This window comes from Ruegeria sp. Ofav3-42, assembly GCF_022347725.1.
Lineage (GTDB): Bacteria > Pseudomonadota > Alphaproteobacteria > Rhodobacterales > Rhodobacteraceae > Ruegeria.
In genome coordinates this window covers 230,686-278,538 of sequence record NZ_JAKRGB010000005.1, presented here as the reverse complement: position 1 = coordinate 278,538, position 47,853 = coordinate 230,686, and the positions used below count along the sequence as shown (strand labels likewise).

The following is a 47,853-nucleotide window of genomic DNA, read 5'->3' as shown; positions in this document are numbered from 1 at the left end:
GCGCTCTCAACCTTAATCGAGACGACTTTCTCACCGCCTTCATCGACGATGCACACCTGCGTGCTGTCCATCGACAGATCCAGTCCGGCATAGTGTTTCATGGTTGCTTCCTTCCATCAGCTTCGACGGCCAGAAGTGTGAGCCCTCTTTCAGCTCCGAGGGAAGCAGCCACAAATTACCCGATGACTCATAGCCAGTAAATGACGAGGGCCGCGAGTGCGATGGCGGATAGGAAGACCTTCGGACACCTGTCGTATCGCGTGACCACACGCCGCCAGTCTTTGAGCCGTCCGAACATGATCTCGATGCGGTTTCGGCGTTTGTAGCGGCGCTTGTCGTATTTGACGGTGTCTTGCGCTGCTTCCGGCCTGGGATGCAGGCGCGTATCCCTTTGTCTTTCAACGCTTCTCTGAACCAATCGGCGTCATATCCTCGGTCGCCGAGCAACCAATCTACCTTTGGCAGGCTGCAAAGCAGTGCCCGTGCGCCGATGTAATCGCTGACCTGACCGGCGGTGACAAACAGGTTCAGCGGACGGCCTCTGCTGTCGCAGATGGCATGAAGCTTTGTGTTCATACCGCCCTTCGTTCGGCCGATCAGGCGTCCACGTCCCCCTTTTTCACCGCAAGACTGGACGCTGTGCGATGGGCTTTGAGATACGTGGCATCGATCATGACGGTCTTTTCCTCACCATGATCAGTGGCCAAGCCGGTGAGCATCGCTGCGAAGATGCCCTTATCGCTCCACCGCTTCCAACGATTGTAGAGCGTCTTGTGCGGGCCATACTCTTTGGGTGCATCACGCCATCGCAAGCCATTACGGTTGATGAAGATAATGCCGCTCAACACGCGCCTGTCATCAACACGTGGTTTGCCGTGCGACTTGGGAAAGAAAGGTTCCAGACGCGCCATCTGCGCGTCACTCAACCAGAAAAGATCAGACATGTTCACCGCTCGTTTTCGAGCCGTGAATCATGCCGTCGCTCGGAAATCAATGGGTCCTGAGCCTAGAAGCCTGTCTGTAGTCAGCTCGTGCTTGCGCTGCTCGGTCTAGAAGCTGAAAAATGTCTTGAGTTTCACTTAATTCCGCAGAAACAACTGTCAAATCCAATTACCATTTCAGTCGCCACAATTGTCAACGTATTGGCAACATTGGACGTAAACTATCTATGAAAATAAAACTCGTTTACGTTGAGTAACATCGCAATCGAAACAACAGTGTGTACGAGCAATGAGACCGACAGTTCGACTGGAGGGTCCTTGGTTACCGCTTACTCCAAGGCGCGGCAGGCGGAGCAGAGCACTTCAAATCGGCTTAAATAACGATTTATAACAATAGCTTATAAATCTATCGTGCGCGTTGTTCCACGTAATTCTTTTGAAGAATCCTGTTCGGCACCAATCAGGCTAGCAAACTGACTCGATACTCAATCTAATACTCGATACGCCCTAAGGTTGCGGGCACAACTCGGACAGGCAACACAATTGCGCCACAATTCAAACGCCAAAAAATCTTATTCGCGTCAAAATAAGACCGCCTTGGAAGTAGTTGATGGGCGCTGGGAGTTAATGAGTCTTTTTGCCCACGGGCGCCGTACGAGTTTTTCGCTCAACTCCAGTACAAGGGTCTGAACCGTGACCAATTTGATGAACTCCGCTGCTGCCGAGCAAGAAGCCGTAGGTCTTGCGCGCGAAAGTTTTCTTGGTGAACTCAAATCCCTGAACCGGGAATATCCGAACACTGGCTTTGGCGTTTCGCTGCGCACGCATTCCGGGCGGCAGTACTTGCTTGCCAATTCTCGTATGCCGCTGCCAGAAACCAAGTCCGAGGGTTTTCCGACAGGCCGCCGTGTCGCCCGTCTCGAGAACAGTGAACGTTTCAGTTCGATAGAGGTGCTGGCTGATTGCCGCGCCTACGAATCGATCTCGCCGGGGGCCGAGGCCGCCATTCTGGGTAATGCGCTGAACCTGATCGCCCGCATCGACACTTTGACGAGTTCGCCAGCACAACAGTTGGCTGCGACAGGAACCGGAGGCTGAACATGGCGCGCAACGACCATCTATTGTCAGTCGGCAATGAGGCACTGACGCCCATGACATCGGCCATGAGCTCGCTGACGGCACAGATCGACCAATTGACAGAGGTGGCGGATGCGCGATCGTCCGCGCGTCTTGCCACGCTCAAGACACGGATGGAGAACTTCACGGCCAGCGTCACAATGGTCGGACAGGTCAAGGCGGGTAAATCCTCGATCGTGAACATCCTTGCCGGGCGCCCTGCCCTGTTGCCATCGGATGTGAACCCTTGGACCTCGGTAGTGACCACGCTGAACATCAACACCCGTACCGAAGGGGACAAGAAGGCCAAATTCACATTCTTCGAACAAGAGGAATGGGACAATCTGATGGTCGGCGGCGGACGCCTTGGCGAGTTGGCCAACCGGGCCGGCGCCGATGACGAGATGGACGATATTCGCCGTCAGATCGGCGAGATGAAGGCCAAGTCCGAAGCGCGGCTGGGTCAGCATTTCGACCTTATCCTGGGGCAGAGCCATCAATATGATTATTTCGATGACGAGCTGATCCAACGTTATGTGTGTCTGGGCGACGAAGACGATCCGGACATCAACCCGAAAACCGGGCGCTTTGCGGATGTTACGAAATCTGCGGAACTGTTCATGGACATTCCGCAGTACCCGATTTCGCTGAAACTGTGCGACACGCCCGGTGTGAACGACACGTTCATGGTACGCGAGCAGATCACACTGCGTAGCTTGCGCGGGTCTGAGGTTTGCGTTGTTGTCTTGGCCGCCAGCCAGGCGTTGACAACCATGGATATGGCGCTGATGCGGATCATCGCGCAGTTTGAAAATCGCCAGATCATCCTGTTTGTAAACCGAATTGACGAGCTGGCCGATCCGGTCAATCAGGTGCCGGAAATCCGCGATCGGATTCAGGACACTCTGAAGCAAAACAATATCGACGCCAACACCAGTGTGGTCTTCGGCAGTGCACTGTGGGCCGAGGCCGCATTGACGGGCAATCCAGAGATTCTGTCGGATGAATCACGCGAGGCTTTGAATACGTTTTATCTGGCCGCCGGTTTTGGCGATCAGGCGCCCTCGCTCGACAAGATCTGGGCGCTGTCCGGCCTGCCCGATCTGTTGTTGGCGATGAACGAACGCATCGCCGAAGGGGCTGGCAACCGTCTGCTGGATCGTGTGCGCCATCGCGCTCGAAACATCGCCAGCCAGATTCGCGCTACGGCCGTTGCCAAGAACCTCTCGGGCGGCGAAGGCTTGGTCCGTGATCTGGACGGCGTGTCGCCAGAGGAAGCGGTTGCCACAATCGCCGATCAGTACGAAAAGAAAGCGGCTGAACTGACCGCGTCCTTGCGTGCTAAAGTGTTGGAAAGGCTGAACTCGGCTGAATCCAACTTTGTTAAACGCGCGACGGATTCGCTGATTGCCCATCTGGAGCTGAACGGCGAACAAGGCACGTGGCAGTATGACCCAGCAGGGCTGCGGACTCTGCAAAAAGCAGCCTATTTCAGCTTTGCACGCTCGATGCGTAAGGAGGCCGGCGCGCTGTACAGTGCTGCGGCGGCGGACATTGAGGCCCTGTACCAGAAAATTCTGGGTAACCACCTGGGTGAGTTCAGCATCGAAGCGCCGATTGTTCCGCGTGTCCCACCGCCGTTGGGCATCGGACGAACCATCGCGCTGGACTTGCAAAGCACATGGTGGCGTCGCTGGTGGCAACGTCGCAAAGGGTTCGAAGCTTACGCGGCGGATTACACACGCCTGATCGCGTCCGAGGCGAATTCGATCACCAAAGATATCGAAGAAAACCAGGTTGCCGCTGTACTGGAAAACGTGCGTGCCGTCCTGTCAGATTTCATGCGCGAGCAAAAGGAGACATTGCTGAACATTTCGGCCTCGGCCGAGAATGACCCCAACCGCAATGCGGCTCTGATGGCGGGACTGACACCACAGAAATCGCGAGACGACATTCTGGGCGACATCCTGAAAGATCTTAGTAACGAGGCAGCATAAGTAGCGATATGGCAAAAGACTCACAAACCCGTTTCGTCTCGCCCAAGGCATGGGAACGCATCGAGCAGTGGTCCCGCCGCAAGCCCGTCTTTGCGCTTATGGGAGAGTTCAGCGCAGGCAAATCAACGCTGATGAACTTTCTGCTTCGGTCGCATACGTTGCCGACTCAGGTAACGGCCACGCAATTGCCGCCGGTCTGGTTCAGCTGGGGCAAACAATCCGCCTACGTACAGCGTCACGACGGTACGCGTGAAGACATCGAATTGGATCAGCTTGAATCCGTTGGTGTTAACGACGCCCAATTCGTTCGCATTTTCCTTGAATCCGATATTCTTGAGGCGGTTGATCTGATCGATACGCCCGGAATTTCGGATCCCAAGATTTCGACGGATGTCTGGCGTCGCGCGGTTGGTCAGGCCAATGGGGTGCTGTGGTGCACACACGCGACACAGGCTTGGCGTGAAACTGAGCGGGCGACATGGGTGGCCCTGCCGGAACGTTTGCAGCACAACTCGCTGCTGCTGATTACCCGTGCCGATACTTTGGGTCCGAAGGACCGCCAGAAAGTGTTGCGCCGCGTTAATCGAGAGGCTGGGCATCTGTTCAATCGGTCGATTTTGTTCTCGGCTCGCGACGCAATCACTGCCCGCGACAAGAGTGGTGATGCCGAGCTGTGGGGACGCAGCGGTGGCGGCAAGATGGTGGATAGCTTTCTTGAGATCACCGAGCAGATCATGGATAACCGCGCGGACATGCTGGCGCGTTATCAGATCGACAACAGCCTTGCCGAAGCCCCGAGAGTACAGCCGATCCGGCCAGCTAAACGTGCCGGGGGCACGGATCAGGCAGCACCTTTGAAATTGGTCAATCCCGTTCAGAATGAGACGGAGAAGGACGAGGTCGTCACCAGCTTTCCGGTGCGTCCGGCCCGTGTCGAGATTCGCGCAGAAGATACCGAACGCGCCCCCCGCATCAACGCTGATGAGGCGGAACGGTTGCGGGCCGAAATGGCGGCGATTCCCGATGACGCCACGCCCTCAGTGGACGCAGAAGAAGATGAACTTCGGTCGTTCTTCCGCGAAACGCCCAGCCAACCACTGAATCTGAGCGACATAACGGATGTGCCTGCCACCGAAAACGCGTTTCTGGAACTGGATGATGAAGAGCTGGAAGAGGACGAGCCCATCGACCTTGAGGCCGAGGCAGATGACGAGCACTCTGAGGTCGGCCCAGATGACCAAGACAATTTTATGGCGTCACTTGGGGACAAGTTGGCTGACACACCTGAACAGGCTGAAGCAAACGAACCCGCCTCTGATTCACAAAGTTCCGATGTATCCGTTTCGTCTATTACCGCTCTGCTGGCCGAACAATCCGGCGCTTCGGATGATGAGTTTGAACCAGAACCTGAGACGAGCGGCCTGATCGAAACACAGGTCGTGCCGATGTCAAACGGTGCAGTTCAGGAAGCCGAGACCGAAACGCTTGAGGACCTGCTGAATGTCGAAGCCGGTTCGTCGCTTAGTGCATCCGCGATGTGGCGCGAAATCACGGTGGGCGAAGACCTTCCTGAAGATCCGGAAGGGTTGAAGAAGGTTTTCAATGCCTTTCTTGAGGAGTTCGACAAAATCGCCGCGGAACATAGCGCTCGCCGGGCAAAAGAAGACGTTCCATCGATCCCGAAAACCGGCAATAAGAGCGGGGCTGAATGGCATGTCTTGTAATGTGAAACCAAGGTAGAAAAGACGGGGCACCGGATGTCTATCGAAACCGCACTGAAAACCGCTATGGAAACGATACCCGACTGCGTTGCAGCCGGGTACGTCGATATGGAAACAGGGATGTTGCTGGGGGCCTGCGCCAACGACCAGGAGGATGCCGAGGCGTTGGACGCGCTGGCCATAGCGGTCGCGAACTTGTTTCAGGGCCGTGGCGTAGGTGCGTTTGAAACTCTGCTGCGGCAATCAGGGAACGCGGATTCTGAAAACCCGGGATTTGGGGAAATAGCGGTGTTTTCGAAGGATCGGCTGAACATATTTTTGCGGACGCAGGCCTATCCAGACCATGTGGTCTGCTACATCTGCCGCCGCAGCGCAAATGTTGGCTTGGCGCTGACGAAATCACATCTCAGCCTGGGGCCGGTTACGGCTGCAGTTTAGACGGGACCAGAGGGGGTCACGGCATGATGGATACAGACATACTCGACCTGCTCGAGGATATTGGACGCTCGTCAGTTGCGCGGCTGGACCCGGCCGTCACGCTTCCCGGTGACAGTGCTGTCGAGCGTCGTGAAAAGGTGCTGCAAACCATCCGTGGCACTGTCTTGCCGCGCCGGTTGGAATTTACGGCGGGCAATGGCGATTGCCTGGCGATCGAGGTCAACAGCTCTCGGGTCACTGACGTGTTTCGCGTTCGGTTCGGCGTTGCGCCGGATTTTGAAACCGAACAGCGCGAGGCGCTGGCTGGGCAACTGGCCCAACTGGTTTCCGATATAGCCGCGGCGCCAGCGCCGTTAAACTTGGTTTCCTTGCAACCGGATACCATGCTCGAGGCGGATGATGTCGGCATCACGTTCAGTGAAATCGCGAATGCTTGCACGTCGATCGAACTTCCTGCTGACCCCATTATGTCGGTGGTGCCGAACGATGAAGAGGCCGACGCACCTGATGAACCCGCTGATGAACCGACTGGTCTGGCCAGCAGATTCTACGACGACGCGGAACGATTTGCTCTGGGTCGTATTCAAGCTAATGCCAAAGATGGCGCGACAATTCAGTCTGACGGCGATTGCGCCCAGGATCAGCCGCTGCATGCCGATCAGAGTTTGCTGACCCAATTCGCACGCGATCTCGCGGGATGGGATAATGATGCGGCTGCAGAGCTGAGTCACCCGCAGTTGATAGTGATGCGGCCCTCTGGTGGCAAAGGCGCAGGACTGGCCGTTTTGAACGACGGCGATCAACTTTCCATGGTCATTCACGACGCACGTAAACTTGGCGCCGTCGTGAACCTGTGGGCATCTCTGACGGGGCGTACCGAATGATTGCGCCCTTAACATTCAATTTTTCGACTAATTCAATCCGTGATTATCAGTTTCCAGGGTAACAGTATGAGTGAAAACAACCGTCGCGAGTTAATCCGTATTGCCGAAGACATGAACGGGGTCAGTAATGACGAAACCCGTCAGTTCATTTCGCGCATCGTAAATGATCTTTCGAATCTGAAGCCATCAATCGCGTTTGTAGGGCAGATCAAGGCTGGAAAATCCCGCCTTATCAATGGGTTTACCGGGCAAGCCGAATACTTGCCGTCGGATGTGAACCCCTGGACGACCGTGATCACCGACATGCATTTCGGACACCCTTCAGGTCGTACTGAAGGGGCCGAGTTTCATTTCTTCGACAACCGCCAATGGCACGCGTTGATCGCCGAGGGCGAAGAGCTGCGCAACATGTTCCCCGATGACGAGGACAGCTATAAGCGCGAAATGATCGAAGAGCAGGTCGAGGCGATGAAAACCCGCGCCAAGTTGCGTCTGGGCGAAAGCTACAAGCACCTGCTAGGTCAGCATCACGACCTTGATGAGCTCACCTCTGACGATCTGGCGCGCTATGTCTGTGCCGGCGACGACCCGACCGACGAGGGCGAACACGATCCGGGATCGGATCGTGGCCTCTACAGCGACATCACCCGCAAGGCCGAGGTCTATTTTGACATCGGCCATTTCCCCTTCCCGCTGACGGTCACGGATACCCCAGGTGTCAACGACCCGCTATTGATCCGCGAGGAAATCTCGCGTCAGTATCTCAAAGAATCCGACTTCTTTGTCGTGGTGCTGTCCGCGCACCAGGCTCTTTCGCGCGCGGACCTGAAACTTTTCCGTTTGATGCAGGCGTTGGAATTGGGGCAGATCGTGGTGTTCATCAACCGCGTCGATGAGTTGGGGGGCGGTGCCGAGGATGCTGGCAAAGTTCGGGCGGATGTTCTGGACGGCTTGGAAAAAGCACTCGGGAACTCGGATATCGACGTTCTGATGGGTAGCGCCCAATGGGCCCATTATGCCCTGACCGGCGATGATACCGGCGTCAACCACGATCACGTCCTGGCTTGGCTTCGTGCGCATCCAGAGCAGATGAAGCAGTATCTGGACGGTGTCGAAGAGATCAAACAAGGCCCCGGCCCGATCAGCCGCGAAGGCGTTCTGCGCTTTGCTGCAATGATCGCCTCGGGTCTGCCGGATCTGCGCCGCCATGTCACCAGTGCCCTGACCCAGGGGCCTCGGGACGAACAGCTTAAGATGGCATGGCAGCACCTCAACAGTTTTGCACAAGGGGAACTGGAACGGTCCAAAGCTCATCTGCGTGCGATTGACGATGACAGTTCCGCCGATGTGGCCGACGGCGATGAAAACGACAAGACACTGGCCGAACTGCGTGCGCTGGTTTCGCAAAAAACGTCAGAGATCATCGACGACATGGATGACGTTCTCGCCAACCTGCGCGGCGTTATGGATGACACTGTGGCCGAGGCCGTTTCCGGCGTCGTTCGCGGACCGAACGGAGACTCGCCCTTGCTGGCCAAGGGGGGTGAAACCGAACTGAACTTTTCGCCCTTGCGGGACCGTATGCGCGAATTGGTTCAGGGTGCGACGCAGGTCGTTCGGCAACGCATGCTCAGCGAACTTTATGCGATCGATATGAACAGCAATGCGGCATTGCGCGCCCTGCCCGGCTGGCAAGATCCTACTGACAACCGGATGAACACCAGTGCAGTTCGCTGGTTCCGCCCGGATACTACCGCGCTGACCCGGGGCATTACCGTAGAGCTGCGCGTAAGCTGGCTGTCGCGACTGATCTCGCGTAAAAGCGTGGTTGCGCGGGCCGAACGGATGATCGTTCAGGAATTCGAGATGATTGGCGATGATCTGGTCGATACGGCCAGGGCTGATCTGCTGGAACGTCTGAACACCGTTCTTGATCATTATCTGGCTTTGTTGGCCGGACATCTAGAACAACGGGTCGGAACCGGCCAAACCAATGTACGTGCAGAAGCGCAGGCGACATTCGATCAAGCGCAACGAGTTGCAGATGATCTGGATGCAGTGTTCGGCACCGATAGTGCCGACAAGAAATTAGCAGAGGCTGCGGAATGATTGAATTTCCCGGAACCGAACAGGAAGTACGCAAGCTCGAACGCTTCCTGACCGTCACCGAAAACCTGCCGACAGATGCGGCATTGGAAAAGATGCGTGAACGCGCTCTGGCCCATGCCGAGCGGCTGTCGAATGCGGTCAACATCGGTTTCGCCGGAGAATTCGGCGCCGGCAAATCCAGCCTCGCCAACATGCTGGCCGGGGCCGATATTATGCCGACTGGCCCCCAACACCTCAAACTGCCTTTGGTTATCGTTGCTTATGCCGACGCACCGGAAACCACTGTTGGGTGGTGGGACAAGGAACCAATAGTTTACTCCGGCATCGCATTGGAGAAAGCTGCGGCCGACAACCCGGATTTCATCTCAGTCGGGCTGAATACCCCTGCGCTGCAAGAGATTTCCCTGTTCGATCTGCCGGGCACGGGTGCACTGGATGATACCTACAAACCGACGTTGGACCTGCTGTCCTATGTCGATTGTGCGATCTGGTGCACGAACGGAACCAACGCCTGGCGCGAAACAGAACGCCACCTGTGGGCGCAGGTTCCGCAAGAGTTGCGCTCAAACAGTTTACTTGCTGTCACCCATACAGACCTTCCCCCGGTACGCGATGCTCTGGATCGGGTTCTGGCCCGGCTGGAAAAGGAAAAAGGCGACATGTTCCGGTCCGTCGTGCCCATCGGCACCCCGGTCGCTGTCCGTGCTATGGCCCAGGAACCTGAGCCAGATTTTGATCTTTGGGAAACGTGCGGCGGTCAAAATTTGGCCGAACAGGTGCTGCAAATAGCCTCGGCGCGGCGTTTGAATGACCTGGAAGCTGCACAGAAGGATCTCGAGCAGGATTTTCTGCCTTATCTGGAAAGTCTGGACTCCGGAAAAGCGGAACCTTCGGAAACCGACGCGCCCTCAATCCACGCGACGCTGGAATCCGCCCTGCCCCCGCTTGAGAACCCGATACTTGAGGATTGGCTGGCAGCAATCGCAAGCATCTATGACGACCTCCGCGAGACATCCAGCATCGAACCCGCCGCTTTCCTGAACAGCTGTCAGGAAATCGTTGAGGACTTTGCCGAACGTTTGGAACAGGGCGGCGAAATCGCCCCCGAGGCAGACTGGATTCCAGCTGAGTTCGAAAAGGCCACTGACCTGCTGTTGTTGCTGCAATTCGAAAGCGGTGATGCTCCACTTAAAGATGCGATCAGCATCCTAGCGCAGCTCAGCGACAACCTTGCGTGGGCCGGTAGCCGGGTCGATTCAGTGCAGCCGAAAACCGGAACCTGACCCCTTCCCGCTATAATTGAGCCGCAGCGCAGCGATTCGAGAACCGAAGAATCGCACTCCGATTGTTTCGGAATCAGAGACCATTCCGCAAAATACAGGCGTTCAGTCCGCAAATTTCACCTGCGTAAAAACTACATATAGGCGTCGCCGAGCGACACGACTCTAAATATTGATTATGCGAGAGCTTGGTTCTTAGTGAAGCCATCAGGCGGCCCCAATAAAGTCAAATTTGAAACGTCTAACGTTCTTCAGTGTCCTGCGGTTGTGTTTGGTTGTGAGTTCGCGGGCTAGTCGCCCAGTTAATGACGCCGCAAAACGATTAGAACGGGCGGAAAGAAATGAGCCACAACCAGGCCGTCGGCGCGAAGCACGACGAACCAAAAATTGAAGGACTTCAACCCGGCGCCAAGCTGTTGCGCGGGCAGTACGAAATCCTGCGCTTCATTAGCAATGGCGGATTTGGGATCACCTACCTCGCACGCGATAGCCTGGAACGCGAAGTTGTGATCAAGGAATGCTATCCGGGTGCTCTTTGTCGCCGGAATGGCGATCTGGTTGAACCCGTCGAGCCGGGTTACAAGGACGATCTCCGCTCGATCATTGATCTGTTCATTCAGGAAGCCCGCAACCACGCGCGCCTGGTGCATCCCAACATCGTCGACGTTCATCAGGTTTTTGAAGACAACGACACCGCATATATCGCGATGGATTACATCCGCGGCTGCGATCTGCTGGATTATGTCGAAAACCCGGACAACAAGACCGGCCCCGATTTCATCGTTCAGGTCACTGAAAAAATGTTGTCTGCGGTCTCGTTCATCCACCAAAGCGGCATGTTGCACCGCGATATCTCGCCTGACAACATTCTGATTGACGAAAACGGCGACCCGGTTTTGATCGACTTTGGTGCCGCGCGTGAACAGGCTGCGAACCAGTCCGCCGCGCTTCTGACCTTGCGTGTCATCAAGGACGGGTATTCGCCTCATGAGTTTTACGTTCGCGGCGCAGAACAAGGGCCGAGCAGTGACCTCTACGTCCTTGCGGCCACTCTCTATCATGCGATCAGCGGTGAGCGTCCGATTGATGGCCAGACCCGTCTGAACGCATTCAACAACGGTCAGGATGACCCCTACTCGCCGTTGGCTGGACGCTTTGAGGGATACCCTGACGGTTTCTTGGAAGCCATTGACAAGGCGATGGAAGTTCACGCGACGGATCGTCTGCAAACCGCTCTGGATTGGCTGCGCATGTTCCGTGGCCCCAGTGTGATGTTCGACAGCTTTGATTACCGGCCCGTTTCGGTGATTGTGGCTATGGACCACAAAGACGAAGAAGCAGAGAAGGCCAGAATTAAGGCCGAGAGTGAAAACGCCGAAGCAGTCGTAACCGCACTTCTGGCAGGCAACGCCGACATTGCACTGGGCAATGAGGACAAAAAAGACGACGAACTCGCCACATTCACCCCAAAAGAGGACGCCGCGGTTGCCGTGGATACCGTTGTCAAAAGCGGATCAAGCGGTGCGGGCAAGATTGTGGTTGGCGCGGCCGTCGTCGCGGCCTTGGCGGCGGGCGGGTTCTTTATGATGTCCGGGGGAAAAGAAGCCCCGCCACAAGAGACCGCGTCCGTGCAAACACCTGCAGAGACAAGCGCCGTCGAAGAAACGGCAGCAGTTGATGCACCCGCAGAGGAACCAGTCGAGCAGGTTTCCGAAGCTGTAGTCGAACCAGCACCAGCACAAGCTGAACCCACTCCATCGGAAATCGAATCCAAGCCAGAGCCTGTCGAGCAGGCCCAGGAAACTCCGGTCGTCGCGGATGAGGTTGAAACCGCGGCTACGGAAGAAGCTGAAGCTGAGGTAGGTGAATCAGCGCCTGCAGAGGCCGCTCCGGCCGTTCCGGCGGAACCCGTTGAACTGGCGGAGCCGCAGGTCGCATTTTCGCATTGGGATGTGGAAATTCCGTTTCAAACATCTCGGCGACGTGCTTCGACCGGAAACGTGATTGCCGTCACCGGCGTTGACGCAGACATGGACCCGGCGATTGTCGGTGAGTGGGTGCAACGCGGTGCCACGATCTACACTCTGAATGGCAAGCCGGTAAAAGCGGACTCAAGTTTTGCCGCTCAGGTGCTGAACGATCTGAAAGTAGATCCGGATGGTTATATCCGCGTTTCTGCCCGGTATCGGCCTTTGGGTGAGACGCGTCCACAAAACGGATTGCTGGCCCTGCCCGCCATGCGCGTTCTTGGTCTGGAAAACGGCTATGTCTTTACCATTCAGAACAAGGACAGCGAAGGTTGGAAGACAGTTGTAAGCTCTGTGCCGCCGGAAGCGGAAGGCACATTGCAGAAAGGCGATGTTCTGGTCTCTGAGGCAAATTCCGGTACGGCCGTTGATGCCGCGGAAAGCCTGGATGCCTTGCTGGCCGCGCTTGTTTCCGAAAATCAACCTCAGGCAAGGTTCAGCGTCTTGCGCATTGGGGTCGAGACGAATGCCAACATGCCGTTAGCGCAGGAGTGATCTGACCGGTTCGTATGTGATCTGCCAGCGTGTGTTTGCTGAGGGTTGCGCCATAGTTGGCGACCCTGGCGGGAACCGACCCGCCGCAGAAGTCAAAAGTGACCTTGTTATCAATAATATCCGTGCCGTTGTGCAAGTGCGCGCAGAGGTAAGAAGCAGCTCCATGGGACGCTCGTCCTGTGCCAAGAATCAGAGGTGTCGACACCATGTTTAAATACAAAAGCCCTCTTAGCCGGCTTCTCGAAGGTGCCGGCAAACCCAAAGGGACCGAAGCGGAAGAAGCGACAACGCCAGAGGCGGAAAAAGCCGAACCGATTGCCGACTTTAACGCGCTGCGCGAAGCGTTGGCTGGCGGCAATATGTCCTCCACGGACAGCTACGAAGAAACCGATGAACTGATTCCCGAAGAGAAAATGCCTGAGTTTTCCGCGGGCGAGGAAGTTGCTTTTGTTAAAGCTGAAGATGACATCGTTTTCGCTGAAGTCATCGATGAGGCACAAGAACCTGAAGACGAGGCCGTCGTTTCGCTTCACACGGCCGCCGAAGAAAATGCCGAATCCGCCCCTGAAGAGGCTGTCGAGGAAACCCTCGTTCAGGTCGAAGTTGCTGAACCCGAACAAGTCGAGGAAACCCTCGTTCAGGTCGAAGTTGCTGAACCCGAACAAGTTGTGGACGTTGTGACAGATGAGCCTGCCGTCCAGGACCCAGTGGCCGAAGCACCACAGGAACCGCAGCCCGCTCCGGCCGAAGATCGCCGGGGTCGCGTCAAGACGACATTCCTGGGTTTCGAACGCGCCGACACGCATGTTCAGGACCTGATCGAAACAGCGGAACCGGTCGGGAAAACCGAAAACGCCGAACAATCCTTCCCGGTCGGGTGGCTGGTTATAACAGGCGGCCCGGGCCGCGGTGCAAGCATCACGCTGACCGAAGGATTGATGCAGATTGGCCGTAATGACGATCAGGCCATTCAGCTGGACTTTGGCGACACCGGCATATCCCGCAGCAACCACGCGGTGATTGCCTATGATCCCGAAGATCGCAAATGCTATCTGGGTCATGGCGGCAAAGCCAATCTGGTGCGCCTGAACGGTAAACCGGTTCTCAGCACCGTCGCCCTGTCGAGCGGCGACTTGATCCGGATCAGCGAAACCTCAATTCGTTTCGCCGCCTTCTGTGATGACGGCTTTGATTGGCGGGACTCCTGATAGATGCTGGCGAAACCGGCATATGACATTGCGCTGATCCTGGACAAGGGCCAGCGGGACACGCAGGAAGACGCGGTTGCATCGCGTATGTTTGACACGGCGAACGCTGGCTATGTTGTCGTCGCCGACGGCATGGGAGGCCACGCAGCAGGTGAAATTGCCTCTGAACTGGTTATCCGGGCCTGGCGCGACTCATTGGATGCAGAACTTGAAGCCGGCACACCGTCCGAAACCGCCCTGATCGACGCCCTACCCTTAGCTGCGATGCAGGCCAACGCGGCCATCGCCAACCACTGCGAAGAACAAGGTGCCGGATTCAACATGGGATCGACCATGTTGGGCGTACTTTTGATGGGGCAGCGAGTGTTCTGGATTTCGATCGGTGACAGCCCGCTCTACCTGTTCCGGGACGGCAAACTCACTCAGGTCAATGAAGACCACTCCATGGCGCCGATCATTGATGCGCAGGTGGCTGAGGGGCTTCTGACCGAAGCCGAAGCGCTGGCGCATCCCGACCGAAATCAGTTGACCTCGGTCATCATGGGGGCAGCAATCCCCAAGGTCGATTGCCCCGAGGATCCGCTTGATCTTACGCCCTCGGATATTCTGATTTTGGGCAGTGATGGCCTGCAATACCTCAGCAACGCGGAAATTCAGTCCATTCTTCAGGCCAACGCGAACGGCTTGGCGCAGGACATCGCCGGGGCGCTGCAGCTTGCACTGAAGACCAAAGGCGATCCGGATCAGGACAACGCATCGATCGGTGTCGTCAAACTCACAAAAAACTAAACAAGGCAAAGCAACAGGACCCATGAGACCCCATCTGATCATATCCAGTCTGGCACTTGCTGCCGCAGCGGGCACAGCATCGGCGCAACAGGCGTGCTCAACGTATGAAATTCAACGCGGCGACAGCCTTCGTGAGCTGACCATCGAAGTGTACTCAACCGAAGATTTTCGCATCATCTATGACGCCAACCGGGATGTGATCGGCAATAACCCGAACATTATTCGGGTGGGCGACGTTCTGACCATGCCTTGTCTGGAAGACATCGGGCGTGCTCCGGCCGCTCCGCAAACCGAAGCCGAAGCCATGGCCGCCGAAATGGCAGCTGAGTTGGTCAAGGCAGCCGAAGATCGCGCTGCAAAGGCTATCGCCGAAGCGGAAGCCCGCGTTGCCGAAGCGGAAGCTGAGGCCAAACAGGCAAGCGAAGACGCGGTTGTTGCAGCAAAAGCCGCAGCTAAAGAAGAGATCGAAGCAGCACGGGCCGAGGCCGCTGCGCTGATCCGTAACGCGGATGATGGCGAACGCCCGGAAATCCGTGACCGCCAACTGCTGCTGATCACCGGCGGCAATTACGCGCCTTTCACTGACGAAGCACTGCCAAATCGCGGGCTCTACACCTATCTGGTCGAAACTGCGATGCTGCGCGCTGCTCCCGAACAGGCTTACAAGATCCAGTTCGTCAATGACTGGTCGTCGCATCTGGATCTGCTGATGCCGACTCTGGCGTTCGATGCAACCTTCCCTTGGTCGCGTCCGAACTGCGAAGAGGCCGAGCTACTGTCGGAAAAGGACCGCGCGCGATGCGAAACATACAACTTCTCGAACCCGTTCTACGAAGTTGTGGACACGTTCTTTGCCCGCGAAGGCTCGGGCTATGAACAAACGCTGACATATGCGGATTTCGCGGGCACAACCATTTGCCGTCCCGAAGGCTGGTCGCTGTCGCATATGGACGCGGTTGGGCTGTACGAACCGGCAATCTCGCTTATGCGCCCGGTTTCGCCAGATGAGTGCTTTCACGCGCTTATGGACGGCACTGCCGATATCGTCGCGATCGAGGCCCACCTGGCCGTCGAAGCGATCGGACGGCTGGGCTATGAACACCGTATCATCGAAAACCCCAATCTGGCGGCAATCAAGTCGCTTAACGTCATGACCCACAAAGATAATCCTGATGGGGAGGCGATCCTTGAGACGCTCAATCAGGGTCTGGCAATCATGCAGCAATCCGGAGAGTGGCGAGACATCGTTTCAGCCGCTCTGCGTCATCAAATGGAAAATGGCTAAGGCCCCAATCGGCCTGACTAAAAAGTCTGGAGGAAGTGGACATGTTTGAATTCAATCTGAAGAAAGTTGTGATGTCGGCCACGGCCGTCACCGCCCTGAGCGCAGGCGCAGCCGCTGCACAGGAAGCCTGTACAAACTACACGGTCGCAGATGGCGACACGATGGCCACAATCGCCATCGCAGCATACGGTACGTCGAACTATCAGCCGATCTTCAACGCAAACCGCAACATCATCACGAACCCGAACGCGCTTGAGCCCGGTCTGGTTCTGGCCCTGCCCTGTGCCGACGGTAGCCTGCCCAACGGTCAGACCGCCCAGGAAATCATCGCGGCGGAAGAAGCCCGCGCAGCCAGCGTCAAGCGTTCGAGCGTCTATCAGCCGCCGATCAAGCTGGTAACGGGTAACGGCTGGGCACCTTTCGCGGATGAATCGCTGAACGGCGGTGGCGCGATCACCCGCCTGGGAACCACCGCGCTGCAGCGTGGCGGCAACGCACGCGACTACTCGGTCAGCTTCGTGGATGACTGGAACTCTCACCTGGAAACTCTGCTGCCGCTGGGCGCGTTCGATGTGTCGATGGCCTGGAACATGCCGGACTGTACCAACCGTACTTACGAATGGTCCTGGGAAACCGAAGTGCGCTGCACTCAGTTTGACTCGTCCGTTCCGGTTTATGACATCGTGGTTGGCTTCTACACGCTCCCGGAAAGTCAGTATGCAAGCGCTACGACCTTTGATCAGCTTCAAGGCGCCACTGTCTGCCGGATGGACGGTTGGTTCATCCACGATATGGAGCAGGAAGGTCTGCACAACGGCGAAACCATGACGCTGATGCAGCCGATCACCGCACGTGAGTGCCTTGATGCGGTTCTGACCGGCACCGCGGATGTTGCGACCTTCGAAGTTCAGCTGTTCTCGGACACCATGGTGGAAATGGGCCTGAACCAGAACGATCTGGTTGAAAATCCCTTCGTCACCTCGCTGTCCTCGCTGCGCTTCATCAGCCACCGCAGCAACCCGTTCGGCAAGCAGTACCTGGCGATGCTGAACAAAGGCCTGAACGAGATGCGCGAATCCGGCGAATGGTACGCAATCGTTTCGGACACGCTGCGCGAGCACAACGAAAAGCTGATGGCAGCTTCGAACTGATCATTCGGAATTCCGAGTGTCCGAGGGCTGGTCTACTGACCAGCCCTTTTTTGTTCAAACCCAGAGGATCAACACTTGTTCGTTGATGGATCCCAAACGACTACGGGAAACCCCTAATACCGAATTTTAACCGATGGGATAGTATGGAACCCAACTGTACCGGTGAGGCTCTGGCCTTACCACTCACTCAAAAAGGGCCGACTTTGGGGGTCGGCCCTTTTTTCGTGCAACTGTTTCAAATAACAAAAAAATACCCACGCCGCAAGGCGTGGGTACTGTCTATCAGTCGATGATCGCGTTCAGTGTCGCGCTGGGACGCATGACCGCCGCAGTTTTCGCCGGATCGGTGTGATAGTACCCTCCCAGGTCCGCTTCCGCACCCTGCGCAGTCTCAAGTTCGGACAGTATCTGACCTTCTTTGCCTGCCAATTCCTTGGCGATCGGAGCGAACTCGGCTGCCAGTTCTGCGTCATCCGATTGCGCGGCCAAAGCTTCGGCCCAGTAACGCGCAAACCAGTAGTGGCTGTCGCGGTTATCGGGCTGACCGACTTTGCGGCTGGGCGAATTGTTGTTATCCAGAATGCCCTGCGTAGCTGCTTCGGCCGCAGCACCCAGAACACCTGCCTTGGCGTTGCCTTTGCTGTCGGCCAGGAAGTTCAGCGATTCACCCAAAGCGCAGAACTCACCCATCGAGTCCCAGCGCAGGTGGTTTTCTTCGACCAGTTGCTGCACGTGTTTCGGTGCCGAACCACCTGCACCCGTCTCGAACAGCCCACCGCCATTCATCAGTTTGACGATCGACAGCATCTTGGCCGAGGTGCCCAGTTCCAGGATTGGGAACAGGTCGGTCAGGTAGTCGCGCAGCACGTTGCCGGTGATGGCGATGCTGTCCTTGCCCGCTGTGATGGTTTCCAGCGACTGACGGGTCGCCTCACGCGGGGCCATGATCAGAAACTTGTCTGCCACGCCCGCCGCCTCAAGCGCCGGTTTAACGTATTTGATCAACTCTGCATCATGCGCACGGTTCGCGTCGAGCCAGAAGATCGCCTCGGAACCGGTCAGGCGCTGACGGTCCATCGCCAGTTGAATCCAGTTTTCGATCGGCGCTTTCTTGACGGTGCAGGAACGCCAGATGTCGCCCTTCTCGACGTCGTGCGAGTGCAGAACGTCACCATTGGCCAGAACAATGCGGATGGTGCCGTCAGCAGGTGCTTCGAAAGTAGTCGGGTGCGAACCGTATTCCTCGGCCTTCTGTGCCATTAGACCCACGTTGGCGACTGCGCCGGCAGTGGCCGGGTTCAGTGCGCCGTTGGCTTTGAAGAAGTTGATGGTCTCGTCATAGACGGGCGCATAGCAACGATCAGGGATCACGCAGTTGGTGTCGCCCTTGGCCCCGGTCTCATCCCAACCTTTGCCGCCCGCACGGATCACGGCGGGCATCGAGGCGTCGATGATCACGTCCGAGGGCACGTGCAGGTTGGTGATACCCTTGTCCGAGTCCACCATGTACATCGAAGGACGATCTGCCTTGATCGCGTCAATTGCCGCCATGATGTCGGCATTGTCTTTCACGCGATCCAGCAGATCACCCAGACCCGAGTTCGGGTTCACACCCAGGGCGTCCAGTTCCGCGCCGAATTTCTCGAACACCGGTTCCAGCCAGGCCTTTACCGCATAGCCGAAGATGATCGGGTCCGAGACCTTCATCATTGTGGCTTTCATATGTAGCGAGAACATAGTGCCGTCTTTTTTGGTGTCCTCGATGGCGTCTGCGATGAACGAAGACAGCGCCTTGACCGACATGAAGGTTGCGTCGGCAACAGTGCCTTCGGCCAGCGGCCATGCGTCTTTTAGAACGGTCACGCTGCCGTCCTTGCCGACGAATTCGATCTTGGCATCACCTGCTTGCGCAGCAGTGATCGTGGCCGATTTCTCATTGGCATAGAAATCGTTGCCGGACATAGAAGACACTTTGGTTTTGCTGTCCGACACCCATTCGCCCATCGAATGCGGGTTTTTCTGGGCGTAGTTCTTAACAGCGCGAGCCGCACGGCGATCCGAATTGCCCTCGCGCAGAACCGGGTTCACAGCCGAGCCTTTGATAGCGTCATAACGGGCACGGATCGCTTTTTCCTCATCGGTCGCCGGCTCTTCGGGATAGTTCGGGATATCGTAGCCCTGCGACTGCAGTTCTTCGATAGCCGACACCAGCTGCGGGACCGAGGCCGAAATGTTCGGAAGCTTGATCACATTGGCATCGGGGGTTTTCACCAGCTCGCCCAAAGCGGCCAGATCATCGGTGATACGCTGCGCGTCGGTCAGGTTTTCCGGGAAAGTCGCCAGAATACGGCCCGCGAGGGAAATGTCTTTGGTACCAACGCTGACACCCGCCGCCGAAGCGAACTTGCGAATGATGGGCAGGAACGAGGCGCTGGCCAGCTCGGGCGCTTCGTCTACAATGGTATACAATATGTCGAAGTTCGATTTATCTGCCATATTCTTTTACCTTTTTTAAGCCTTTCGGGGCGTGCGATCCAAGAGTGTGCCACATATACGTGGCGAGGGATGGGCGCGTTTAACCTACCGCCCAACGGTGACTCTGTTTTGACAGGGCCTCCCTTAAATCAGGATGGGTCTGGGATCAATCGTCTAGAGGCCGCGCAAATTGACACGGGGTTTCTGAAACCGCAGGATTTGCGCGTTCTGCGCGCGAAAAGCGGTATTGGCGCGGCAGTAGCCTCTTTCCGGGGGCAGTATTTCCTTAGGCCGCTCGTCTGTCGCTTTGTTCAAATGTTGGGCAGAGCCCGCCGATGTTTTTTGGGAAACCTATATCCCTGCACCACAGACGAACTTGGAGCTACACGCCGACTTTTTTGTCCGGAAGCTTCAAGAAAGGCATCAATCTCTGATTTGGCCAGTTCCGGCCGCTCCAGCAACGCGTAACGCAAGTACCGATGCAGCCATTGTTGGTTCCTCCCAAGAACCAGCCAGCCTTGGGCTTTTTGGAGCCATGTTCAAGCCGCCCTTATTTCCCAATCTTGAAGCGGACAACTGAGAGTAGGGCGGAGTTGAATTTAGCGGCAGGTCCTTAGCAATTTCAAGAATTTGGGTTGCAAAGCGTATTTGCACAAGGGCTCCTAAATTGATGCAAAACAAGGCAAGTTCCAAGCCGAGATGATTGGTCACACTCCCCAAGTATCGCTCAGGCGGTATCCGCCCGGCCAGGGATCGTCCGGGTCCAGCATGTGCTGATGCGTGCCAGTGATCCAGCCACGACCGCTAATCTCGGGGATGATGGCTGCGCGACCACCGATCTGCGTTTCCTGAACAATCCTGCCGGTGAAGCGCGAACCAATGATCGATATTGCCTCGAACGTCTGGTCAACCTTCATCTGCCCTTTCGCCGCCATTAAAGCCATGCGCGCGGAGACGGCCGTTCCGGTGGGTGAGCGGTCGACCTTGCCGGGTTGGATCGCGACAGCGGATTTGCCGCGCAGTCCAGTTGCGGTTTTATTGAGCGGTCCGCAGAAGGCGCAAAAAGAAATGTGGTTCCAATCCGGGTTATCGGGATGTGTGAACCCTAACTGTTCATTGGCCGCATTGGTGATCGCTACGCCCAGCCGCGCGATATCGCGGGCCTCATCCTCCGTTATGTCAAACCCCAGGGTATTGGCGTCGATCACTACAAAGCTGTCACCACCGTAGGCTGTATCGACTGTTAATGTACCAATGCTTGGAACTTCCAAAGGGACTGAGAGCTTGTCGACAAAACTCGGCAGGTTCCGGACAAAAATCCGTTCGGCTTTTCCGTTCCGGCATTCAGCACGCACGCGGACCAGTCCTCCGGGCGCTTCGAGCGTCAAAGTCGTCTCAGGCTCGTGCATAGGAATGATCCCGCTATCCAGCAAAACTGTTGCGACGCAGATCGAATTCGAGCCGGACATGGGCGGCGTGTCTTCAGGCTCCATAATGATAAAAGCGGCGTCTGCGTCCGGATGCTTGGGCGGAACCAGCAGATTGACATGGCAAAACACACCGCCGCGCGGTTCATTCAGCACGAAATTGCGCAAGGTCTGGTCTTGGGCAATAAAAGACCGTTGCTCCCAAAGGGTTTTACCAGGCGGCGGCGATACGCCTCCTACGATGACGTCTCCTACCTCGCCTTCGGCATGGGCCGAAACGACGTGGATTGTCTTGGTGCTGCGCATATGCCCTCCTTAAAACCGCGTGGCCGAATAAGGCGCGAGGGAAATTGGCGTCTCGGCCCCGTCGATCATCGCTCCGACAAGTTCGGCTGTTCCAGCAGATTGGGTCAAGCCCAGATGCCCGTGGCCGAACGCGTAAACAACACTCGGCGCATTGGGCGATACGCTGATCACCGGGATACTGTCAGGCATTGAGGGGCGGAACCCCATCCACTGCGTGCCACCTTCCGTTTTCAGTCCCGGCATGAATTCTGCAGCCTTTCTCAGTAAGATTTCGGCACGCTTGAAATTGGGTGGGAGGGTCAGCCCTCCCAGTTCCACTGCCCCGCCGACACGTACCCCGCCATTGATCTTGCTGGCCACAAAGCCGTGGCGTGAAAAGGTCAGGTGCGTTCGCAGGTCGAATGCACCTTCGGGCAACGTCGTGTTGTATCCACGCTCGGTTTCCAGAGGGATGCGATCGCCCAAAGTCCGTGCGATGTGATGGGACCATGCGCCGGCTGCGATCACCGCTTTGGAAACGTCCAGTGTGCCATCCGAAAATGTGATCCGTACACCATTCTCCAAGGGTGCCAGTGCGCGAATGTCCTGCCGTTCAATCTGGCCACCTCGGTCGCAGAAGATCTGCGCCAGATGATCCACCCATTTCTTGGGGTCAGCAGTATTCAGCCAGTTCGGAGTAAAACCTGCATGGGTAAAGCGCGTGCTAAGACCGGGTTGCTTTTCTGCTATCGCGGCGGGGCTTTCCAGTAGCTCAAATTCGACCCCATGTTCGCGCCGTATATGCCAGTTCGGCAGGCTGGCACGAAATTCCGCTTCGCTTTCATAAAGCTGCATCTGCCCGTCGCGTTGCAAAAGCGGCTCAGCTTTTACCATTGGAACCAGCCGCTCCAGCGCTTCGCGGGACAACTCCATCAGACCCGCTTGTGCGCTCAGCGAGGCCTTGTAGTAATCTGGCCGGCTGGCCCGCCAAAAACGATACATCCACGGTACGATTTGCAATGCGTAAGCCGGGGGAATGGACAGCGGGCCCAACGGGTCCAGCAACCATTTGGGCGCTTTGCGCATGATACCAGGGGTGGCTAATGGTTCCACTTCGGAGAACGCAAAAGCCCCTGCATTCCCCGCCGAGGTTTCTTCGGCCACGCCTTTTCTGTCCAATACAAGAACAAATTGCCCGCGTCGTTGAAGCTCAAGCGCTGTCGTAATGCCAATGACACCGGCACCGATGACAACAAACTGTGGGATCATGCTTTGATCCCTGTCCTGAATGGGTCACTTTCGTCAAAGAGCAGTTTCGATTCTGCCATGACGAACGCCTGCCCGGTGATTGACGGGATCACGCCCCCGTTCCGCCCGGGTTGGTAAGACAATCGGTATGTGCTGCCGATAACGCTTTCCTGTACGATCTCCTGTCCGGGCGTTAGACGCCCATCTGCGGCCAGACAGGCCAGACGAGCCGAGCTTCCCGTGCCACACGGGGACCGGTCGTAATTGTCGTCTGGACAAAGAACGAAGTTGCGACTGTGGACCAACGTATCCGGCGACGCATCCTGAACGATGACGTGGTCAATCGGCTCGCCCTCTTCGCCGCCAACCTCCTGCGCAATTGACGCCTCGCGAATGGCGACCGTCATATCGGTCAGCTTAGGGATATTGCCGGGATTCACAGGTATCGGACTGGGATCGACGATGAAGAACCAGTTTCCTCCGTAAGCCACATCTCCTGTCACCTCTCCGTAGCCAGGGACGTCAATCGCTACGCTTTGGCGAACCCGGCGGCTTTCGATGTTTGTCACCGTGACAGTGTTACGATCAAGGAGTTCAACCGTTACAACCCCGGCTGGGGTTTCGACCCGATGCCTGCCAACGCCAATCCGACCCATATGCGCCAGCGTTACAGCCAGACCAATGGTCCCGTGTCCGCACATTCCCAGAACAGCGTCGACATCGAAGTAGATCACGCCGGTGGCACACGTCGGATCAACCGGTGCGACCAGCAGGGCACCAACCATAGCTGGCTGACCCCTCGGCTCCAGCATCACAGAACGATAGAACGCCTCGTGCTCGGTTGCCAACCGCCGGGCGCGCTCCGCCAACGGTCCGGAGCCTAAATCGGGGGCGCCGTCCAGAATGACTCGCGTCGGCTCCCCCCCGGTGTGGCTGTCGATCACATGCATTCAGCGATCACCCCATCCTGCTTTGACCAATCTGCAAACCAGGCGCGAAACAGATCGTATTGTTGTTCGCAGTAATTGCGCTGCGCGTCGGTCAGCTCGTCAGTTTCGTTGAAATGCAGGCGGTATTCCTGTTCACCGTTCAGCACCAGCAGGTGCTTGTAATACAGCACCAGATCCGGTCCTTCATCAAAACTGGACAGAACCTGGATCGCCTCGGTCAGCTCATGCGCCCGCTGACGCGCTTCGGCATTTCCATCTGCCGCTTTTTTGGACAAGGACGCCAGCAACAAAGCCTCGCGCGGCAATGCTGTGCCAATCCCAGTGATCGATCCAGTCGCACCGCAATTGACAAAGCCGTGGTAGACCTCGGTGTCCACACCCACCATCAGAGTGACCTGATCGTCCTGGCTGGTGATGTTTTCGGCGGCGTAACGCAGGTCATCCTTGCCGCCGAACTCTTTGAAGCCGATCAGGTTCGGATGTTCTGCACGAAGGGCAAAGAACAGGTCCGCACGGGTGGCAAAGCCGTAATATGGGCTGTTGTAGATGATTGCCGGAACATCCGGCGCGGCAGACAAGATCGCCTTGAAGTGGTTCCTCTGCGCGGTCGGAGAGCTACCCCGCGACAAAACCCGCGGAATGACCATCAAACCAACTGCACCCACCTTTTGCGCATGGGCTGCATGAGCTACGGCGGACTTGGTGTTCATTGCACCCGTGCCGACCACGACAGGCAGTCCGGCATCAATCAAGCGCTCGACCCCTTCCATGCGCTGTGCATCGGTCAACAAGGGCCAATCTCCCATCGATCCACAATAGACCACGGCTGACATGCCCGCTTCGACCATCTGCCTTCCCTTGCGCACCAATGCGTCAAAGTCAGGGGTGCGGTCAGGTTTGCATGGCGTCATCAGCGCCGGCATTGTGCCGGTGAAAACGTTGGTGGACATGGGGTGCTTCCTTAAAACAATCGGCGTTTGGGGCGGCTTGGCAAGCCCTTCGGAATCGCCATAACGGATATTGGATACAAAATCCAGAAAAAAGGAAAGCGCGCCTGATCGATGACCAGACGCGCCCAAAAACCTTTCGTGCAGCCGTCAGCGGAGCCTGTAGCCCGTGTCCGGATCAAACAGCATAGCCCGTTCAGGGCGAACGACGATGCCGATCTTGTCACCCTGCTTACTGCGTTGATCGTCCCGCTCCTCGACAATCAGTTTATCTCCGTTCGGCGTCAGCAGGTATGAATAGCTTACGCCACCAAGTGCCTCGGTCAGATCGACTGAGCATGTGTCGCCCGAACGATCAATTTCGATATGCTCTGGTCGAATTCCCAGGGTCACTTTGTCGAGCCCCGCAGGCACATTGACGGGAATGGTCAACGGTTCGCTCAGCGCCGGGTGTGAGACCTTTCCATCCACAAAGTCGCATTCCAGAAAGTTCATCGCCGGAGACCCGATGAAACCGGCGACAAATCGATTGTCAGGGTCCCGATACAAGTCCATCGGCGCACCAACTTGCTCAATCCTGCCGTCGCGCAACACCACGATTTTGTCGGCCATGGTCATTGCTTCGACCTGATCATGGGTCACATAGATCATGGTCGCACCGATTTCGTTATGCAGCCGTGCAATCTCTACCCTCATCTCCACGCGTAGTTCGGCATCCAGGTTGGACAGGGGTTCGTCAAATAAAAACACCTCAGGGCCACGAACAATTGCGCGACCAATAGCAACGCGCTGTCGCTGACCGCCCGACAAAGCCTTGGGCTTGCGTTTGAGGTACTGGTCCAGCTTCAGGATGCTCGACGCTTCCTGTACCTTTTGGTCAATTTCAGATTTAACCACGCCATTCATGCGCAGGCCAAAGCCCATGTTTTCGGCCACGGTCATGTGCGGATAAAGGGCATAGGTCTGAAAAACCATCGCCACCCCGCGCTTGGCCGGGTCTACGTGAGTTACATCGCGTGGCCCGATGTGAATTTGGCCCTCGGACGTTTCTTCGAGCCCTGCAATCATTCGCAATAGAGTGGATTTACCGCACCCCGAAGGACCAACGAACACGCAAAACTCACCATCCTCGATCTGCAGGTCGATTCCGTGAATGACTTGAGTCTGGCCGTAGCGTTTGACCGCTTGATTCAGAGTTACACCCGTCATGTTACTTGCATCCTGTCGTTTATTGCATTCGGGCGGGTTTCGGGAAACCGCCAGGCTTGTGCTTCTGTTCCGATTTGCTCGGCGACGCGGCGGACGCGCGGCACCCAGGTTTCCAGTTGATCGAAATCCATACGCTCCGTCGATCCGGTGACTGAAATCGCCCCAAGCATGCGGCTGGTCGAAGTCAAAATAGGGCAGGCAATGCAAATGATACCGGGCTCATGCTCTTCATCGTCAACGGCGTAGCCACGGTCTCGGATCAAATCCAGATCGGCGCGAAGCGCGCCTTCAGACGCCAATGTCTTATCAGTAAACCGATGGTAGCTTTGCTGGGACAGCGCCTTATTCCGGGCGTCTTCATCCAGATACGCCATCATCGCCTTGCCAACACCGGTGCAATAGGCGGGGCCAACCTTACCCGCCTGCGAGAACATTTCGACCGGCTGCGCCGCATTCCGCTTGTCGACATACAACACCTGCCCGGCATCCAGTTGCGCAAGATGAACCGTTTCCCCCGTCTCGCGGCTGAGCGCATCCAGAAACGGGCGCGCTATTGGTGCCAATGAACTCTGTGTCCACGCCGCATGCGCCAGACGAACCAATCGCAATCCCGGCGTATACGTTTGTCGGTCCGGGTCATACGACAGCATCCCCTGATTGGTCAGGGTTTGCAGGAACCGATACAGGGTCGCCTTGGGGAAGTTACTGCTTTCCAAGAGCTCCGCGAATCGGACCGGACGAGCAAACGCCGCAACCTGATCCAGCACGTCACATGCTTTTCCTATTGTTCCGTCACCAGCCACGGTCGCCTGTTCTCCTCCCATTAACCATCGCAATCGGCACGAGGGTCTTGACAAGACTAACCGAGTCGATGTGTAGTTTTCAATATATAAAACACGGTTTCATTATTTGGAACCTAAAAGACAAAGACTGGAAGCTAAGGGAGGAAACCATGCATTCCATGTTCAAGCGCACTGCCGCAGCTATGGCAGCCAGTGTCGCACTTGCCGCACCTGTTGCCGCCGAACTTACCGGCGAGCTGCGAATCTTCCTCGACACCTCCAACCCGGCGCCACGTGCGACGATGGAGGCAATGATCGAACGGTTCGCAGAGCAGCATCCCGGATTGGAGATCGAAACCACGGTGATCGACCGCGAGGCGTACAAGACTCAGATCCGCAACTTCCTGACTGCGGACACGCCTGACGTAGCGACGTGGTATGCGGCTAACCGCATGAAGCCTTATGTCGAGGCCGGTCTGTTCGAAGACGTATCTGATTTGTGGGCCGAGCCTGAGATCGCCGACAATCTGGCTTCGACCAAGGGCGCGATGACTATCGACGGCAAGCAGTGGGGCGTACCCTATACCTACTATCAGTGGGGTGTTTACTATCGCAAAGACATCTTTGATGAACTGGGTCTGACCGAGCCGACCACATGGGAAGAAGAACTGGAAAATTGCCAGAAAATCGTCGACTCGGGTCGGGCCTGCTACACGATCGGGACCAAGTTCCTTTGGACTGCAGGCGGTTGGTTCGACTACTTGAACATGCGTACAAACGGCTTTGATTTTCATCAACAATTGGCCAATGGCGAAGTCAGCTGGGAAGATGACCGTGTCAAGCAGACATTCGCTAATTGGAAGCAGTTGATCGACATGGGTGCGTTCATCGACAACCACCAGACCTATAGCTGGCAAGAAGCGCTGCCGTTCATGGTCAACGGTGAGGCCGCCGCATATCTGATGGGCAACTTTGCCGTGGCACCGCTGCGCGAAGCTGGCCTGACGGATGATCAGCTGGACTTCTACCAGTTCGTCGCGATCAACCCTGATGTTGAACTGGCCGAAGACGCCCCTACCGATACGTTCCACATCCCGGCCAATGCGTCGAACAAAGAAGCCGCACGTGAGTTCCTGCGCTTTGTCGTCTCTGCGGATGAGCAGACCGAAATCAACAATGGCTCGAACCTGGGTCAGCTGCCGGTCAACGCGCAGTCTTCGGTGGATGACGACAAATTCCTGCAGCAAGGCTTCACCATGCTGTCGTCTAACAGCCCCGGTGGCGTTGCCCAATTCTGGGACCGCGATGCCCCGGCCGAAATGGCCAAAGCGTCGATGGAAGGCTTCCAGGAGTTCATGGTCAAGCCAGACAATGCTGACCGCATCCTGTCCAAACTGGAACGCGCACGTAAGCGTATCTACGAAAACTGATCCATCCTTGTGGTCCGCCGTTTGGCTGGCCACTCGCGAGCAAATTTGTCAGGCGGGTTGAGGCCCGCCTGCCCTCTAACCCCAGAGAACTCTCATGACCGTTGCACTCGACATCCCCGAACAGGAAAGCTGGTTCCACAGAAACCAGCAGCGTATTGCACCCTGGCTATTTCTGGCACCGGGCCTGCTGTTCTTTATGGTCTACGTGATCATTCCGGTGTTCCAATCCTTCAACCTGTCGCTCTATGAATGGGACGGGCTTGGGGCGGCGGAATATGTCGGCTTTCGCAACTACGAAGACCTTTATTGGGAGTGGGTTGACCGCGACGCATTCTACACCTCGCTCAAGAACAACCTGATCTGGCTGGTCCTGTATCTTCTGGCAATCCCGGCAGGCTTGTTCATCGCGCTGTTCCTGAACCAGACCGTCTGGGGCATTCGGCTGTATAAGTCGCTGTTTTTCTTCCCATTTGTTATTTCACAAGTCGTCGTCGGCCTAGTATTCACGTGGTTTTATGATCCGACCTTTGGCCTGTTGAACGAGTTCCTCAGCCTCTTTGGTCTCGGCCCGCTAAACGTTCTTGGCGACGAACGGTTCGTGACCTATGGCATCATCTTCGCCGGTCTCTGGCCGCAAACGGCCTATTGCATGATCCTATATCTGACCGGCCTGAACGCCGTCGACCCCGAGCAGATCGAGGCAGGCCGTCTGGACGGCGCCAAGGGCTTTCGGATGTTGTGGCACATCATCCTGCCGCAACTGCGCCCCGCAACTTTCATCGCCTTTGTCGTGACGATCATCGGCGCTCTGCGTTCGTTCGACCTGATTTCGATCATGACCCAAGGCGGACCATTCGGATCGTCCCGTGTGCTGGCCTATTACATGTTCGAGGTCGCCTTGTCCGAATACGGCTTCCGCATGGGGTATGGCGCGGCCATCGCCGTAATCCTGTTCCTCATCATGCTGTGCTTCATCGCCTATTTCCTGTGGTCGATGTACCGCGAAGAAAAGGGGCATTGAGATGTTTCCCAAACCCATCGAAAAACAATCCCGCGCCGCACAGATTTCCTATCAGGCCATGCTGCCACTGGCGCTGTTGCTTTGGCTGGGGCCGCTGCTCGCAGTCGCGCTGTTTTCGGTCAAACCCGCCGCCGATTTCACCAATGCCAACTATTGGGGCATGCCGTCCAGTTTTGAGGGTGCCTACAACTATGGGCAGGTCTTCTTCAACTCGGACATGCCTCGGTATCTGCTGAATTCTTTCCTGATCACCATTCCGACGGTGATCGGTGCAGTCGCGCTGAGTTGCATGACCGGCTTTGCGCTGGGGATTTACAAGTTCAAATCGAACCTCTGGATTTTCTTCATGTTCGTTGCGGGAAACTTCGTGCCGTTCCAGATACTGATGGTGCCCGTCCGCGATCTGACCCTGCAACTGGGCCTCTACAACACCAAAACCGGGCTTGTTCTATTCCATATCGCGTTTCAGACCGGGTTCTGCACGCTGTTCATGCGCAACTTCATCCGCGCTTTGCCCTTTGAACTGATCGAAGCGGCGCGCGTCGAGGGCATTAGCGAATGGCGGATCTTCTGGTACGTTGTCCTGCCGCTGATGAAACCTGCGATCGCAGCGCTCAGCGTGCTGATCTTTACCTTTATCTGGAACGATTACTTCTGGGCCGTCGTCCTGACCCAAGGTGCAGAAAGCCAACCTGTGACCGCGGGGATCACCAGCTTTAACGCACAATTCCGCGCGGCCTATCAGTTAATGAGTGCCGGCTCCATCGTCGCGGCGCTGCCGCCGGTGGCCATGTTCTTCCTCATGCAGAAACACTTCATCGCGGGCCTGACCCTCGGAGCTGTAAAATGACAAAAATCACCTTCATCGGGGCGGGTTCCACGATCTTCATGCAGAATATCGTGGGCGACGCTTTGCTGACCCCTGCGCTTGCTAACAGCCACTTTGCGCTGATGGATATCGATCCGGTTCGTCTAGCCGAAAGTGAAGCCGTTGCCAAAGCGATGATCCGCTCTGTCGGAACCGGTGCTACCGTGTCCACTCACACTGATCGTCGTGCTGCTCTGGACGGTGCTGATTTCGTTATCACCGCATTTCAAGTTGGGGGATACAAACCCTGCACGGTGACGGATTTCGAAATCCCCAAGCAATACGGCTTGCGCCAGACCATTGCGGATACACTAGGTGTCGGCGGCATCATGCGCGGGCTGCGAACGGTACCAGTGTTGTGGGATGTCGCGCAGGACATGATGCAGCTTTGCCCGAACGCGACGCTGCTGCAGTACGTCAATCCTATGGCCATCAACACATGGGCGCTGGCTGAACGCTTCCCGGCGCTGAAACACGTGGGGCTTTGTCATTCGGTACAAAACACGGTCGAGGAACTGGCCCACGACCTGGACCTGCCGAAGTCCGAAATTCGATACAAAGTCGCCGGTGTGAACCACGTCGCCTTCTTCTTACGACTGGAACACGAAGGCCGCGATCTCTATCCGGCGTTGCGTCAGGGTTATGCCAACGGGCGCATTCCCAAACCGCCGCTACTTATGCCACGTTGCCCCAACAAGGTGCGGTACGAGGTGATGGATCACCTGGGTTATTTCTGCACTGAAAGTTCGGAGCATCTGGCCGAATACGTTCCCTGGTTCATCAAAGACGGACGGCAAGATCTGATCGAGCAGTTCAACATCCCTCTGGATGAATACCCAACCCGCTGTGAGGAACAGGTCGCAAATTGGAAAGAACAGGCCAAGACCCTGATCGACGGGCGTGACATCGAGGTCGTTCGCAGCCACGAATTTGCGGCGGATCTGATGAACGCGATCGCGACTGACACTCCTTATGTGGCTTACGGCAACCTGCCCAATACCGGTCAGATTCCACAGCTGCCTATCGGCGCTGCAGTCGAAACGCCGTGTCTTGTGGATTCAAACGGCGTTCAGCCATCGGTCGTCACGGACATTCCCCCGCAGCTGGTCGCGCTGATGCGCACGCAGATCAACGTGCAAGAACTGACAGTTCGGGCTTTGGTTGAGCAGAACTCCGAACACATCTATCACGCGGCCATGATGGATCCTCATACAGCAGCTGAGCTGGATCTGCGACAGATCCGCTGCATGGTAAATGATCTTTTAGTCGCGCACGCCGATTGGTTGCCCGATTGGTGCAAACCCGCCAAGGCCGCCTGAACCGGATTTTAGAAGGCTGAAACAATGACAAAAAAACGCCGCTCCCAGCATTGGTATGGCAAGCTGGACAAGGATGGTTTCATCCACCGGTCTTGGATGAAGAACCAGGGCTTCCCGGATCACGCCTTTGATGGCCGCCCCATCATCGGCATCTGCAACACCTGGTCCGAACTCACGCCCTGCAACTCGGGCCTGCGCGACTTGGCCGAAGGCGTTAAGCGTGGCGTGTGGGAGGCTGGCGGCTTCCCGGTTGAATTCCCGGTGATGTCACTGGGCGAGACGCAAATGAAGCCCACTGCCATGTTGTTCCGCAACCTTCTGGCGATGGATGTCGAGGAATCCATCCGCGCTTATGGCATCGACGGCGTCGTTCTGCTGGGTGGATGTGACAAGACCACGCCGGGGCAATTGATGGGAGCCGCATCGGTCGATTTACCTGCGATCGTCGTTAGTTCAGGGCCGATGTTAAACGGGAAGTACCGTGGCAAAGATATTGGATCGGGGACGGATGTCTGGAAATTTTCCGAAGCCGTGCGCGCCGGAGAAATGACCCTTAAAGACTTCATGAATGCCGAGTCCGGAATGTCGCGCAGCGCGGGTGTCTGCATGACCATGGGCACCGCATCGACAATGGCGTCTTTGGTCGAAGCGATGGGCATGAGCCTGCCCACCAACGCTGCCCTGCCCGCCGTCGACGCCCGCCGCATGGCGCTGGCGCATCTGACCGGTAAACGGATCGTCGAAATGGTGGATGAAGACCTGAAACCTTCCGACATCTTGACCAAAGAGGCATTTGAAAACGCCATTCTGGCCAACGCTGCCGTGGGCGGATCGACCAATGCGGTTGTACATCTGCTGGCACTGGCTGGGCGCGTGGGTGTGGACCTGACACTCAAGGATTTCGAAATCGGGTCAGAGATTCCGTTGCTGGTGAACTGCATGCCCTCGGGCAAATACCTGATGGAAGACTTCTGTTATGCCGGAGGCGTTCCCGTTGTATTGTCAGAACTCAAGTCCTTTTTGCGCCCGGCAAAAACTGTTCTGAACAAGGATATCTCGGCCCACTACGAAGGTGCCGAGTGCTTTAACACAGACGTCATCCGCCCCTTCAATGACCCGGTGAAACCCGCCGCTGGTCTGCGTGTCCTGCGTGGTAACCTCGCACCGAACGGAGCTATTGTGAAGCCTTCTGCGGCAACGGATGCCCTGTTGGAAACCGAAGCCGAAGCTTACGTGTTCGAGAGTATCGAGGACCTCAAGGCCAATATCGACCGGGACGATCTGCCGGTGACGCCCGAGACCATTCTTGTACTCAAGGGCTGCGGTCCAAAAGGTTATCCCGGAATGCCAGAGGTCGGGAACATGCCGATCCCCGCCAAGTTGGTCAGGGAAGGCGTACGCGACATGATCCGCATCTCAGATGCCCGCATGTCTGGCACCGCTTTTGGAACCGTGATCCTGCATGTCAGCCCCGAAGCACAGGCTGGCGGTCCGCTTGCGCTGGTCAAAACCGGCGATCGTATCCGCGTTTCAGAAAGTAAGGGCGAACTGGAACTGCTGGTCGAACAAAAGGAACTGGACGCGCGCCGCGCTGCATGGCAACCGGACAATCCGCACTACACCCGCGGTTACGCAAAACTCTATATCGACCACGTGCTGCAGGCGGATCAGGGTGCAGACCTTGATTTCCTTGTCGGCAAAGACACCCGCCTTGTGACCAGAGAGAGCCACTGATGGATCAACCAGCCACTTTTCACGATTTGAACGGCGCTTCGGTCTATATAACCGGCGGCGGGTCCGGTGTTGGTGCTGCGCTTACAGACGGATTTCTGGCGCAGGGCGCCAATGTAGCCTTCATTGGCCGCTCGGACGCCAGCGGGTTCGTCGACGAGATGCGCGACAAACACGGGCGCGCGCCTTTGTTCATGCAGGGCGACATGACGGATACGGAATTGCTGCATGCAACGATGCAAAAAGCGGCCGCGGCACATGGACCCCTAAACGTTCTGATCAACAACGCAGCCAACGACAAGCGTCACTCGCTAGAGGAAACGACGCCGGAATTCTGGGATTGGATGATCGAGGTGAACCTGAAAGCCTATTACTTTGCCTGTCAGGAGGCAGCGCGCCAAATGGAAGGCAGGGGCGGCTCAATCGTCAATTTCAGCTCGATCAGCTATATGATGGGCAACTCTGGCTATCCTATCTACACGACATCAAATGCCGGGATTACCGGAATGACCCGTTCGCTGGCGCGTGAGTTGGGGCCAAAAAAAATCCGAGTGAATGCATTGGCCCCAGGATGGGTTTTAACTCAAAAGCAGTTGGACATGTGGGCCACGCCCGAGGATCTGGCTGCGCATATGGACCGTCAATGCCTAAAAGAACATCTGACGCCCGAAGACATGATTGCGCCGACCTTGTTCCTTGCCTCCGATGCCAGCCGTGCGATGACCGGCCAGTGCACGGCAGTGGATGGCGGCGTCGTAGTAACGGGGTGAAGCCATGAGTGCAGAGTGGATTGCTGTCGACTGGGGAACATCTCATCTGCGCGTCTGGGCGATGCAGGGGGAAACGATCATGGCTCAGGCCCAGTCTGACCGTGGTATGGCGCGGCTCAGAAAAGATGAATTTCAATCGTCATTGCTGGAAATGATAGAAAACTGGTTGGGTGCCGATCCCGTTGACGTTGTAGCCTGTGGCATGGTCGGCGCGCGGCAAGGTTGGGTTGAGGCGCCGTACTCGGCCGTTCCCTCCGCCCCGGTTCCGGTAGCACCAATTCGCGTGCCGAATACCGATGCTCGTATACGGGCATTTGTAGTTCCTGGTCTGAAACAGAACGCGCCGCCGGATGTCATGCGCGGTGAGGAAACCCAAATAGCCGGATTTCTGGCAAACCATCAGAACTGGGACGGCGTCATCTGCCTGCCCGGGACCCACACGAAATGGGTTCAGGTCAGCGCCGGAGAAATCGTGAGTTTTCGAACCTTCATGACCGGCGAGATGTTTGAGCTTCTGAGCAAGCAATCGGTATTGAAACACTCGGTCGGCGACGGTTGGGATGAGGCCGCTTTTGCCGAAGCCGCCGCTGATACGCTGTCGAAGCCCGAGCAATTGGCCGCGCGCCTGTTTGGCCTGCGCGCTGCAGATTTGCTGCACAATCAGAACAAGGCAACCGCCCGGTCCCGATTGTCGGGGCTATTGATTGGTGCGGAATTGGCCGCAACGCGCCCCTATTGGCTGGGGCAGCAACTGGCGATTATCGGGGCTGACGGTATCTCCCAAATCTATGCCGGCGCGCTGCAACTTCAGGGGGCCTTCGTGGAAACTGCAAATGCCACGCAATGCACCTTGGCTGGTCTTTCGCAGGCCCGGAACCTAACGAGGCAAACCGTATGAATCGCCCTATCATTGCAATTTTGCGCGGCCTGCACTCTTCCGAGACCGTGGACGTGGGCCGCGCCCTGATCAACGCAGGCATTGATAAAATCGAGGTACCTCTGAACTCTCCCGACCCGTTGGACAGCATTGCTTTGTTGGCCACAGAATTTGGCGACCAAGCCCTTATCGGTGCCGGCACTGTACTGACTCCCGAACAGGTTGAGGCGGTTGCGGGCGTCGGTGGTAAACTGATCGTTTCCCCAAACTGCGACACCGATGTGATCCGTCGCTCTGTCGCAATGAATATGCAGAGCTGGCCCGGCGTCTATACTCCAACCGAGGCGTTTGCCGCTCTCAAGGCTGGTGCTACTGGGTTGAAGTTGTTTCCTGGCGTCATGGCCGGCCCGACCGGTTTAGCCGCTTTACGGCCGGTGCTGCCAACCGGAACTCTTGTTTACGCGGTCGGCGGCGCGGGTCCGGAAAACTTCGCCGAGTGGATCGAGGCCGGCGCCGATGGTTTCGGCATCGGATCGGCGCTGTTCAAACCTGGAATGGCCGTTGCTGATGTTGCGGATCGGGCAAATCGGATCATCGCAGCCTACGATGAGGCCGCTGGATGAGTTCTGTTTTTGACGACCGTCCATGCGAGCTTGGCGAAGGTCCATTGTGGCATCCGGAACGGCGACAGTTGCTCTGGTTTGACATCGCCAACAAGCGCCTAATGACGCAAGACGCAGGCGAACAGCACAGTTGGCAGTTTTCCGAGCATGTCTCGGCCGCTGGTTGGGTGGACCGCGATACGTTGTTGATGGCCTCTGAAACCGGGCTTTGGCGCTTTGGGTTGGTTAGCGGCCAAAAAGACCTGATCGTTCCGCTTGAGTTGGACAACCCTGTTACGCGATCCAACGACGGGCGCGCAGACCCTTGGGGCGGGTTCTGGATCGGAACGATGGGCAAGAACGCGGAACACAAGGCAGGCGCGATCTACCGGTTCTGGAAAGGAGAGCTGCGCCAGTTGGTGCCGGATGTCACAATTTCGAACGCAATCTGTTTTGCACCGGATCGATCCTGCGCATTTTATGCGGACACGGTCACGCAACAGGTTATGCGCTGGTCTCTTGACCCGGACTCTGGCTGGCCTGAAGGCGAAAGCACTGTATTTCTCGATTTGCGAGACGATGGACTTTATCCCGATGGCGCGGTTGTTGATGCTGAAGGCAACGTCTGGATAGCCCAATGGGGCGCCAACCGCGTTGCCGCATACGATCCGAATGGTCGGTTTCTGCGGGCGGTACCCTTTCAGGCCGCGCACACCTCATGCCCTGCGTTCGGCGGAGAAGATCTGACAACCTTGTTCTGCACTACGGCTCGCGAAGGTCTGGATGCCGATGCATTAAGAACCCAACCAACCAACGGCATGACCTTTGCCGCCATGGGCGTCAGCAAGGGTCAATCGGAACACAGAGTCCTTCTATGAAACCAGAACTTGGCGTTTGCTATTACCCGGAACATTGGCCCGAAGCCAAATGGGCCGAAGACGCAGCTCTTATGGTCGAAACAGGGCTGACCTGGGTTCGGATCGGCGAGTTCGCATGGAGCCGGATGGAGCGCGTTCCCGGCGATTTGCATTTTGACTGGCTGGACCGTGCGATTGAAACGCTGGGTGACGCCGGTCTGAAAGTGGTCTTAGGGACCCCAACAGCGACACCCCCGCGCTGGATGATCGAAAAGCATCCAGACATGTTGGCAGTGGACGCCTTGGGCAACGCCCGCAAATTCGGGTCGCGCAGGCATTATTGCTTTAGCCATCCGGGCTATATCGAGCAATCCGTCCGCATTGCCCGGATCATGGGTGAACGCTATGGACGAAACCCTCATGTCGCCGCTTGGCAGATCGACAATGAATATGGATGTCACGACACCACAGTCAGCTACAGCCCCTCTGCTCTGCGCGCCTTTCAACTTTGGCTGAAGGACCAATACAGCACTATTGACGCGCTGAACGAGGCTTGGGGCAACATATTCTGGTCAATGGAATACGGCGATTTCGACCAGATCGATTTACCCAACCTGACAGTGACCGAACCCAACCCGGCGCATGTGCTGGCGTTCCGGCGGTTCAGCTCGGATCAGGTGGCTGTTTTCAACAAGGCTCAGGTGGATGTGCTGCGCCCTTTGACGGATGCACCGCTGTTGCACAACTACATGGGGCGGATTCTGGATTTCGACCATTTCAAAGTCGGCAAGGATCTGGATGTCGCCACATGGGACAGCTATCCGATCGGGTTCCTGTCCGACCGGCTGGAAGCTGACGAGGCACACAAAACTGCCTTCCTGCAACAGGGCGACCCGGACATGCAGGCCTTTCATCATGACCTGTACCGCGCAGTCGGCCGTGGACGTTGGTGGGTGATGGAACAGCAACCCGGCCCGGTGAACTGGGCGCCTTATAATCCGGCCCCCCTACCCGGCATGGTGCGGCTTTGGTCGCTTGAGGCCGTGGCGCATGGGGCCGAGGTCGTCAGTTATTTTCGCTGGAGGCAAGCGCCTTTCGGGCAAGAGCAAATGCATGCGGGTTTGTTGACACCGAACAACCGTCCGGCCCCTGGGTTGACCGAGGCGAAACAGACAGCTGACGCGCTGGCAGACCTCGGTGAAGTGGTTCAGACAGCGGCACAGGTCGCCATCTTGTTCGACTATGCATCCGACTGGGCATGGGCAATACAGCCGCAGGGCACCGGGTTTGACTATTTCAGATTGGTCTTCTCTGCTTATCGGGCTCTGCGACGGGCTGGTCTCTCTGTTGATTTCATTTCGCCAACCGACGTCCCGAACAATGGCTATGCAATCATCCTTGCCCCCGGGCTTGCGACATTGGACAGTGATCTGGAGCATCGGCTCACCGAAGCGGGCGATCTGGTCATCCTTGGACCGCGAAGCGGTGCAATCACACATGATTTCCAGATCCCGGCAACAGGTCGACCGGGTTTGACCGATCTCAATTGCGATGTCGATCTGGTCGAGACCCTGCCGCCCAACGTTCAGCGCCCGGTCGAGGGGGGCGGCGCAGCGCGGCATTGGATTGATCGGATATCCGGCTCAGCTCCCGTCCTGCTAAGGTTTAATGATGAAACACCCGCTCTGATGGGCGAAAACGGCCTTTGGTATCTGGCGGGTTTTCCGGATGAGGCACTGTGGGACCGGGTTATTGAAATGGCCGCGAGAGAGACACGAGTTGCCCTGAACCCGATGCCTGAGGGATTGCGCCGGCGCGATACTGCTACCCACACTTTCCTGACCAACTACAACGCCCAACCGGTCGCGTGGAACGGTCATGTCATTGACGCCTGCGGCGTTGCGATCGTGAAAAAAGAAACGCCCGAAGAGGGGTAAACCTCTTCGGGCACATTTCGTTATTCAGACACTGGACCTATTGGTCAGATTGAAGGCTGTTGGGGTCGAACGCCCCACCAAACCCGCCATTGTTAGACGGCGGAGTTTCAGAATCTGAACCCTCTTCTTCTGCATCACCGCCCAAAGAATTCGGGGCGAACACATTGCCAAAGCCACTGTTGTTAGACGGCTTAGGCGCGGATTGCTGTGCGCCACCCTGTTCGGCTTCTTCCGCTTCACGCTTTTTGCGCTGTTCTTCGCGCTGCTTGCGCAGCTCTTGAATGCGCTGTTCGGCTTCCAGACGTTTTTGCTCTTTGACGTTGGCGATGCACTGGCCGGGGTTATAGGCCGTCGCGGTGCCAACCACGGTGATCGTGGCAACGGCAAACACGACGAGCAAAACGGCCGCCATGTTACCGGAAAAGAAGCTGGGCAGTTTGATCTTGCCTGCCAGTTCCTCAACCGTTGCCTTCTTGCGAGCTGCTGCCACCAACTCCTGACGTTTCAGCTTGGCTTCATTCAGCAGAGCAAAGAACACCGTCAATGCCACGATGAGGAAGGCCAGGGCCGAGATTGCAGGCGTGATGCCATAGCGGACTTTCTGCGCCAGTTCGATCGTCAGCGTCGGGTATTCACCAAAGGTGAATGTGGTGGTGTTGTAGTTCTCGAACGAGGCGAGAAACGCCAGCACCGCCGCCGACGCAATCGCGGGACGCATGAACGGCAGCAGGATCTTGCGGAATGCCTGCGCATGGGTTGCACCCAAGTCGAGCGCCGCTTCGGTAAGGGCGACGTCATAACGCTGCAGACGGGCCACCAACACCAACATGCAGTAGCTGGCGATAAAGGTGGACTGGCCGATTACTGTCAAGAAGATGCCGTTTGACAAAAAACTGTCCGCGCCTAACCCAAGCATCCGGTTGATCCGGTCCCAGAACACCAGCGTCGAGATACCCAGAACCACACCCGGGATCAGGATCGGAGCGATGATGACGGTGTAATAGGTTGCCCTCAGCTTAGGCCAGATCTGGGTCAACATCAGCGCGCCTGCCAGCCCCATGGCCACCGACAGGACAACCGTCCCGGCTCCGATGATCAGCGAGTTCTTGATGCCGTTCAGGATACGTTGGTCCTGAAACAACTCTCCGAACCACTGGAAGGTCAGGCATTCCCACGGCGTCATCCTCGGGAAAGCCGAAGAATTGAACGCCGTGACCGACATGATCACCAACGGCCCCAGCAGGTACAGGAAGAAGATGACCAGATAGACCCAGATGCTTACACGAAGGAAGGAATTATTCATTTCCCGATATCCCCCATGTTCACCTTGAACAGGCGCATCACCGCCAGCACGAACAGGATACAGGTCACCAGCAGCACAATGGCGTAGGCGGCCCCCTGCGGCCAGTCATTGTTATCGTTGAACTGCTGATAAATCAGCTGCGTGAACCACAGGGACGAGGGCCCGCCCAGAATTTGTGGCGCAGCCAGCGCACCGGCACTCAACATGAAGACCATCGTACAGCCCGAGCTGATGCCCGGCTTGGCGTAGGGAATAACCACCCGCCAGTGGATCCGCCACCATGGTGCACCAAGGTCACGCGCGGCCTCGATCTGGTTTCCGTCCAGACTTTCGATCACGTTATACATCGGAAAGATCATCAGCAGGATGTAGGCGTAGCCCAGGCCCGCATAGAGCGCGATGTCGTTGCGGATGAAGTCAAAGGGTGTATCAAATATGCCTAGCCCCATGAACAAAGTGTTCAATACGCCTGTTTCGCCAAAGATGATCCGCAAGGCAAAGGCGCGCAGGATTTCGTTGATCCAGTAGGGGATGATCAACATGATCGCAAAGATGCGGATATGGCTGCCCTTGGACTGACCCAGGTAATAGGCGATCGGATAGCAGATTATCAGGTTGAAGATCGTCACACAGACCGCTGCGATCAGCGTTCGGAAGAAGACCCGCAGGTCGACAGCATTGTAAGACTGACTTCCGCCCTCGGGGCCGTAGATCAGGTATTTGTAGTTCTCCAGAGTGTATACGTCCTTAGGCCCACCAATTTCAGGCGGCGGCAGGTTCGGACGGAACGAAAAATCCAGCATCGACAACTGGGGCAGGATGATCAGGCCGATGGTCCAGAACAGGACCAAACCCAAGATCGCCAGCCCCATGCCGGTGCCGTTGCGGTTGAAGAATTCCTTCAGGAAGCCGGGCATTGTCTGGCCTCCTTATTCCGCAGCCAGTTCACCAGCCGGAACCAATACCGCATTGCGGGTCTCGTATTCCAGCGTGATGTTCTGACCGGTGTGGTCCTCGAAGGACTGGCCGAGGTTCGGCAGAGACACCTTAATCTCTTTACCACCATCACCTTCGGTGAAGATGTTGAAGACGTTGCCTTCGAATTCTTCATGAGTGACGCGCGCAGTGACGAAATGGTCGCCTGAAGCGCCATCCGGGGCAATTGCAAAGGCTTCCGGGCGGATAAACATCATGGCGTCATCACCCTCTTTCAGCTTGCCCTGATTGGCGGTCGAGATACGTGCCACCAGATCACCTGATCGGTTAGTTGCGATCAGCGCCTCATTACCCATAACTTGTTTAATCTTGCCGCGGAACACGTTGTTTTCACCAACAAATGACGCTGCAAACGCAGTGTTCGGATCGTTATAGATGGTCTTGCCGTCTGCGATCTGGTCGATCACCCCTGCCCGCATAACGGCGATGTTGTCCGACATGGTCAGCGCCTCGCCCTGATCGTGCGTGATGTAAATGAAGGTGATGCCGACCCGCTGCTGGATCTCGCGCAATTCGGTGCGCATGTGTTGACGCAGCTTAAGGTCCAGCGCCGACAGTGGCTCGTCCAGCAACAGCACATCAGGCTCGGCGCACAGGGCGCGGGCGATGGCGACACGCTGACGCTGACCACCTGATAGTTCACTCGGCAGTTTGTCGCCCTGCCCTGGCAGCGCGATCATGTCCAAAAGCTCATCGGCGCGCTTGCGACGTTCGGCTGTGCTGGCCCCTTTGATTTCAAGCGAGAACGTAATGTTCTCCCAGACTTTCATCAGTGGAAACAACGCAAGGTTCTGAAAGATCAGCGCTGTTGGGCGCTTGTTCGGTCCGATGCCGCGCATGTCGTTTCCGCCGATCAGAACTTTGCCCTCGCTGGGGTCCAAAAAGCCCGAAACCGCACGCAGGATCGTTGTCTTGCCGCAGCCTGAGGGGCCGAGGAACGAAAAGAAGTCGCCCCCATTTATGTTCACATTGGCGTCCCGAACGGCGACAAAGTCTCCGAAACGGATCCACAGGTTTTCAAGATCTACACCGACCCCTGCACTCATTTTTGGTATCTCCGTCTGGCGCGCTTCCCCTTCGCGCCGAAAATGGATCCGTCACGCCGTCACGGCGTGCGGGTTCATAGCCCTCCGCACATTGGCGGAGGGCAGGATTTCAAAGCGATTAGGCGCTTTTGAACTTGTTGACGAACTCGGTCCGGGTCTCGGCGTACCAAGGAGCCTCGGCAGGCCACGGGTTCAGGTTCGCCAGTGAGTCGCCCGGATAGGCTTCGGCAAAGTTCTTTTTGTAGGTGTCGCCAGCATATTGGTCGGCACCCAGAACGGGCGAGTTATAGCCATGGCTGTCAATCGCAACGCCCGCAGGCTTGGCCTGATACGCGAAATCGATGAAGGCATAGACCTGATCGATGTTCTGTGCGCCGGTCGGCATCGACATACCGTCCACCCATGCCATCGCACCTTCAACCGGGGCTTGATAGTGGACCGGCTCGCCCGCCGATTTCAGCGCCAGCGGCGGACCATCCCAGGTCTGACCAACGACGACGCCTTCGTTCAGCAGGCCGTTTTTCTGGGTATCGGCATCGTTCCAGATCAGCTTGATCCGGTTCTTCCGCTCGATGCACCAGTCAGTGATCTGACCCCAAACTTTGCGCATGGTTTCTTCGTCGCCATATGCGGCCCAGACAGAGCCCGGTTCCATTTCGCCCGAGCGTTCCATATACAGGCCCGCGCCCAGCATCATCGAATGCGCGCGACCCATGGTCTTGCCTGCGTTCTCTTCCGACCAGACATCGCCATAAGACGGCGCGTCGCCTTCCGGCAGCCACAGATCGGTGCGATAGGCGATGCCTTCGGTGCCCCAGATATGCGGCAGCCAGTGCACGCCGCTGTCACCAAAGTTCCACGCGTCGGTGCCGATTTGCGCCATGGCAGGATTCACCAGATCAATCGGAACCTTGCTCATATCGAAGGGCTGCAGCAGCTCCAGCGGCTCCCACTGCAGCGAGCGGTTGTTGGTCGGCGAGACGATGTCGAAGCCCTGGCCCTTGGTGGCCTTCATCTTGTTGATGATTTCTTCGTTCGACCCGATCCCGGTATAGTTCACCTTGATTCCGGTCAGAGTTTCAAACTCTTGCAGGAAAGCGGGTGGCAGGTAGTCCGACCACATCAGAATGTTGATTTCACCCGAAGATGCCAGCGCGCTCTTGCTATATAGAGGCGCAGCCAGAGCAGCCGCTCCCGCGCCTTTCAGGACAGAGCGTCTGGAAAGGTTTTTCCGTTCAGCCATATTAGGATCTCCCGTTATTGGACTGTGTTGTTTTGTTGTTATGGTTGTCACGCTAGAACTTTGCGGCGGCATTGTCAGGCCAAAAGTGACAGTTGAAAATTTTCATATATCCAGTTGGCGCTTTCACGTTGCCGACGGCTTTAGATCAGTTCGCAGTTTCACCGACCCAGATTGAAACCCCACAAGGTGGGATCAATGACGAGCCGACAAGATAATTGCGCGTTTCGCTCGCAGGCAGACAGTGCTCTGTATCCCCAAAGTTAAAGGCGAAACCCAGTTTACCACGACGCGTGATCCTAAGGTCAGGACAACAATCCAAGACGGGAATTTTCGCCCAGTCCAGAACCTCTTGCAGGACAGATTTCAACAACGAACTACGGGGAACCACTGCCAAATAAGTTGCCTTGTCCGAACGGACAATGGCAGGGCTGCCGTCCCTATATTTGCTGGAAAAATGTGCTGTCACTGTGGCATCTGTTTCCAGAATCTCTCGCCAGCCTGAAAACCCATGCGTCGTATCATCCGCAAGGCGCACTGATTCTCCTGCAAGATCGGGCAGTGATTCAACCCGCAGAACCTTCACGCCTGTCAGATATTCCAATAGTCCGGGGGCCAGATTCCCTGGCGTATGCATATTCTCGGTCTTGCTACCCGAGCGGGCACCGATCAGGAGGCGCGCATCACATCCCTTCAGTTTGGTAGCCAGCTCGGGGGAAACAATCATGCATTGCGGAATAACGATCAAAGCGTACCCCGAGAAATCGTCATCCGGACCCAAAAAGTCCAGATCGACCCCAAGGGAACGCAGTGCCGCGTACCACTCCCGCGCAATATGAGCGTTAGGAAAGTCCTCGTCGTGGGGCAGTATATCTGCCGCCCAGATTGATGGGTAATCCAGCAGCATGGCCACCTGTGCGCGGTTTCGTTCGGTCGGTGGCAACGCGGCGCGTTCGGCGGCAACCTGTGCCAGTTCGATCGCCGCCTGATCAATGCTGCCATCCGATCGCAACAACGCAGTGTGAAACTGCTCTTGCGCGTATTTTGCCTGACGCCATCGAAAGAACATCACCGCTTGGGCTCCGTGCGCATATGCGACCCATGTCCACAGCCGGATCATTCCGTCAGCAGGAGACGGGTTTTTGGACGCCCAATCTACCGGGCCGGGTTGCTGCTCCAGGACCCACATGCGCCCATTGCCCTGACTGCGATAGAGGTCGCAATGAAAACCCTGATAATCAGGTGCACCGGTTCGAAGGTATCGGCGCTTGTCATCATCGGACAGGGTGGAACCCAGAAGATTGCCCAGCGGGTAGCTGTCAAACCCCACGATATCCAGATCTTTAGCAACAGCGTGGTGGTCGAATTCGAAACTCCCCGCCATGAAGTTGTGCGTAATGTCCCGACCCGGAGAAAACTCGCGCAGAATGTCCACCTGCGCCCGATTGAACAGGCGAACCCGGTCGGAAGAGTAACGCATGAAGTCCAACGCGTGGGTGGGGTTAGGATTTGCAACCAATCCGTTGGGCAATTCGATCTGATCGAAATTGGAATAGACCGATCCCCAGAACACTGTGCCCCAAGTTTGGTTCAGGATTTTGATGGTGCCATATCGGTCTGACAACCATCTTCTGAACCCGTCCCGCGCCGCTGTCGAATAGCTGAGGACCGTATCATGATCGTTGTATTCGTTGTCGATCTGCCAGGCGTGTACATGTGGGTTTTGACCATATCGACGAGCGTACTCGGTCGCGATCCGTTGAGCCTCAGTGAGGTAGACATTGCTGGAAAAGCAATAATGTCTGCGGGATCCGAACCCTCTGACTCGGCCATCGGAATCCACCGGCAATATCTCGGGGTGCTCATCGATCAGCCATTTCGGCGGAGAGGCCGTGGGCGTCGACATCATGACCCGCAGACCGGCTTCGCCCAGAATGCCGATCACATCGTCCAACCAAGCCCAATTAAACTGGCCTCGCGCGGGCTCAACCAACCCCCATGTGAATTCCGCGATGCGCACCCAGTCGAGCCCCATTTCGACCATCCGCTCAGCATCGTCGCGCCACAGCGACCTGTCCCACTGTTCAGGGTAATAGCAAACACCAAGTTCAAGCTTGCTCATCTGTCCTCCCTTGCGGTCCGCCGTTCAATCCACTTTAGGAAACTCGCGCAGCCCAATGTAATCACAACATAAAGTATTGCCGCCGTGTTAAAGGGCGCAAAGGGAAGGAAGCTGGCCGCCTGAAACTCTCGCATACGCTGGGTCATGTCGCGCACCGACAGGATGGACAACAGCGACGTGTCCTTGATCATGGCAATGAACTCATTGCCCAGCGGAGGTGTCACGATGCGCAACGCCTGCGGCAGGATAATCAACCGTGCGGTCTGCCAGCGCGACAGGCCAAGTGATCCGCCCGCCTCGATTTGCCCGCGCGGGATCGCCTCGATGCCCGAGCGGAAAATCTCGGCCATATAGGCGGAGTATCCGACGGAAATGGCAATTACACCGCGTGTCATGTTGGTCATGTCGATGCCGCCGCCCGTCGCATCCTTGACCGCACCTGCCAAAGGCAGACCAATGTAAAGGATGATCACCAGCATCGGAATGCCCCGGATCGTATCGACAAAAAACTCAGACCCGACTGCCAACGGATGCAATTCGTGCTGCGCGCCACCTACAGTCAGGGTCAAAAGCAGAAAGCCAAGAACGGCAAAAGTCAGCGCTGGGTTTCGGTACTTGTCCGGTAGAAAGCTGGTCTGCCAGATCACTGGATAGCCCTGCGTGTGCGTCTCGACCGGAACAAAAGCACCAGACACGCTGTCGATGGTTTCGATTTGTTCAAGTGCGCTGGCCGGGTCGGTCGCGCTGCGAATGCGGTATTTTTGTTCGCCACCACCTTCGAACTCGCCAAAGCGGATGATGTCCGCTTGGGCTTGCGGCGTACCACGCACAATTGCGATGCGGGCTTCGGTGCTGCCCACGAGCACGTAGTTGTCCTGTGGTTGCATGAAAAAGAAAGCCGACACAGCCAGCAGCGTTAGACTGATGGACCCGTAGACCACGGTAGTACGTGTCTTGGGTTTGAACGACTGCAGCCCGACCCAAATCAAGCCCAGAATGGCCGCAAATATATATGCGAAAATAGCCGCCCTGAAAGTGATCGCGACGCCTGTTGCAAACTGCCAATGCGCCATGAAGAGAAGGTAGAACAGCGTCGCGCCAGTCAGGATCTCGAACCCGAGCTGTGTGATTGCCTGAACCTTTGATGGGAGGTGTCCGCTTGCCGCGATCGCCGCAATGAGGAACGCGTAGACCATCAAAATCACCTGAAGCCCCAACTGAACCCGCGCTACGACGTCGGGAAACAGCACCCACGGCTGCGAGGACCGGTCAATTAAAGTTGAAGTATTCTCACTAAGTGCGTGAAAGAATACAGATTCAGCAAATGGCATGAGGGTGTGGGGCGCCACAAAACTCAGGACAGCAAGCGCGGCAGCCGCCGGCAACGCGACAGCCGCTATGATACGCAAACAACGCGGAGCGGCATCCGAAAACCTAGCCGCACGCGCGCTGAGGTAACCCAGAATGGCCACGAAAAGTACCAACAGGAACCCGATGAAAATCGGTCCGGCATTGTCGCCAATCCCGAGGATCGCCGTCAACGATCTGAGGTATTTTGAAGATGTTGCAAACAGATAGACGATGAACGGGGCGGCGGCGAGCAGAACAAGATTGCTCGGGCGGATCGAGCTTAGACGCGACATGAAACCTCTCTGCTGAGAATTGACCCGACGGTGTCCGCCGTCGGGTCACTTGAGCTGTGGGCGGTTATTCCGTGCCCCAGTATTTTGCGACCAGCTTGTCCAGCGTGCCGTCAGCTTTGATGGCAGCCAGCCCCTCATTGATGGCGTCAACTGTGGCGTCGCCTTCCTGAAATACGATGCCCAGCGGATCAGACTGCAGGCCTGTGATTCCTACGGTCAGCTCGCCCGCAAATTCCTGTTCATATGCTGCGGCCGAGGTGCCGTCGATGATGACCCCCTGCACATCCGCATTTTGCAGTGCCAGGATCGCGGCCGAAAAGTTGTCGTACAGGCTGACATTCTCGCGCCCGACCAGTTCTTCGGCCAACTGCGCGTTGGTGGTTCCCGTTTGCGCAGCCAGTTTCTGCCCGCCAGCCTTGAAATCGTCCAACGTCATGTCCGCATTGTCGACCTGTAACAGGATTGCCTGGCTGACGACGATATACGGCTCGGAAAAGTCCATGCTTTCCTCGCGTTCCGGCGTGATCGAAACGCCCGAAATAACAAGATCGAATTCACCCTGCTGAAGCGCCGCAAAGATACCGTCCCATGCAGTGTTTACGAAGTTCGGGACGCAGTTAACCTGCTCACAGATTGCGTTCATTACATCGACGTCGAAACCCACGATCTGCCCGGTCGTCTCGTCAACGGTTTCCATGGGTGGATAAGTGGCGTCGGTGCCTATTTTAAGTACGCGTCCTTCAAGATCGGCAGCAAACGCCGCCGGCGCGAAGACGGCAGTCACTGCTGCCGCAGCCAATAGTCTCTTGATCATTTTCGGTTACTCCTCTGTTGGGTCATGTTGTGCGCGCTGTTGTCTGCGCAGGGGTGTCAGGTTGCCGCTCGATTAGGTTGGCCCTGATCTTTTTTTGAGTTTCGGAAGGTTTCGCCCCGTCTAGTGCCTTCAGGATGAATTCTCCCAGCAGACGACTGGTTTCCTCGATTGGGACATAATAGGTGCTGGGCGGCGGAACGAAGTATCGGCTGAGTTGCAGGTCGTCTGTTGAAATGACGACCAGGTCTTGCCCGATGCTGACGCCTGCCTTGTGGGCGGCGGACAAAACACCAAGAGTCATTGCTTCGTTTGCACAAATGCACGCGGTGGGACGAACGGCCAATTGCATCATTGCCTCAAAGGCTCGCCGCCCTGTCCGCGCTGTTGTCGGCCCGTTGAAGATCAATGACGAATCTAAAGGTAAACCCTCGGCTGACAATGCCTGCGCGTACCCCTGTTGGCGTTGCGTCGCGTAGATCAGGTCGGAAGGTGGGTTGATTAAAGAAATCCGCC

Annotated in this window: 37 protein-coding genes and 1 pseudogene (1 of these 38 only partly in view); 22 read left to right on the top strand and 16 right to left on the bottom strand. The window is 56.7% G+C overall.

From position 1 onward, the window contains the following. Positions 1-187 precede the first annotated feature (187 nt). A pseudogene (locus MHN28_RS10280) lies at positions 188-944 on the bottom strand (IS5 family transposase). 702 nt (positions 945-1,646) lie between these two features. Between MHN28_RS10280 and MHN28_RS10275 the strand changes: the two are divergent. From MHN28_RS10275 to MHN28_RS10220, 12 genes are all read left to right on the top strand, one after another. Next, entirely contained in the window at positions 1,647-2,039 is a 393-nt protein-coding gene (locus MHN28_RS10275; protein WP_239338684.1) for a hypothetical protein, read from the top strand. A 2-nt stretch (positions 2,040-2,041) separates the two neighbouring features. Further along, positions 2,042-4,054, top strand: coding sequence for a dynamin family protein (locus MHN28_RS10270; protein WP_239338682.1), 2,013 nt, complete (start codon positions 2,042-2,044; stop codon positions 4,052-4,054). Positions 4,055-4,062: 8 nt separating this feature from the next. Continuing rightward, positions 4,063-5,778 (top strand): dynamin family protein, encoded by a 1,716-nt coding sequence (locus MHN28_RS10265; protein ID WP_239338680.1) that lies wholly within the window; start codon positions 4,063-4,065, stop codon positions 5,776-5,778. Positions 5,779-5,811: 33 nt separating this feature from the next. Next, positions 5,812-6,213: a hypothetical protein gene (locus MHN28_RS10260; RefSeq protein WP_239338678.1), complete on the top strand. Its 402-nt coding sequence runs from the start codon at positions 5,812-5,814 to the stop codon at positions 6,211-6,213. Between the two features lie 23 nt (positions 6,214-6,236). Next, entirely contained in the window at positions 6,237-7,097 is an 861-nt protein-coding gene (locus tag MHN28_RS10255; RefSeq protein WP_239338676.1) for a hypothetical protein, read from the top strand. Between the two features lie 66 nt (positions 7,098-7,163). Continuing rightward, positions 7,164-9,206 carry a dynamin family protein gene (locus MHN28_RS10250; protein ID WP_239338674.1) on the top strand — a complete coding sequence of 681 codons (2,043 nt, stop codon included), beginning with the start codon at positions 7,164-7,166 and terminating at the stop codon, positions 9,204-9,206. Continuing rightward, complete coding sequence (locus tag MHN28_RS10245; RefSeq protein WP_239338672.1) at positions 9,203-10,489, top strand: dynamin family protein; 1,287 nt, start codon at positions 9,203-9,205, stop codon at positions 10,487-10,489. Before MHN28_RS10250 ends, MHN28_RS10245 begins: the two co-directional genes overlap by 4 nt. A gap of 338 nt (positions 10,490-10,827) precedes the next feature. After that, positions 10,828-13,008, top strand: a complete 2,181-nt coding sequence (locus MHN28_RS10240) for a serine/threonine-protein kinase (RefSeq protein ID WP_239338670.1) — start codon at positions 10,828-10,830, stop codon at positions 13,006-13,008. Between the two features lie 206 nt (positions 13,009-13,214). Then, the gene (locus tag MHN28_RS10235; protein WP_239338668.1) at positions 13,215-14,216 is read left to right on the top strand and encodes an FHA domain-containing protein; all 1,002 of its coding nucleotides are present in this window, start codon (positions 13,215-13,217) and stop codon (positions 14,214-14,216) included. A gap of 3 nt (positions 14,217-14,219) precedes the next feature. After that, positions 14,220-15,005 carry a PP2C family serine/threonine-protein phosphatase gene (locus MHN28_RS10230; RefSeq protein ID WP_239338666.1) on the top strand — a complete coding sequence of 262 codons (786 nt, stop codon included), beginning with the start codon at positions 14,220-14,222 and terminating at the stop codon, positions 15,003-15,005. 22 nt (positions 15,006-15,027) lie between these two features. After that, positions 15,028-16,290, top strand: a complete 1,263-nt coding sequence (locus MHN28_RS10225; RefSeq protein ID WP_239338664.1) for a transporter substrate-binding domain-containing protein — start codon at positions 15,028-15,030, stop codon at positions 16,288-16,290. 41 nt (positions 16,291-16,331) lie between these two features. After that, positions 16,332-17,441 carry a transporter substrate-binding domain-containing protein gene (locus MHN28_RS10220; protein ID WP_239338661.1) on the top strand — a complete coding sequence of 370 codons (1,110 nt, stop codon included), beginning with the start codon at positions 16,332-16,334 and terminating at the stop codon, positions 17,439-17,441. A gap of 282 nt (positions 17,442-17,723) precedes the next feature. Here MHN28_RS10220 and MHN28_RS10215 read toward each other — a convergent pair whose 3' ends face one another. The 7 genes from MHN28_RS10215 to MHN28_RS10185 form a co-directional block, all read right to left on the bottom strand. Continuing rightward, positions 17,724-19,937, bottom strand: coding sequence for an NADP-dependent isocitrate dehydrogenase (locus tag MHN28_RS10215; RefSeq protein ID WP_239338658.1), 2,214 nt, complete (start codon positions 19,935-19,937; stop codon positions 17,724-17,726). A gap of 686 nt (positions 19,938-20,623) precedes the next feature. Beyond that, a complete protein-coding gene (locus tag MHN28_RS10210) occupies positions 20,624-21,649 on the bottom strand; it encodes a proline racemase family protein (RefSeq protein WP_239338655.1) in 1,026 nt (341 codons plus the stop codon). A 9-nt stretch (positions 21,650-21,658) separates the two neighbouring features. Beyond that, positions 21,659-22,897, bottom strand: coding sequence for an FAD-binding oxidoreductase (locus tag MHN28_RS10205; protein ID WP_239338652.1), 1,239 nt, complete (start codon positions 22,895-22,897; stop codon positions 21,659-21,661). Beyond that, positions 22,894-23,826, bottom strand: a complete 933-nt coding sequence (locus MHN28_RS10200; RefSeq protein ID WP_239338649.1) for a proline racemase family protein — start codon at positions 23,824-23,826, stop codon at positions 22,894-22,896. The genes MHN28_RS10205 and MHN28_RS10200 overlap by 4 nt, the downstream gene beginning before the upstream one ends. Next, positions 23,817-24,776, bottom strand: a complete 960-nt coding sequence (locus MHN28_RS10195) for a dihydrodipicolinate synthase family protein (protein WP_239338647.1) — start codon at positions 24,774-24,776, stop codon at positions 23,817-23,819. The genes MHN28_RS10200 and MHN28_RS10195 overlap by 10 nt, the downstream gene beginning before the upstream one ends. A 147-nt stretch (positions 24,777-24,923) precedes the next feature. Then, a complete protein-coding gene (locus MHN28_RS10190) occupies positions 24,924-25,982 on the bottom strand; it encodes an ABC transporter ATP-binding protein (RefSeq protein ID WP_239338645.1) in 1,059 nt (352 codons plus the stop codon). Next, positions 25,979-26,785 carry an IclR family transcriptional regulator gene (locus tag MHN28_RS10185; protein ID WP_239338692.1) on the bottom strand — a complete coding sequence of 269 codons (807 nt, stop codon included), beginning with the start codon at positions 26,783-26,785 and terminating at the stop codon, positions 25,979-25,981. The genes MHN28_RS10190 and MHN28_RS10185 overlap by 4 nt, the downstream gene beginning before the upstream one ends. Before the next feature lie 149 nt (positions 26,786-26,934). On the opposite strand from MHN28_RS10185, the gene MHN28_RS10180 reads away from it, so the two are divergent. The 10 genes from MHN28_RS10180 (at position 26,935) to MHN28_RS10135 (ending at position 38,176) form a co-directional block, all read left to right on the top strand. After that, entirely contained in the window at positions 26,935-28,194 is a 1,260-nt protein-coding gene (locus tag MHN28_RS10180) for an ABC transporter substrate-binding protein (RefSeq protein WP_239338642.1), read from the top strand. 94 nt (positions 28,195-28,288) lie between these two features. Next, positions 28,289-29,215, top strand: coding sequence for a carbohydrate ABC transporter permease (locus tag MHN28_RS10175; protein WP_239338640.1), 927 nt, complete (start codon positions 28,289-28,291; stop codon positions 29,213-29,215). 1 nt (position 29,216) lies between these two features. Beyond that, positions 29,217-30,065: a carbohydrate ABC transporter permease gene (locus tag MHN28_RS10170; RefSeq protein WP_239338638.1), complete on the top strand. Its 849-nt coding sequence runs from the start codon at positions 29,217-29,219 to the stop codon at positions 30,063-30,065. Then, positions 30,062-31,402, top strand: coding sequence for an alpha-glucosidase/alpha-galactosidase (locus tag MHN28_RS10165; protein WP_239338636.1), 1,341 nt, complete (start codon positions 30,062-30,064; stop codon positions 31,400-31,402). Before MHN28_RS10170 ends, MHN28_RS10165 begins: the two co-directional genes overlap by 4 nt. Before the next feature lie 24 nt (positions 31,403-31,426). Next, positions 31,427-33,136, top strand: coding sequence for an IlvD/Edd family dehydratase (locus tag MHN28_RS10160; RefSeq protein WP_239338634.1), 1,710 nt, complete (start codon positions 31,427-31,429; stop codon positions 33,134-33,136). Next, the gene (locus tag MHN28_RS10155; protein ID WP_239338632.1) at positions 33,136-33,903 is read left to right on the top strand and encodes an SDR family NAD(P)-dependent oxidoreductase; all 768 of its coding nucleotides are present in this window, start codon (positions 33,136-33,138) and stop codon (positions 33,901-33,903) included. The genes MHN28_RS10160 and MHN28_RS10155 overlap by 1 nt, the downstream gene beginning before the upstream one ends. 4 nt (positions 33,904-33,907) lie before the next feature. After that, the gene (locus MHN28_RS10150; protein ID WP_239338630.1) at positions 33,908-34,801 is read left to right on the top strand and encodes a 2-dehydro-3-deoxygalactonokinase; all 894 of its coding nucleotides are present in this window, start codon (positions 33,908-33,910) and stop codon (positions 34,799-34,801) included. After that, on the top strand, positions 34,798-35,403 hold the full coding sequence (locus tag MHN28_RS10145; protein WP_239338628.1) for a 2-dehydro-3-deoxy-6-phosphogalactonate aldolase: 606 nt from the start codon (positions 34,798-34,800) through the stop codon (positions 35,401-35,403). Before MHN28_RS10150 ends, MHN28_RS10145 begins: the two co-directional genes overlap by 4 nt. Next, a complete protein-coding gene (locus MHN28_RS10140; RefSeq protein ID WP_239338625.1) occupies positions 35,400-36,260 on the top strand; it encodes an SMP-30/gluconolactonase/LRE family protein in 861 nt (286 codons plus the stop codon). Before MHN28_RS10145 ends, MHN28_RS10140 begins: the two co-directional genes overlap by 4 nt. Continuing rightward, positions 36,257-38,176, top strand: coding sequence for a beta-galactosidase (locus MHN28_RS10135; RefSeq protein WP_239338623.1), 1,920 nt, complete (start codon positions 36,257-36,259; stop codon positions 38,174-38,176). Before MHN28_RS10140 ends, MHN28_RS10135 begins: the two co-directional genes overlap by 4 nt. A gap of 37 nt (positions 38,177-38,213) precedes the next feature. On the opposite strand, the gene MHN28_RS10130 is transcribed toward MHN28_RS10135, so the two are convergent. From MHN28_RS10130 to MHN28_RS10095, 8 genes are all read right to left on the bottom strand, one after another. Next, positions 38,214-39,479, bottom strand: a complete 1,266-nt coding sequence (locus tag MHN28_RS10130; protein WP_239338621.1) for an ABC transporter permease — start codon at positions 39,477-39,479, stop codon at positions 38,214-38,216. After that, positions 39,476-40,396, bottom strand: coding sequence for an ABC transporter permease (locus MHN28_RS10125; protein ID WP_239338619.1), 921 nt, complete (start codon positions 40,394-40,396; stop codon positions 39,476-39,478). Before MHN28_RS10125 ends, MHN28_RS10130 begins: the two co-directional genes overlap by 4 nt. Positions 40,397-40,408: 12 nt before the next feature. Then, the gene (locus tag MHN28_RS10120; RefSeq protein WP_239338617.1) at positions 40,409-41,521 is read right to left on the bottom strand and encodes an ABC transporter ATP-binding protein; all 1,113 of its coding nucleotides are present in this window, start codon (positions 41,519-41,521) and stop codon (positions 40,409-40,411) included. Positions 41,522-41,639: 118 nt separating this feature from the next. Continuing rightward, on the bottom strand, positions 41,640-42,764 hold the full coding sequence (locus MHN28_RS10115; RefSeq protein WP_239338615.1) for an extracellular solute-binding protein: 1,125 nt from the start codon (positions 42,762-42,764) through the stop codon (positions 41,640-41,642). A gap of 145 nt (positions 42,765-42,909) precedes the next feature. Further along, positions 42,910-44,883: a beta-galactosidase gene (locus MHN28_RS10110; protein ID WP_239338613.1), complete on the bottom strand. Its 1,974-nt coding sequence runs from the start codon at positions 44,881-44,883 to the stop codon at positions 42,910-42,912. Then, complete coding sequence (locus MHN28_RS10105) at positions 44,880-46,526, bottom strand: amino acid ABC transporter permease (protein WP_239338611.1); 1,647 nt, start codon at positions 46,524-46,526, stop codon at positions 44,880-44,882. Before MHN28_RS10105 ends, MHN28_RS10110 begins: the two co-directional genes overlap by 4 nt. A 64-nt stretch (positions 46,527-46,590) precedes the next feature. Then, positions 46,591-47,340 (bottom strand): basic amino acid ABC transporter substrate-binding protein, encoded by a 750-nt coding sequence (locus MHN28_RS10100; RefSeq protein WP_239338609.1) that lies wholly within the window; start codon positions 47,338-47,340, stop codon positions 46,591-46,593. A gap of 22 nt (positions 47,341-47,362) precedes the next feature. Next, positions 47,363-47,853: the 3' portion of a LacI family DNA-binding transcriptional regulator gene (locus MHN28_RS10095; RefSeq protein WP_239338607.1), read on the bottom strand. It continues 556 nt past the right edge of the window; only the last 491 of its 1,047 coding nucleotides appear in the window; its start codon lies off the right edge, out of view; its stop codon occupies positions 47,363-47,365.

Bases quoted from the DNA above. Each gene is read 5' to 3' on its own strand.
- MHN28_RS10275 (WP_239338684.1), top strand. From the start codon at position 1,647: ATGAACTCCGCTGCTGCCGAGCAAGAAGCCGTAGGTCTTGCGCGCGAA.
- MHN28_RS10270 (WP_239338682.1), top strand. From the start codon at position 2,042: ATGGCGCGCAACGACCATCTATTGTCAGTCGGCAATGAGGCACTGACG.
- MHN28_RS10265 (WP_239338680.1), top strand. From the start codon at position 4,063: ATGGCAAAAGACTCACAAACCCGTTTCGTCTCGCCCAAGGCATGGGAA.
- MHN28_RS10260 (WP_239338678.1), top strand. From the start codon at position 5,812: ATGTCTATCGAAACCGCACTGAAAACCGCTATGGAAACGATACCCGAC.
- MHN28_RS10255 (WP_239338676.1), top strand. From the start codon at position 6,237: ATGATGGATACAGACATACTCGACCTGCTCGAGGATATTGGACGCTCG.
- MHN28_RS10250 (WP_239338674.1), top strand. From the start codon at position 7,164: ATGAGTGAAAACAACCGTCGCGAGTTAATCCGTATTGCCGAAGACATG.
- MHN28_RS10245 (WP_239338672.1), top strand. From the start codon at position 9,203: ATGATTGAATTTCCCGGAACCGAACAGGAAGTACGCAAGCTCGAACGC.
- MHN28_RS10240 (WP_239338670.1), top strand. From the start codon at position 10,828: ATGAGCCACAACCAGGCCGTCGGCGCGAAGCACGACGAACCAAAAATT.
- MHN28_RS10235 (WP_239338668.1), top strand. From the start codon at position 13,215: ATGTTTAAATACAAAAGCCCTCTTAGCCGGCTTCTCGAAGGTGCCGGC.
- MHN28_RS10230 (WP_239338666.1), top strand. From the start codon at position 14,220: ATGCTGGCGAAACCGGCATATGACATTGCGCTGATCCTGGACAAGGGC.
- MHN28_RS10225 (WP_239338664.1), top strand. From the start codon at position 15,028: ATGAGACCCCATCTGATCATATCCAGTCTGGCACTTGCTGCCGCAGCG.
- MHN28_RS10220 (WP_239338661.1), top strand. From the start codon at position 16,332: ATGTTTGAATTCAATCTGAAGAAAGTTGTGATGTCGGCCACGGCCGTC.
- MHN28_RS10215 (WP_239338658.1), bottom strand. From the start codon at position 19,937: ATGGCAGATAAATCGAACTTCGACATATTGTATACCATTGTAGACGAA.
- MHN28_RS10210 (WP_239338655.1), bottom strand. From the start codon at position 21,649: ATGCGCAGCACCAAGACAATCCACGTCGTTTCGGCCCATGCCGAAGGC.
- MHN28_RS10205 (WP_239338652.1), bottom strand. From the start codon at position 22,897: ATGATCCCACAGTTTGTTGTCATCGGTGCCGGTGTCATTGGCATTACG.
- MHN28_RS10200 (WP_239338649.1), bottom strand. From the start codon at position 23,826: ATGCATGTGATCGACAGCCACACCGGGGGGGAGCCGACGCGAGTCATT.
- MHN28_RS10195 (WP_239338647.1), bottom strand. From the start codon at position 24,776: ATGTCCACCAACGTTTTCACCGGCACAATGCCGGCGCTGATGACGCCA.
- MHN28_RS10190 (WP_239338645.1), bottom strand. From the start codon at position 25,982: ATGACGGGTGTAACTCTGAATCAAGCGGTCAAACGCTACGGCCAGACT.
- MHN28_RS10180 (WP_239338642.1), top strand. From the start codon at position 26,935: ATGCATTCCATGTTCAAGCGCACTGCCGCAGCTATGGCAGCCAGTGTC.
- MHN28_RS10175 (WP_239338640.1), top strand. From the start codon at position 28,289: ATGACCGTTGCACTCGACATCCCCGAACAGGAAAGCTGGTTCCACAGA.
- MHN28_RS10170 (WP_239338638.1), top strand. From the start codon at position 29,217: ATGTTTCCCAAACCCATCGAAAAACAATCCCGCGCCGCACAGATTTCC.
- MHN28_RS10165 (WP_239338636.1), top strand. From the start codon at position 30,062: ATGACAAAAATCACCTTCATCGGGGCGGGTTCCACGATCTTCATGCAG.
- MHN28_RS10160 (WP_239338634.1), top strand. From the start codon at position 31,427: ATGACAAAAAAACGCCGCTCCCAGCATTGGTATGGCAAGCTGGACAAG.
- MHN28_RS10155 (WP_239338632.1), top strand. From the start codon at position 33,136: ATGGATCAACCAGCCACTTTTCACGATTTGAACGGCGCTTCGGTCTAT.
- MHN28_RS10150 (WP_239338630.1), top strand. From the start codon at position 33,908: ATGAGTGCAGAGTGGATTGCTGTCGACTGGGGAACATCTCATCTGCGC.
- MHN28_RS10145 (WP_239338628.1), top strand. From the start codon at position 34,798: ATGAATCGCCCTATCATTGCAATTTTGCGCGGCCTGCACTCTTCCGAG.
- MHN28_RS10140 (WP_239338625.1), top strand. From the start codon at position 35,400: ATGAGTTCTGTTTTTGACGACCGTCCATGCGAGCTTGGCGAAGGTCCA.
- MHN28_RS10135 (WP_239338623.1), top strand. From the start codon at position 36,257: ATGAAACCAGAACTTGGCGTTTGCTATTACCCGGAACATTGGCCCGAA.
- MHN28_RS10130 (WP_239338621.1), bottom strand. From the start codon at position 39,479: ATGAATAATTCCTTCCTTCGTGTAAGCATCTGGGTCTATCTGGTCATC.
- MHN28_RS10125 (WP_239338619.1), bottom strand. From the start codon at position 40,396: ATGCCCGGCTTCCTGAAGGAATTCTTCAACCGCAACGGCACCGGCATG.
- MHN28_RS10120 (WP_239338617.1), bottom strand. From the start codon at position 41,521: ATGAGTGCAGGGGTCGGTGTAGATCTTGAAAACCTGTGGATCCGTTTC.
- MHN28_RS10115 (WP_239338615.1), bottom strand. From the start codon at position 42,764: ATGGCTGAACGGAAAAACCTTTCCAGACGCTCTGTCCTGAAAGGCGCG.
- MHN28_RS10110 (WP_239338613.1), bottom strand. From the start codon at position 44,883: ATGAGCAAGCTTGAACTTGGTGTTTGCTATTACCCTGAACAGTGGGAC.
- MHN28_RS10105 (WP_239338611.1), bottom strand. From the start codon at position 46,526: ATGTCGCGTCTAAGCTCGATCCGCCCGAGCAATCTTGTTCTGCTCGCC.
- MHN28_RS10100 (WP_239338609.1), bottom strand. From the start codon at position 47,340: ATGATCAAGAGACTATTGGCTGCGGCAGCAGTGACTGCCGTCTTCGCG.